The 56,322-nt window shown below is 69.0% G+C and carries 54 protein-coding genes and 1 pseudogene (2 of these 55 cut by a window edge); 26 read left to right on the forward strand and 29 right to left on the reverse strand.

The window, feature by feature from the left end; translation table 11 throughout:
• Both CHC08_RS03275 and CHC08_RS03280 read right to left on the reverse strand, forming a co-directional pair.
• On the reverse strand, positions 1–302 hold the 5' end (the start) of the coding sequence (locus tag CHC08_RS03275; RefSeq protein ID WP_218825100.1) for an MBL fold metallo-hydrolase. The gene continues 763 nt to the left of window position 1, outside the view; only the first 302 of its 1,065 coding nucleotides appear in the window; the start codon lies at positions 300–302; its stop codon lies beyond the left edge, outside the window.
• A gap of 63 nt (positions 303–365) precedes the next feature.
• Complete coding sequence (locus tag CHC08_RS03280; protein WP_089205635.1) at positions 366–1,313, reverse strand: NmrA/HSCARG family protein; 948 nt, start codon at positions 1,311–1,313, stop codon at positions 366–368.
• Positions 1,314–1,553: 240 nt separating this feature from the next.
• Between CHC08_RS03280 and CHC08_RS03285 the strand changes: the two are divergent.
• Positions 1,554–1,951 (forward strand): annotated as a pseudogene (locus CHC08_RS03285) (transposase); the annotation flags it as partial.
• A 169-nt stretch (positions 1,952–2,120) separates the two neighbouring features.
• On the opposite strand, the gene CHC08_RS03290 reads toward CHC08_RS03285, so the two are convergent.
• The gene (locus CHC08_RS03290) at positions 2,121–3,065 is read right to left on the reverse strand and encodes a D-alanyl-D-alanine carboxypeptidase family protein (protein WP_245878093.1); all 945 of its coding nucleotides are present in this window, start codon (positions 3,063–3,065) and stop codon (positions 2,121–2,123) included.
• A 143-nt stretch (positions 3,066–3,208) separates the two neighbouring features.
• Between CHC08_RS03290 and CHC08_RS03295 the strand changes: the two genes are divergently transcribed.
• The 8 genes from CHC08_RS03295 to CHC08_RS03330 all read left to right on the forward strand — a co-directional run bounded on the left by CHC08_RS03295 (position 3,209) and on the right by CHC08_RS03330 (position 12,072).
• A complete protein-coding gene (locus tag CHC08_RS03295) occupies positions 3,209–4,384 on the forward strand; it encodes an LLM class flavin-dependent oxidoreductase (RefSeq protein WP_089205638.1) in 1,176 nt (391 codons plus the stop codon).
• A gap of 49 nt (positions 4,385–4,433) precedes the next feature.
• Complete coding sequence (locus CHC08_RS03300; protein ID WP_089205639.1) at positions 4,434–5,759, forward strand: NtaA/DmoA family FMN-dependent monooxygenase; 1,326 nt, start codon at positions 4,434–4,436, stop codon at positions 5,757–5,759.
• A gap of 49 nt (positions 5,760–5,808) precedes the next feature.
• Positions 5,809–6,912 carry an LLM class flavin-dependent oxidoreductase gene (locus CHC08_RS03305; RefSeq protein WP_089205640.1) on the forward strand — a complete coding sequence of 368 codons (1,104 nt, stop codon included), beginning with the start codon at positions 5,809–5,811 and terminating at the stop codon, positions 6,910–6,912.
• Positions 6,909–8,030: an LLM class flavin-dependent oxidoreductase gene (locus CHC08_RS03310; RefSeq protein ID WP_089205641.1), complete on the forward strand. Its 1,122-nt coding sequence runs from the start codon at positions 6,909–6,911 to the stop codon at positions 8,028–8,030. The genes CHC08_RS03305 and CHC08_RS03310 overlap by 4 nt, the downstream gene beginning before the upstream one ends.
• 281 nt (positions 8,031–8,311) lie before the next feature.
• Positions 8,312–9,142 (forward strand): ABC transporter permease, encoded by an 831-nt coding sequence (locus tag CHC08_RS03315; RefSeq protein ID WP_245878094.1) that lies wholly within the window; start codon positions 8,312–8,314, stop codon positions 9,140–9,142.
• 68 nt (positions 9,143–9,210) lie between these two features.
• Positions 9,211–9,921 carry an ABC transporter ATP-binding protein gene (locus tag CHC08_RS03320; RefSeq protein WP_218825108.1) on the forward strand — a complete coding sequence of 237 codons (711 nt, stop codon included), beginning with the start codon at positions 9,211–9,213 and terminating at the stop codon, positions 9,919–9,921.
• Positions 9,918–10,916: an ABC transporter substrate-binding protein gene (locus tag CHC08_RS03325; RefSeq protein WP_089205643.1), complete on the forward strand. Its 999-nt coding sequence runs from the start codon at positions 9,918–9,920 to the stop codon at positions 10,914–10,916. Before CHC08_RS03320 ends, CHC08_RS03325 begins: the two co-directional genes overlap by 4 nt.
• Before the next feature lie 49 nt (positions 10,917–10,965).
• Positions 10,966–12,072 (forward strand): LLM class flavin-dependent oxidoreductase, encoded by a 1,107-nt coding sequence (locus CHC08_RS03330; protein ID WP_089205644.1) that lies wholly within the window; start codon positions 10,966–10,968, stop codon positions 12,070–12,072.
• A gap of 131 nt (positions 12,073–12,203) precedes the next feature.
• Here CHC08_RS03330 and CHC08_RS03335 read toward each other — a convergent pair whose 3' ends face one another.
• Positions 12,204–13,670, reverse strand: a complete 1,467-nt coding sequence (locus CHC08_RS03335; protein ID WP_089205645.1) for an MFS transporter — start codon at positions 13,668–13,670, stop codon at positions 12,204–12,206.
• 971 nt (positions 13,671–14,641) lie between these two features.
• On the opposite strand from CHC08_RS03335, the gene CHC08_RS03345 reads away from it, so the two are divergent.
• The 3 genes from CHC08_RS03345 (at position 14,642) to CHC08_RS03355 (ending at position 18,034) form a co-directional block, all read left to right on the forward strand.
• Positions 14,642–15,679, forward strand: a complete 1,038-nt coding sequence (locus CHC08_RS03345; protein ID WP_089205647.1) for a TerC family protein — start codon at positions 14,642–14,644, stop codon at positions 15,677–15,679.
• An 80-nt stretch (positions 15,680–15,759) separates the two neighbouring features.
• Positions 15,760–17,346, forward strand: a complete 1,587-nt coding sequence (locus tag CHC08_RS03350) for a molybdopterin-dependent oxidoreductase (RefSeq protein WP_089205648.1) — start codon at positions 15,760–15,762, stop codon at positions 17,344–17,346.
• Positions 17,347–17,404: 58 nt separating this feature from the next.
• Positions 17,405–18,034, forward strand: a complete 630-nt coding sequence (locus tag CHC08_RS03355) for a fasciclin domain-containing protein (RefSeq protein WP_089205649.1) — start codon at positions 17,405–17,407, stop codon at positions 18,032–18,034.
• Between the two features lie 165 nt (positions 18,035–18,199).
• Here CHC08_RS03355 and CHC08_RS03360 read toward each other — a convergent pair whose 3' ends face one another.
• Entirely contained in the window at positions 18,200–19,189 is a 990-nt protein-coding gene (locus CHC08_RS03360; protein WP_245878095.1) for an asparaginase, read from the reverse strand.
• A 598-nt stretch (positions 19,190–19,787) separates the two neighbouring features.
• Between CHC08_RS03360 and CHC08_RS03365 the strand changes: the two genes are divergently transcribed.
• Entirely contained in the window at positions 19,788–20,660 is an 873-nt protein-coding gene (locus tag CHC08_RS03365; protein ID WP_179281860.1) for a lipase family protein, read from the forward strand.
• A gap of 162 nt (positions 20,661–20,822) precedes the next feature.
• Here CHC08_RS03365 and CHC08_RS03370 read toward each other — a convergent pair whose 3' ends face one another.
• Genes CHC08_RS03370 through CHC08_RS03390 form a run of 5 tightly spaced genes read right to left on the reverse strand, consistent with a single transcriptional unit; the run spans position 20,823 to position 25,553 of the window.
• A complete protein-coding gene (locus CHC08_RS03370; protein ID WP_089205652.1) occupies positions 20,823–22,109 on the reverse strand; it encodes an ABC transporter substrate-binding protein in 1,287 nt (428 codons plus the stop codon).
• Positions 22,110–22,112: 3 nt separating this feature from the next.
• Complete coding sequence (locus CHC08_RS03375; protein ID WP_218825101.1) at positions 22,113–23,147, reverse strand: branched-chain amino acid ABC transporter permease; 1,035 nt, start codon at positions 23,145–23,147, stop codon at positions 22,113–22,115.
• On the reverse strand, positions 23,144–24,025 hold the full coding sequence (locus CHC08_RS03380; RefSeq protein ID WP_089205653.1) for a branched-chain amino acid ABC transporter permease: 882 nt from the start codon (positions 24,023–24,025) through the stop codon (positions 23,144–23,146). The genes CHC08_RS03375 and CHC08_RS03380 overlap by 4 nt, the downstream gene beginning before the upstream one ends.
• 2 nt (positions 24,026–24,027) lie before the next feature.
• Positions 24,028–24,798: an ABC transporter ATP-binding protein gene (locus CHC08_RS03385; RefSeq protein ID WP_089205654.1), complete on the reverse strand. Its 771-nt coding sequence runs from the start codon at positions 24,796–24,798 to the stop codon at positions 24,028–24,030.
• Positions 24,795–25,553, reverse strand: a complete 759-nt coding sequence (locus tag CHC08_RS03390) for an ABC transporter ATP-binding protein (RefSeq protein ID WP_089205655.1) — start codon at positions 25,551–25,553, stop codon at positions 24,795–24,797. The genes CHC08_RS03385 and CHC08_RS03390 overlap by 4 nt, the downstream gene beginning before the upstream one ends.
• Positions 25,554–25,745: 192 nt before the next feature.
• Between CHC08_RS03390 and CHC08_RS03395 the strand changes: the two genes are divergently transcribed.
• Together CHC08_RS03395 and CHC08_RS03400 are read left to right on the forward strand one after the other, a co-directional pair.
• A complete protein-coding gene (locus tag CHC08_RS03395) occupies positions 25,746–27,143 on the forward strand; it encodes a PucR family transcriptional regulator (RefSeq protein ID WP_089205656.1) in 1,398 nt (465 codons plus the stop codon).
• Positions 27,130–28,632 (forward strand): long-chain-fatty-acid--CoA ligase, encoded by a 1,503-nt coding sequence (locus tag CHC08_RS03400; protein ID WP_089205657.1) that lies wholly within the window; start codon positions 27,130–27,132, stop codon positions 28,630–28,632. Before CHC08_RS03395 ends, CHC08_RS03400 begins: the two co-directional genes overlap by 14 nt.
• A 166-nt stretch (positions 28,633–28,798) precedes the next feature.
• Here CHC08_RS03400 and CHC08_RS03405 read toward each other — a convergent pair whose 3' ends face one another.
• The 3 genes from CHC08_RS03405 to CHC08_RS03415 form a co-directional block, all read right to left on the reverse strand.
• Positions 28,799–30,397: a serine/threonine protein kinase gene (locus tag CHC08_RS03405; protein WP_179281861.1), complete on the reverse strand. Its 1,599-nt coding sequence runs from the start codon at positions 30,395–30,397 to the stop codon at positions 28,799–28,801.
• A gap of 326 nt (positions 30,398–30,723) precedes the next feature.
• The gene (locus tag CHC08_RS03410) at positions 30,724–31,824 is read right to left on the reverse strand and encodes a Dyp-type peroxidase (RefSeq protein WP_089205659.1); all 1,101 of its coding nucleotides are present in this window, start codon (positions 31,822–31,824) and stop codon (positions 30,724–30,726) included.
• A gap of 185 nt (positions 31,825–32,009) precedes the next feature.
• Positions 32,010–32,408, reverse strand: a complete 399-nt coding sequence (locus CHC08_RS03415) for a hypothetical protein (RefSeq protein ID WP_089205660.1) — start codon at positions 32,406–32,408, stop codon at positions 32,010–32,012.
• A 234-nt stretch (positions 32,409–32,642) separates the two neighbouring features.
• Between CHC08_RS03415 and CHC08_RS03420 the strand changes: the two genes are divergently transcribed.
• On the forward strand, positions 32,643–33,092 hold the full coding sequence (locus CHC08_RS03420) for a YkvA family protein (RefSeq protein ID WP_089205661.1): 450 nt from the start codon (positions 32,643–32,645) through the stop codon (positions 33,090–33,092).
• Positions 33,093–33,174: 82 nt separating this feature from the next.
• Here the strand turns inward: CHC08_RS03420 and CHC08_RS03425 are convergent, their stop codons facing one another.
• Genes CHC08_RS03425 through CHC08_RS03435 form a run of 3 tightly spaced genes read right to left on the reverse strand, consistent with a single transcriptional unit; the run spans position 33,175 to position 35,268 of the window.
• Entirely contained in the window at positions 33,175–34,446 is a 1,272-nt protein-coding gene (locus CHC08_RS03425; protein WP_089205662.1) for a cytochrome P450, read from the reverse strand.
• Positions 34,447–34,457: 11 nt separating this feature from the next.
• Positions 34,458–34,649 (reverse strand): ferredoxin, encoded by a 192-nt coding sequence (locus CHC08_RS03430; RefSeq protein ID WP_089205663.1) that lies wholly within the window; start codon positions 34,647–34,649, stop codon positions 34,458–34,460.
• Positions 34,633–35,268: a TetR/AcrR family transcriptional regulator gene (locus CHC08_RS03435; RefSeq protein ID WP_089205664.1), complete on the reverse strand. Its 636-nt coding sequence runs from the start codon at positions 35,266–35,268 to the stop codon at positions 34,633–34,635. Before CHC08_RS03435 ends, CHC08_RS03430 begins: the two co-directional genes overlap by 17 nt.
• A 434-nt stretch (positions 35,269–35,702) precedes the next feature.
• Between CHC08_RS03435 and CHC08_RS03440 the strand changes: the two genes are divergently transcribed.
• Together CHC08_RS03440 and CHC08_RS03445 are read left to right on the forward strand one after the other, a co-directional pair.
• Positions 35,703–36,503, forward strand: a complete 801-nt coding sequence (locus CHC08_RS03440; protein WP_089205665.1) for a DUF6461 domain-containing protein — start codon at positions 35,703–35,705, stop codon at positions 36,501–36,503.
• Positions 36,504–36,807: 304 nt separating this feature from the next.
• Positions 36,808–37,377, forward strand: coding sequence for a hypothetical protein (locus CHC08_RS03445; protein WP_089205666.1), 570 nt, complete (start codon positions 36,808–36,810; stop codon positions 37,375–37,377).
• A gap of 229 nt (positions 37,378–37,606) precedes the next feature.
• Here the strand turns inward: CHC08_RS03445 and CHC08_RS03450 are convergent, their stop codons facing one another.
• Both CHC08_RS03450 and CHC08_RS03455 read right to left on the reverse strand, forming a co-directional pair.
• The gene (locus CHC08_RS03450; RefSeq protein ID WP_143653095.1) at positions 37,607–38,695 is read right to left on the reverse strand and encodes a hypothetical protein; all 1,089 of its coding nucleotides are present in this window, start codon (positions 38,693–38,695) and stop codon (positions 37,607–37,609) included.
• A 202-nt stretch (positions 38,696–38,897) separates the two neighbouring features.
• Complete coding sequence (locus CHC08_RS03455) at positions 38,898–39,842, reverse strand: acyltransferase domain-containing protein (RefSeq protein WP_089205668.1); 945 nt, start codon at positions 39,840–39,842, stop codon at positions 38,898–38,900.
• Positions 39,843–40,346: 504 nt separating this feature from the next.
• Between CHC08_RS03455 and CHC08_RS03460 the strand changes: the two genes are divergently transcribed.
• Positions 40,347–41,138 (forward strand): ThuA domain-containing protein, encoded by a 792-nt coding sequence (locus CHC08_RS03460; protein WP_143653096.1) that lies wholly within the window; start codon positions 40,347–40,349, stop codon positions 41,136–41,138.
• Positions 41,139–41,245: 107 nt separating this feature from the next.
• On the opposite strand, the gene CHC08_RS03465 is transcribed toward CHC08_RS03460, so the two are convergent.
• Positions 41,246–41,545 carry a hypothetical protein gene (locus tag CHC08_RS03465; protein WP_089205670.1) on the reverse strand — a complete coding sequence of 100 codons (300 nt, stop codon included), beginning with the start codon at positions 41,543–41,545 and terminating at the stop codon, positions 41,246–41,248.
• 51 nt (positions 41,546–41,596) lie between these two features.
• Between CHC08_RS03465 and CHC08_RS03470 the strand changes: the two genes are divergently transcribed.
• Positions 41,597–42,241: a TetR/AcrR family transcriptional regulator gene (locus tag CHC08_RS03470; RefSeq protein WP_089205671.1), complete on the forward strand. Its 645-nt coding sequence runs from the start codon at positions 41,597–41,599 to the stop codon at positions 42,239–42,241.
• 243 nt (positions 42,242–42,484) lie between these two features.
• On the opposite strand, the gene CHC08_RS03475 is transcribed toward CHC08_RS03470, so the two are convergent.
• The 3 genes from CHC08_RS03475 to CHC08_RS03485 are packed head-to-tail and all read right to left on the reverse strand — an operon-like array spanning position 42,485 to position 44,735.
• The gene (locus CHC08_RS03475) at positions 42,485–43,033 is read right to left on the reverse strand and encodes a hypothetical protein (protein ID WP_089205672.1); all 549 of its coding nucleotides are present in this window, start codon (positions 43,031–43,033) and stop codon (positions 42,485–42,487) included.
• Between the two features lie 11 nt (positions 43,034–43,044).
• Positions 43,045–44,034, reverse strand: a complete 990-nt coding sequence (locus CHC08_RS03480) for an ankyrin repeat domain-containing protein (RefSeq protein ID WP_089205673.1) — start codon at positions 44,032–44,034, stop codon at positions 43,045–43,047.
• Positions 44,031–44,735 carry an endonuclease V gene (locus CHC08_RS03485; RefSeq protein ID WP_089205674.1) on the reverse strand — a complete coding sequence of 235 codons (705 nt, stop codon included), beginning with the start codon at positions 44,733–44,735 and terminating at the stop codon, positions 44,031–44,033. The genes CHC08_RS03480 and CHC08_RS03485 overlap by 4 nt, the downstream gene beginning before the upstream one ends.
• 205 nt (positions 44,736–44,940) lie before the next feature.
• Between CHC08_RS03485 and CHC08_RS03490 the strand changes: the two genes are divergently transcribed.
• Both CHC08_RS03490 and CHC08_RS03495 read left to right on the forward strand, forming a co-directional pair.
• Complete coding sequence (locus tag CHC08_RS03490; RefSeq protein WP_245878096.1) at positions 44,941–45,237, forward strand: MTH1187 family thiamine-binding protein; 297 nt, start codon at positions 44,941–44,943, stop codon at positions 45,235–45,237.
• 204 nt (positions 45,238–45,441) lie between these two features.
• Positions 45,442–46,581: an MBL fold metallo-hydrolase gene (locus tag CHC08_RS03495; RefSeq protein WP_089205676.1), complete on the forward strand. Its 1,140-nt coding sequence runs from the start codon at positions 45,442–45,444 to the stop codon at positions 46,579–46,581.
• 144 nt (positions 46,582–46,725) lie between these two features.
• Here CHC08_RS03495 and CHC08_RS03500 read toward each other — a convergent pair whose 3' ends face one another.
• From CHC08_RS03500 to CHC08_RS03525, 7 genes are all read right to left on the reverse strand, one after another.
• Positions 46,726–47,499 carry a nucleotidyltransferase domain-containing protein gene (locus tag CHC08_RS03500; RefSeq protein WP_089205677.1) on the reverse strand — a complete coding sequence of 258 codons (774 nt, stop codon included), beginning with the start codon at positions 47,497–47,499 and terminating at the stop codon, positions 46,726–46,728.
• Positions 47,496–48,146 (reverse strand): nucleotidyltransferase domain-containing protein, encoded by a 651-nt coding sequence (locus CHC08_RS03505; protein WP_089205678.1) that lies wholly within the window; start codon positions 48,144–48,146, stop codon positions 47,496–47,498. The genes CHC08_RS03500 and CHC08_RS03505 overlap by 4 nt, the downstream gene beginning before the upstream one ends.
• A gap of 73 nt (positions 48,147–48,219) precedes the next feature.
• Entirely contained in the window at positions 48,220–48,465 is a 246-nt protein-coding gene (locus tag CHC08_RS03510) for a hypothetical protein (RefSeq protein WP_143653097.1), read from the reverse strand.
• 1,293 nt (positions 48,466–49,758) lie between these two features.
• The gene (locus CHC08_RS03515; protein WP_089205680.1) at positions 49,759–50,250 is read right to left on the reverse strand and encodes a hypothetical protein; all 492 of its coding nucleotides are present in this window, start codon (positions 50,248–50,250) and stop codon (positions 49,759–49,761) included.
• A gap of 106 nt (positions 50,251–50,356) precedes the next feature.
• Positions 50,357–50,968, reverse strand: a complete 612-nt coding sequence (locus tag CHC08_RS03520) for a hypothetical protein (protein WP_089205681.1) — start codon at positions 50,966–50,968, stop codon at positions 50,357–50,359.
• 193 nt (positions 50,969–51,161) lie between these two features.
• Positions 51,162–51,287, reverse strand: a complete 126-nt coding sequence (locus CHC08_RS52295) for a hypothetical protein (RefSeq protein WP_275937145.1) — start codon at positions 51,285–51,287, stop codon at positions 51,162–51,164.
• Positions 51,288–51,454: 167 nt separating this feature from the next.
• Positions 51,455–52,201: a pirin family protein gene (locus CHC08_RS03525; RefSeq protein ID WP_089205682.1), complete on the reverse strand. Its 747-nt coding sequence runs from the start codon at positions 52,199–52,201 to the stop codon at positions 51,455–51,457.
• Between the two features lie 235 nt (positions 52,202–52,436).
• On the opposite strand from CHC08_RS03525, the gene CHC08_RS03530 reads away from it, so the two are divergent.
• The 4 genes from CHC08_RS03530 to CHC08_RS03545 all read left to right on the forward strand — a co-directional run.
• Complete coding sequence (locus CHC08_RS03530) at positions 52,437–54,404, forward strand: Xaa-Pro dipeptidyl-peptidase (RefSeq protein WP_089205732.1); 1,968 nt, start codon at positions 52,437–52,439, stop codon at positions 54,402–54,404.
• A 164-nt stretch (positions 54,405–54,568) separates the two neighbouring features.
• Entirely contained in the window at positions 54,569–55,198 is a 630-nt protein-coding gene (locus CHC08_RS03535) for a DUF4129 domain-containing protein (RefSeq protein WP_179281862.1), read from the forward strand.
• Complete coding sequence (locus tag CHC08_RS03540) at positions 55,195–55,593, forward strand: hypothetical protein (RefSeq protein WP_089205684.1); 399 nt, start codon at positions 55,195–55,197, stop codon at positions 55,591–55,593. Before CHC08_RS03535 ends, CHC08_RS03540 begins: the two co-directional genes overlap by 4 nt.
• Positions 55,594–56,322, forward strand: partial view of an AAA family ATPase gene (locus CHC08_RS03545; protein WP_089205685.1) — the 5' portion only. 249 nt of this gene lie beyond the right edge of the window; the window shows 729 of its 978 coding nt (coding positions 1–729); the start codon lies at positions 55,594–55,596; its stop codon lies off the right edge, out of view.

A 56,322-nucleotide genomic window follows, 5' to 3' on the forward strand; every position in this document is an offset into this window, starting at 1 on the left:
ATGGTCGGGGGTGCGTCGAACAGCACAACGCCGTCGTGGGTGGTCAGGAACGCCGCCTGGTACGTGCCGTCGGTGACCCAGTACAGGTTCCGCTCCACCCGCCCGACATAGTAGCCCTGCTCGTTGAGGGTGGGGCCGAGCGCCGACGGTGGGACGGGCGCGTAGTCGGGCAGGGTGGTCTCGGCCGCCGCGGGTTCGGCCAGAATGCCGCCCGCGAGCGCCGCGATCGACGGTACGGCCATGACGGCGGCGGTGCGGGCGAGGAACGACCGCCGGCTCGAGGAGTGGTCGGATGCGGACATGGTTGTCTCCATTGAAGGGTGAAGAGTGAGCCGTGGACCGCCCGCGGGGGCGGTCCGGTGATCTCAGCCGACGGTGAGGGCGTCCTTGTGAGCGGCCAGCCAGTCGCGGAAGGTCTGCAGACCCGGGTGCAGGTCCCGGACGAGGCCCAGGTCACGGGCGCCGGTGAAGGTGTCGGCGGCCTCGGTGTAGTACTGGAACATGTTGCCGATCTCCGCGGCGGCGGGAATGCCCAGCGCGCGGAACTGGTCGTGGGTCAGCGGCCGGTAGGCCACCGGCTCGCCGTGCAGCTCGGCGAACGCCGCGGCCAGGTGCTCGCCGGTCAGGTGCTCGCCGGCGATGCTGACCGTCGCGCCGATGAACTCCTCGCCACGGGCGAAGATCGCCAGTGCGACCCGGCCGATGTCCTCGGCGGCGATCCCCGCCAACGCGCTGTCACCCATCGGCAGGGTCAGCACCAGGCGGCCGGTGTCGTCGCGGCCGGGGGCGAAGCCCTGCAGGAACGCCTCCCAGTAGAAGGTGGTGCGCAGCAACGTCGTCGGCACGCCGAGGTCGACGAAGAACCGGTCCGCCTCAGCCTTCGCGTCGAAGTGCGGAACGGTGTAGGACCCCTCGAGTACCGGCACCCGCGCGTCGGTGACCGGGATGTGGGCGCGGGTGTCCTCCAGCGTCGACCAGATGACGTGCCGCAGCCCGGCGTCCTTCGCTGCCCGCGCCGCGTTGCGGGCCTGGGCCAGCTCCGTCTCGGCGGACATGCCCTCCCAGTAGTTCGTCACCACGTACGCGCCGTGCGCGCCGGCGAACGCCCGGCGCAGGCCGGCCTCGTCGCCGAGGTCGGCCTCGACCACCTCGGCGCCACGACCGACCAGCGCACGAGCCTTGTCCGAGTCTGTGCGGCGGGTGATCGCGCGGACCGCGAACGGGCCATCCGGGTCCTCCAGGATCGCGCTCGCCAATCCGCCACCCTGCGCACCCGTGGCCCCGACCACCGCGATGATCTTCTTCTCGGACATCTTCGGTCACTCCATATCCTGTCAATGTGACGGGCTCTTTTGCCCTGTCACGACTCGATTGTGCGAGCGCACCGGAGGGGCAACCAGGCACGGATTGGGCGAGGCTCATCGCAACATGATCAACAAGGCGGGCTCGGGGTAAATCGCCCGGGTTAGGTGGAGACTCGTTTCCCCGAGAGGATCGAGTTCACGGCACCGAAGTCTCCCTACCCCGCTGAACTGTGCAAACGTGCGGTGCGGATGGTCGCCGAGGCCCGGCCGGATTACCCGACCGAGTGGGCCGCGATCAACGCGGTCGCCGCGAAGCTCGGTATCGGCACCGCCGAGACGTTGCGCAAGTGGATCCGCCAGGCCCAGATCGACGAAGGAGTGTGGCCCGGGACGACCAGCGATGAGTCGGCCGAGCTGAAGAAGCTGAGCCGCGAGAACGCCGAGCTGCGCCGGGTCAATGACATCCTGAAGGCCGTCTCGGCTTTTTTCGCGGCCGAGCTCGACCGGCCACACACGCACTCGTGACCTTCATCGACGAACACGCCGCCGTGTTCGGAGTCGAGCCGATCTGCCGTGTCCTGACCGAGCGCGGCTGCGCGATCTGTCCCAGCACCTACTACGCCGCCAGGTCCCGGCCGCCCCACCGATCGGGTCAACCGGGACTTCACCGCCGCCCGGCCCAATACCGTCTGGGTCGCCGATTTCACCTATGTGGCCACCTGGTGCGGCCCTTCCCGTCCCAGGAAGCCCCGCTGGGATGGCCCCGGGTCCGGGAGACGCGGCCTTCCGGATTCGGAGGGTCTCGCCGGTGGACCTTCAGGAGGTCCCGTCGAGATAGACCTCCCGGGCCAGTTTTGTCACCTGGGCGGTGGAGCGTTGCCAGGTGGTCGACGAGGGGTGGGCGGTGAGCAGGACCATGATCCAGCGCTCCTTCGGGCCGACGAGCCCGGTGGTGTGCAGCACCGGGTGGCCGTAGTCGGGGACCGGGCCGGTGGCGGCGGGTGTGAACAGGGCCGGGGTCGTGGAGAGCTCCGCGGCGGTGGCGATCGGCGTGGCGGGGAGTCCTGCGGGGGCGGTGGACGCCGCGGGCGCGGAGGTGTCCGACGTGGACTTGAAGATGGTCTTCCTGCACCGGCCGGGAGGCGTCGAGCCGTACCCCGACCAGCCCTGCTTGACCGCCCACGGGCCACGGACCCCGCGTGGGATCCCGAAGAACTGGTCGAAGCCGTCGGCGCCGCACTGCCCGGCTTCGCGCAGGTGACCCAGGATCAGGCCACTGACCCGGGGGTCGGCGCGGTCGAGCAGGTAGCGGTAGGTCTTGGTGATGTCCAGCGCGCTGATCGAGGTGTAGCCCCAGTAACCCGGCCAGCCGGCGGGCGGGGGAGTGGTGTCGGTCAGCTGCAGCTTGCGCGCCGTCCGTTCGATGATCTTTCCCTGGCCACCTCGGTTCCAGAAGGAGGTCGCCGCGTTGTCGTCGCTGACCCGCAGCATCGCCTTGAGCAGCGCGAGGTTGCTCGTGGAGACGCTCTTGTGCGCCTCCAGGTAGTCGATCGCGATGAGGATCTTCACCACCGACGCGGAGCGGAACTTCCGGTGCGCGTAGCGGTTCGAGGTGATCTTCCCCGTCTGGCGGTCGAAGACCACGTACCCGGCGGTGACCCCCGCGGGGACCTGCGGCGTGCCGGAGGCGGCGGCGGAGACCGGTCCGGTGGCCGCCAGGAGGGGGATGGCTGTCGCGAGGATCGTCAGGAAGCGCTTCACCCGCAAATGCCTACCAGATCCGGGCGGGTCCCGTGGGGTGCGCCGGGTGATCGAGCGGATCCAGCCGGTCGGCGACCGTTAATCCCCGCCCTAAAACCAACTAAACATGTAGAGATTATGGGGTTTGGTGGTATTATTGAAACATGTCGGCAGCTTCTCTCCATCTCGCCGTTGCTCTCGACGGCGCCGGATGGCATCCGGCGGCCTGGCGTGACCCCGCCGCCCTTCCGAAAGACCTGTTCACCGCCGCCTACTGGGCAGGGCTGGTAACCGAGGCCGAGCACGGTCTGCTCGACTTCGTCACCATCGAGGATTCCCTCGCCCTGCAGAGCACCCGCCTGGAAGGCCCCGACGGACGCGTCGACCAGGTGCGCGGGCGCTTCGACGCCGCCCTCGTCGCCTCACGGATCGCGCCGCTGACCAGCAGGATCGGGCTGGTTCCGACGATCACGACGACGCACACCGAGCCCTTCCACGTGGCCAGCGCCCTGGCCACCCTCGACTACGTCAGCGGCGGGCGGGCCGGATGGCGCGCCCAGGTCTCGGGGCGCAGCACCGAGGCCGCCCACTTCGGCCGCCGGGACATTCCCGGGCTGCGGCTGGAGAGCCTCGACGACCCCGAGACGGTCCGCCTCATCCGCGAGCTGTTCGACGAGGCCGCGGACGCCGTCGAGGTGGTGCGCCGCCTCTGGGACAGCTGGGAGGACGACGCGGTCATCCGTGACGTGCCCACCGGCCGCTTCATCGACCGCGACCGGCTGCACTACATCGACTTCGAGGGATCGCGATTCAGCGTCAAGGGGCCTTCCATCGTCCCGCGGCCACCCCAGGGGCAGCCGCTGGTCACCGCGCTGGCCCACGCCCGGGTGCCGTACGAGTTCGCCGCGCGCAGCGCCGACGTCGTCTACATCACGCCGCACGACGCCGAACAGGCGCGCGCTATCGTGGAAGAGGTCCGGGGGTTCGGCAACGACGTGCTGAAGATCTTCGCTGACCTGGTCGTCTACGTGGGCGAGGACGCCCGCGAGCGCAAGGCCCGGCTCGACGAGCTCGACGGCGCCGACCACGCCTCCGACGCCGCGATCTTCACCGGCACGCCCGGGGAGCTCGCCGATCTGATCCTGGACTGGCGCCGAGCCGGTCTGGACGGGTTCCGGCTGCGCCCCGCCGTACTGCCGGCCGATCTCGGCGCCATCACCAGGGGACTGGTGCCGGAGTTGCAGCGACGCGGTGTCTTCCGCACCGCGTACGAGGCGGCCACGCTCCGCGGTCACCTCGGACTGCCCCGTCCGGCCGGTCGTTACGCGGGGAGCCGCTGATGATCACTCCCGGTTCGAAGTCCGGTGTCTCCACGCTCAAGGAGATTCGATGAAGCAGGTCATCCTCGCAGCCCACTTCCCGGGCGTGAACAACCACACGGTCTGGAGCGATCCAGCCTCGGGCAGCCAGATCGACTTCGCCGCGTTCGCCCATCTCGCGCGGACCGCCGAACGCGGCAAATTCGACTTCTTCTTCCTGGCGGACGGCCAGCGGCTGCGCGAGCAGCGCGGCAGGATCCACGATCTCGACGTGGTCGGCCGCCCCGACGCGCTCACCGTGCTCGCCGCCCTGGCCGCGGTGACCGACCACCTCGGCCTGGCCGCGACGATCAATGCCACCTTCAACGAGCCCTACGAGGTGGCCCGCAAGCTGGCCACCCTCGACCACCTGTCCGGTGGCCGGGCCGGCTGGAACATCGTCACCTCCTCCGACGCGTTCACCGGGGAGAACTTCCGCCGGGGCGGCTTTCTGGACTACTCCCAGCGCTACGAGCGCGCCGAGGAGTTCCTGCGGACCGCCCGCGAGCTCTGGGACTCCTGGGCCGAGGAGGATCTCGTCGCCGACCCCGTCGCCGGCACGTTCGCCGCGGAGGGCGCGGGGGCGTTCGCCCATCACGGCGCCCAGTTCGACATCGGCGGCCACTTCACCGTGCCGCGCAGCCCGCAGCGCTACCCGCTGACCATCCAGGCGGGCGACTCCGAGGAGGGCCGGGAGTTCGCCGCCTCCACCGCCGACGCCATCTTCTCCCGGCACAGCACGCTGGAGGCCGGTCAGGCCTTCTACCGCGACATCAAGTCCAGGCTCGCCGGGCACGGCCGGTCCCCGGACTCCCTGAAGATCCTGCCCGGGGTCACGTTCGCGCTCGGCGACACCGACGCCGAGGCCCAGGAGAACGCCGACCACATCCGCCGCCAGCAGGTCAGCCCGCAGACCGCGATCCTGCTGCTGGAACAGCTGTGGAACCGCGACCTGTCGTCCTACGACGCCGACGGCCCGCTGCCGGCGATCGACCCGGACGTCTCGGAAGACTCGATCATCAAGGGCCGCGCCCGGATGTACCGGGATCCACTGAAGACGGCCGCGGAGTGGCGGGCCCTGGCCGAGGCGAAACGGCTCGGCATCCGCGACCTGATCATCGAGGTCACCGGCAGGCAGTCCTTCATCGGCTCGCCCGCGCGGGTCGCCGAGGAGATCAACGAGTTCGTGCAGACCGACGCCGCCGACGGCTTCATCCTGGTGCCGCACCTCACTCCGGCCGGTCTGGACGGCTTCGTGGACAAGGTCGTGCCGCTGCTGCAGGAACGCGGGGTCTTCCGCGCCGAATACGAGACGAACACGCTACGCGGCCATCTGGGGCTGGAGAACGACCTGTGACCTCCTTTCCGGGGCCAGAACCCGAGGTCTCCACGCTCAAGGAGGTTCGATGAAATTCCTTGCCATCACCCTTATCGTGCACGGGCCGAACCCGATCACCGGTGAGCTGAAGTCCACCAACGCGCGCCTGCGCGAGGTCGTGGAGAACGCGGTCCTGGCCGAGGAGCTCGGCTTTGACGGCTACGGCGTCGGAGAGCGGCACGAGCGCCCGTTCATCTCCTCCTCCCCGCCGGTCGTGCTGAGCCACATCGCCGCCAGGACGTCCACGATCAAGCTGTTCACCGCGGTCACCACGCTGAGCCTGCTCGACCCGGTCCGCGCCTACGAGGACTACGCCACCCTCGACCACCTGTCCGACGGCCGCCTGGAGCTGATCATCGGCAAGGGGAACGGCGCCGCGCAGGCCCAGCTCTTCCACGTGACCGCCGAGGACCAGTGGGACCGCAACCGGGAGGGCTACGAGCTGTTCCGCCGCCTGTGGCGGGAGGACAAGGTGACCTGGTCCGGTAGGTTCCGGCCCTCCCTGGACGAGGCCGAGACCTGGCCGCGCCCGCTGCAGCAGCCGATCCGCGTCTGGCACGGCAGCGCCACCAGCAGGGATTCGGTGGACCTCGCCGCGCAGTACGGTGACCCGCTCTTCTCCGCCAACGTCAGCAACCCGATCGAGCCCTACGCCGAGCTGATCCGCCACTACCGGGAACGCTGGGAGTTCTACGGCCACGACCCGGCGGACGCCCTGGTCGGCGCGGGCAGCGCGGGCTTCTACACCGCCAGGACCTCGCAGGAGGCGATCGAGACCTACCGGCCGATCTTCAACGCCCGGCTGGAGCTGTTCAGGAAGGTCGGCGTGACCCCCGTCTTCCACACGCTGGAGGACGCGATCGAGCGCAGCTCGATCCTGGTCGGCAGCCCACAGCAGATCATCGACAAGGTTCACCGTTATCACGCGGCGTTCGGGCACGAGGTCATGCACCTGCAGGCCGACGCGGACGGCCTGACCGACAAGCAGCACCGGGCCGGGCTCGAGCTCTTCCAGGCCGAGATCGCCCCCGTACTGCGCCGGGAGATTCCCAGCAGGCCCTTTCCCCGCCCCGGGGACCCGCAGCCCGCGAGCCCGCGGCCCGCGAACGCGCAGCACGGGAGGCAGTCATGACATCCCTGTCGATCCTGGATCTGGCACCCATCCCCTCCGGGGGCACGGCCGGCGACGCGCTGCGCAACACCCTGGACCTGGCCAGGCGCGCGGAGGCGTTCGGCTACCACCGCTACTGGGTGGCCGAGCACCACTTCGCCCCCGGCGTCGCGAGCGCGGCCCCCTCCGTGCTGATCGCCCTGGTGGCCGCGGCGACCAGCACGATCAGGGTCGGCGCGGGGGCCGTGCAGCTCGGGCACCAGACCGCGCTGGCCGTCGTCGAGCAGTTCGGCCTGATCGACGCCCTGTATCCGGGCCGTATCGACCTCGGCCTCGGCCGGTCGGGCCAGCGCAGGACCGAGCTCGCGGAGCTCGCGAAGAAGACCCCGCCGCCGCCCAAGCCCGCCAGGGTCGTGGATGGACTGCTCATCCCGGAGGGGTTCTCCTTCGCCGCGCTCGCCGCGTCGCCGCTCTTCGCGCTGTACGGCTCGCTGCTGCAGCAGCCGGGTGCGGAGAGCCCCGACTTCGCCGATCAGGTGGACGACATCGTCGCGCTGCTGGCCGGGACCTACCGGTCCGCCGAGGGGCTGGCCGCGCATGCCGTACCGGGCGAGGGCGCGAACCTGGAGCTGTGGGTGCTGGGCAGCAGCGGCGGGCAGAGCGCGCAGGTGGCGGGGGAGCGCGGGCTGCCGTTCGCCGCGAACTACCACGTCAGCCCGTCCACCGTGCTGGAGGCGGCCGACGCCTACCGGGCGGCCTTCAAGCCCTCGAAGACCCTGGCCTCGCCCCACCTGATCGTCTCCGCCGACGTGGTCGTGGCCGAGGACGAGGACACGGCCCGCGAGCTCGCCTCGCCGTACGGGCTGTGGGTGCGCAGCATCCGCACCGGCGCGGGCGCGATGCCGTTCCCGACGCCGGAGGAGGCCGCCGCCCACGAGTGGACCGAGGAGGACCGCACCCTGGTGGCCGACCGGCTGGACACCCAGTTCGTCGGCTCGCCGCGGACGGTGGCCGAGAAGTTGCGCGTCCTGCGCGACGCCACCGGCGCCGACGAGCTGCTCGTCACCACCATCACCCACGACCACGCGGACCGGGTCCGCTCCTTCGAGCTCCTCGCGGAGGAGTGGCGGAGGAGCTGATCGCTCGGGGCATGTCCTGCCGGACGGGTCCCGACGTCGCCGTGCCCCGTCCGGCAGGATCGGGCACGGCGGCCAGGGGCGGCCCCATTCGGGCAGGGCATCCGGCGAGGGAACCGGGCGGTGGCCGCCGGCCGTCCGGCACCTCGGGCGTGCCCGGTGATGAAGGCGGCGGCGCCGGTGGGCAGGCGACGACCCGAATAACATGTATTACCGATTGACTTTGTAGGTTATATATCTGAAGATGGGCGAGACCCAGTCTCCAGCCGTGAATGAGGTCTCTCGTGTCCGCTCCCGTCGTCGACGTGGGGGTGCGGCGCCGGGCCGTACGGGCGCAGCCACGCGTTCCCCGGCCGTTCGCCGCCGCCTGGAAACGCCTGCTCAGCCCGCTGGTCATCGTTGTGCTCTGGCAGATCGCCAGCAGTACCGGCCTGCTCCCCGAACGTCTCCTCGCCTCACCCGTCAAGATCGTCACCACCGCCACCGACCTGATCCAGACGGGCGTCCTGCCCGAGGCGATCGTGGTCTCGCTGCAGCGCGCGGCGATCGGCTTCACCCTCGGCGCACTGGCCGGAATAGGCCTGGCACTCATCGCCGGGCTCAGCCGGGTGGGGGAGAACACGGTGGACCCGCTCCTGCAGATGCTGCGGGCACTGCCGCTGTTCGGCCTGATCCCGCTGTTCATCCTCTGGTTCGGGATCGGCGAGACGCCGAAGGTCGCGCTGGTCGCCCTCGGCGTGGTCTTCCCGCTCTATCTCAACACGTTCGCCGGGATCCGCGGCGTGGACGGCAAGCTCGGAGAGCTGGCCCAGGTGCTGCGGCTGCGCCGCTCGGCGATGATCGCCCATATCGTGCTGCCCGGCGCGCTGCCCCAGACCCTCGTCGGCCTGCGGCAGAGCCTGGGCGTCGCCTGGCTGGCACTGATCGTGGCCGAACAGATCAACGCGGACGCGGGTCTCGGCTACATGATCAACGACGCCCGTGAATTCCTGCGCACCGATGTGATCGTCGTCGGCCTCATCGTCTACGCGATCTTCGGCCTGCTCACCGACTCGCTGGTGCGCCTACTGGAGAGGAGGGCCCTGTCGTGGCGACAGAGCTTCCTGTCATCGTGACCTCGGACCTGGAGACGGCCACCTCGGGTTCCGAGACCGCCACGCCCAGGGATTCCAGCAGGGCCGCGATCCCGGAGCCGACGGTGAGGGTGAACGGCCTCACCCGGACCTTCGGCGAGCGGCGGGTTCTCGACGGCGTCGACCTGGAGATCCGCCGGGGTGAGTTCGTCGCGCTGCTCGGCCGGAGCGGCTCGGGCAAGTCCACGCTGCTGCGGGTGCTCGCGGGGCTCGACCCCGGGGCGAAGGGCGAGGTCGAGGTGGAGGGCACCGTCGCCGTCGCCTTCCAGGAACCCCGCCTGGTGCCGTGGAAGCGGATCCTCGCCAACGTCGCGCTCGGACTCCAGGCCCCCGACCCGCGCGCCGCCGCGCTGGCGGCGCTGGAGGAGGTCGGGCTCGGCGAGCTGCACGGTGCCTGGCCGCTCACCCTGTCCGGGGGAGAGGCCCAGCGGGCCTCCCTGGCCAGGGCCCTGGTCCGCGAGCCAGACCTGCTCCTGCTGGACGAGCCGTTCAGCGCCCTGGACGCGCTGACCCGCATCACCATCCACCGGCTCGTGCTCGACCTGTGGGGACGGCACGGGCCCGGCATCCTGCTCGTCACCCACGACGTGGACGAGGCCATGCTCCTGGCCGACCGCGTCCTCGTCCTCGACCGGGGCGTGATCGCCCATGAGTCCAGGGTGGACCTGCCCCGGCCTCGCCATCGCGATCATCGCGACCTCATCGCCCTGCGCTCGACCCTGCTCACCAGGCTCGGCGTCACCCTGGAGGGAACCACGTGAACCGCCGTGTCGTCACCACCCTGATCGCCGCCTTACTTCTCACCGTCACGGCCGCCTGCGGCGGCACGGAAGAGCAGGCCGTACGCGCGGACGGCTCGGTCGACCTCTCCCAGGTGACGCTCCGCGTCGGGGACCAGAAGGGCACGGGGCTGCAGGCACTCCTCACCGCCGCCGGCCAGCTCAAGGACGTCAAGTACAAGGTCACCTGGGCCCAGTTCACCTCCGGGCCGCCGATCCTGGAGGCCATCAACGCCGGCTCCCTGGACTTCGGCGCGGTCGGCAACGCCCCGCCGGTCTTCGCCGCGGCCGCGGGGTCGAAGATCTCCATCGTCGCGGTCGCGGAGAAGGGCGTCGGCGGCCAGGCCATCGTCGTCCCGCCGGACTCGCCGATCAAGACCCCCGCCGACCTGCGCGGCAAGCGCGTCGCCGTGGCCAAGGGCAGCTCCGCCAACTTCCACCTGCTGGCCGTGCTCAAGAAGGAGGGGCTGAGCTTCACCGACATCCAGCCGCAGTATCTCCAGCCGCCGGACGCCCTGGCCGCGCTCTCCTCGGGGAAGATCGACGCCTGGGCCATCTGGGATCCCTACACCGCCCAGGCCGAGGCCCAGACCAAGGCGCACATCCTGGTCGACGGTGCGAACTACGTCAACGGATTCGAGTTCCAGATCGCCGGCCAGGACGCCCTCGCCGACCAGGCCCGCTCGGCGGCGCTGGGTGACTGGGTGACGCGCATCCGCAAGGCCCACCAGTGGGCCAACGGCCACCAGGACGAGTGGGCGAAGGTCTTCTCCCAGCTCACGGGCCTGGACCAGGCGATCGTCTCCGCGTCGGTCAAGCGCAGCCAGTTCAAGGACCTCAAGCTCGCCGGGGACACCGTCGCCCGCGAGCAGCTCGTGGCCGACGCGTTCAGCGAGGCCAAGCTCATCCCCGTTCCCGTCAAGATCGCAGACGTGGTCGACACCCGCTTCGACGCCAGTTTAGATAACCCCTCGTGACGCGTCCCCCGCGCTGCGGACCGGGGATTACCCGTATTGGAGGTATTCGATGAAGTTCCACTGGTTCCTGCCCACCGCCGGCGACAGCCGGGTCCTCACGGGGGGCGGCCACGGCCTCAGGAGAGGGCACGGCCGCTCCGACGCTGCCCCGTTCCGCCCGCCGGACATCGAATACCTGGCGCAGATCGCCCGCTCCGCCGAACAGCTCGGCTTCGAGGCCGTCCTCACCCCGACCGGCACCTGGTGCGAGGACGCCTGGCTGGTCACCGCCGCGCTGACCCGCGAGACGGAGCGGCTGAAGTTTCTCGTCGCCTTCCGGCCTGGCTTCATGTCGCCGACCCTGGCCGCGCAGATGGCCGCCACCTACCAGCGGCTCTCGCGCGGCAGGCTCCTGCTCAACGTGGTGACCGGCGGGGAGACGGTCGAGCAGGCCAGATTCGGTGATCACCTCTCCAAGGACGAGCGTTACGCGCGGACGGACGAGTTCCTGTCGATCGTGCGCGGCGCGTGGAGCGGCACACCGTACGACTTCGACGGCAAGCACTACCAGGTCGACGGCGCGATGGTCTCGGAGGTGCCCGATCCCGTCCCGGAGATCTACTTCGGCGGCTCCTCGCAGGCCGCGGGACCGGTCGCGGCCAAGCACGTGGACGTCTACCTCACCTGGGGCGAGCCCCCGGACCAGGTGGCCGAGAAGATCAAGTGGATCCGCGAGCTGGCCGAGGAGAGAGGACGCAAGATCCGGTTCGGCATCCGGCTGCACGTGATCACCCGTGACACCGAGCGGGACGCCTGGGCGGAGGCGGAGCGGCTGCTGTCCGCGATCGACCCGGCGGACATCGTGTCGGCCAGGAAACTGCTGGGCCGCAGCGAGTCGGTCGGCCAGAAGCGGATGCTGGAGCTGCACGAGGGTTTCGCCGGCGGTACGGCCCGCGACCTGGAGATCTACCCGAACCTCTGGGCCGGGGTCGGCCTCGTACGCGGCGGCGCCGGCACGGCGCTGGTCGGCAGCCACTCCCAGGTCGCCGAGCGGATCGAGGAGTACGCCGCGCTCGGCATCGAGGAGTTTGTCCTGTCGGGCTATCCCCACCTGGAGGAGGCGTACTGGTTCGGCGAGGGCGTGCTCCCCAAGGTGGCCGCGCCCGCGCTGAGGTGACCTCGGCGGTGATCGCCCCGGCGCGGACGCAGGGGCGATCACCGCGATACGCGGCGTCACGGCGCTGAGCGACTTCCGGAAGCGGCCTCCCGCCCGGACGGGTACGGCGGGCGGCTCCGGTGATCGCTCGCTCAGCGGCGGGCGAGCCGGCGCGCGACCCCGCGGTCGGCGACCACGTCGGCGATGGCGACGGCCAGTGCGACCAGCACGAAGGCGATGGTGAGCAGGAGCCCGTGCCGGAACGCCAGGGAATAGTCCCCGTTCGACGAGGCGGCCCCGAAGAACACCGAGCCGACCACCGCGATGCCTATGGCGGAGCCGACCCGCTGCCCCGTCTGCAGCACGCCGCCGGCGGCGCCGGCTCTGACGACCGGCACCTCGGACAGGGTCAGCGTCTGGTTCGGGGAGATCACCAGGCCGCTGCCCAGACCGGCGGCGAGGAGCGGCACCGCGATCGCCCAGGCCACCTGGTGGCCGGGGACGAGCCGCACCATGAGCTCGGTGACGCCCAGGGCGACCGCGACCAGCACCAGCCCGCCGACCACCAGCGGGCGTCCGAACCGGGTGACGATCCGTCCGCCCAGTACGGAGGTCACGGCCGATCCCACGGCGAACGGCGTGGTCGCCAGACCCGCGGTCAGGGCCGAGTAGTGCAGGCCGTTCTGCAGGTACAGGGTGAGAATGAAGAAGATCGCGGTGAAGCCGGCGAAGTAGAGCGCCGCGAGCAGGGCGCCGAGGGCGTAGGAGCGCCTGCCGAACAGGGACAGGTCGACGACCGGCTGGCTACGCCGCCCGTACCGGCGCTCCCAGGCCACGAAGCCGGCGATCACGATGAGCCCGGCGGGCGGCAGTAGCCATCTCTCGGGGCTCTGCCACTGCTGGCCCTCCACGAGCGGCAGCAGGATCAGCACGACGCCGATGGCGAGCAGCAGCACTCCCACGGGGTCGATGCTCTCCCGACGTCGTTCTCCCGGCTTCAGCAGCGGGATGTAGCGGTATGCCAGGACCACGGCCAGGATGCCGATCGGCACGTTGACGTAGAAGACGAGGCGCCACCCGTCGTGATCGCCGCCGAGATAGATGAGCAGCCCGCCGAGCAGCGGGCCGATCGCGGTCGATATGCCGATGGTGGCGCCCAGCAGCCCGAACGCCCGGCCTCGCTCCGAGCCCCGGAAAAGCTGCTGGATCAGGCCGCTGACCTGCGGATTGATGATTCCGCCCGCCACCCCCTGGACGAGGCGCGCGATGACCAGCCAGGTCGGGTCCTGGGCGACTCCGGCCGCCGCGCTGGCCAGGGTGAAGAGGACGACGCCGAAGACGAACGCGTTGCGCCGGCCGTACATGTCGCCGAACCGCCCGGCGGGCACCAGCACCAGCCCGAAGGCGAGGGCGTATCCAGACACCACCCACTGCAGCGTGCTCTGCGGGGCGTCCAGACCGGTACGGATGGTGGGAAGCGCCACGTTGACGATGCTGACGTCCAGCAACGTCATGAAGCCGGCGACCAGGCAGACGGTCAGCGCCTTCCAGCGACGCGGGTCCGCTCCCTCCTGACCGTATGCGGCCGGAACCTCGTCCGACCGGGCATCGGCGCTCATGCGGCGCACCGGCGCGGCGCGCCGGTGCGCGTACCCTGCCGTGCCGGGGCGGCCAGGGGGACGGAGGCGACGGGAGCGGCCGGATGGCCTTCGGCCCCGACGGTGATGCACGTGCCCCGGCCCATGCGACTCCACCGTGTGCATTTCAAGCTTCCCGGTGACATGGGCAATCGGCTGATGATCACCATGACCGCCTCCTTCCGCGCTCCGGCGGCGTCTCCCGCACTAGAACAACGAGCCCATATCTACCCCTTTTGGACAAGCGAATCATAGTCGGGCCGCCGGATGCGTGACCGCTGCCGCTCGGATGGCGATGACGACTTTCCCTGGGGCTTCTGATGTCCGAGGGTCGCCGGAACGCCCTCGAACGGATCACCGCGGTCGATGACCGGGGTGATCTTTCCGACCGGCCGCGCTCCGGGGCCTCGTGTCGGTCGGCGGCGGGCGACACGGAGAAGGCGGTTCGAAGGTGGACGGCGGCCGAGGCCGGGGCCTACCCGGCCACAGGACGGCGGCGGTGACGATCGCGGAGATCGTCAACAGGACGCCCAGCAGAATTTCGAGAAGCGCGGTGGTCGACATCGAACCCTCCCCCGACCTCGTTGTGAACACGTGACCACGAGGACGAAGGTCTTCCCACACCCCCGTGTCGCACGAGGGCCACCCCGCCGGGTCTCCCTGTGCTCGGGGACCGTGATGACGATCGGGGTGTCGGACGGTGGGTACTCCCCTCCGCATTGATTCCACTATCCGTGCAGCTCAAGCCCCAGTCAAATGCCCATGACCGCCTCCGGCCAACCGCCCCCCTGGGTGGCGCGCCACCCAGGGGGCGGCCTAACCTGGGACGACGGGGGGAGTACTTCCCAAGAGCCGATCCGGTCAGGACGGACGTTTCGAAACGTCCCCGGGCGGCCGCCCGCAGGCGCGGGCGAAGGAGACCTCGAACAGCCTGGTGCGTTCGAGGAGGTTCCATGTCCGCCGAGGCAGTCCAGTCGGTAGCCGAGCTTGAGACGATCGGCTCGCCGAAACTGTGGACGATCACTGTGGCCGCTCTGATGGTGCTGCTGGCCGTGGACTTCATGCTGACACGGCGCCCGCACGAGGTGCGGATGCGCGAGGCGGTGGGCTGGTCGGTCTTCTACCTGGCGCTGCCTCTGATCTTCGGCGTCTACGTATGGGGGGTCTTCGGGTCCGGTGTGGCGATGGAGTTCTTCACCGGCTACGTGGTGGAGAAGTCACTGTCGGTGGACAACCTGTTCGTGTTCATGCTGCTGCTGTCCGCCTTCGCGGTCCCGACCGCGCTGGCCCAACGGGTCCTGCTGTACGGCATCGTCGGGGCACTGGTGCTGCGCGCGATCTTCATCGCCCTGGGGGCGGCCGTTCTGCAGAGCGGCACGTGGGCGTTCCTGCTGTTCGGCGGGATACTGATCGTCACCGCCTGGAAGATCCTCAAGGACGCGCTGAGCGGGAAGGAGCAGGAGGTCGACATCTCCTCCATGCGCACGATCCGGCTACTGCGGCGCCTCATGCCGGTCACCAACGAATATCACGGCTCCCACCTGGTCGTTCGCGAGGGCGACCGCCGCGCTCTGACCCCGCTGGCGCTGGCCATCGTGGCCGTCTTCGCCACCGACATCGTCTTCGCCGTCGACTCGGTGCCCGCGGTGTACGGCGTGACCGAGGACCCCTTCATCGTCTTCTCCACCAACGTCTTCGCCCTGCTGGGCCTGCGGGCGCTCTACTTCGTGCTGTTGGGCGTCCTGACAAAACTGCGGCACCTGAACCACGGACTCGGCGTCATCCTGGCCTTCATCGGGATCAAGCTCGTCCTGCACTGGGCGCACGATGTCTGGGCGTGGCTGCCGGAGATTCCCACTCCGGTCTCGCTGGGAGTCATCGTCGTGGTCCTGATCACCGTCACGATCACAAGCGTGTACGCCAACCGCCGCGACACGAAGCCCGCCTCCTCACCCGACAAACGCGGACCCCGCTCGCGGCCGACGCACTGACGCCTCGTTCCTCAAAGCGGTGGTGAGGAAAACCCAGGGTCGCGGCCAATCCTTTTGCGCCGCGGCTCCGAAACTCCGATGTGACCGTCAAGAAGCCAGCCAAATCCAGCCTCGCGGCAGCAACCTGCGGGCTGCTCGCGGCGGGGGCGGCCCTGGGCGCCGCCGAACTGGCGGCGGCCCTGTCGAAGCCGCAGACCGGCCCGCTTCTGGCGGTGGGTTCGGCCTTCATCGATCTCACCCCCGCGTGGCTGAAGGATTTTGCGATCCGCACCTTCGGCGGCAACGACAAGAACGTCCTGCTGCTGGTCCTGGTGATCGTGGTGGCCGCGTTCGCGGCGGCCATCGGCCTGGCCGCGCGCCGGTATCCCCGTCTGGCCGGCGGTGGGCTGATCTCCCTTGGCCTGGTCGCCGCGGTGGCGGCGCTGTCACGGCCCGGCTCGGCGCCTCTCGACGTGCTGCCCTCCTTGCTGGCCGCCGCCGTCGGGGCGTCGGCGCTGCACCTGATGCACCGCGCCTGGCTCCGTACCTTCGCCCCGCACCTGGACGCCGACCGCCCCGCCCCCTCCGGCCCTGACCGTCCCGCACTCGCGGCCGGCCCGGTGACCGATCGGCGGGAGCTGTTGCGAACCGCCGCCACGGTGTTGGGCTTCGCCGCCGTCGCCGGCGGCCTGGGGCGGGTGGTGAGCGCCACCCGGGACACCGCCGCCGCCGGAGTACGCCTGGTGCTGCCCCGGCCGTCCGATCCCGCGCCGCCGCTGCCCGTGGGCAGTGACCTGCACCTTCCGGGCCTGGGGCCTTTCACCACCCCGAGCAAGGACTTCTACCGGGTGGACACCGCCCTGGTCGTTCCCCGCGTGCCGCACCAGGACTGGGTGCTGCGCATCCACGGCCTGGTCGACCGGCCGGTCGAGCTGACCTTCGACGACATCCTCGCGCGGCCGCTGGTGGAGCGGGACATCACCATGACGTGCGTGTCCAACGAGGTCGGCGGTCCCTACGTCGGCCACGCGCGATGGCTCGGCGTCGACCTGGCCGATCTGCTCCGCCAGGCCGGTGTGCGAGCGGACGCCGACCAGATCCTGTCGCGATCGGCGGATGGCTGGACCTGCGGCACCCCGGTGCAGGCCGTACTGGACGGCAGGGACGCGCTGCTGGCCGTCGGCATGAACGGCGAAGCCCTGCCCCCGGCGCACGGATTCCCGGCTCGCATGATCGTTCCCGGCCTGTACGGATACGTCTCGGCCACCAAGTGGGTGACCGAGATCAAGCTCACCCGTTTCGCCGACGAACGCGCCTACTGGACCAGCCGTGGCTGGGCCGAGCACGCCCCCGTCAAGACCGCCTCCCGCATCGAGATGCCCAAGCCCTTCGCCCGGCTGGCCGCAGGTCCCGCCACCATCGCCGGGACCGCCTGGGCCCAGCATCGCGGGGTGGCCGCCGTCGAGGTCCGGGTGGACGGCGGTCCCTGGCGGCAGGCGCGGCTGGCCCCCTCGCCCAACCCGGACACCTGGCGCCAGTGGCACCTGGACTGGCAGGCCACCCCCGGCGACCACCGGCTGGAAGTCCGCGCCACCGACGCAGTCGGCCACACCCAGCCACAGCCGCGGGTGGCGCCGTTCCCCGACGGCGCCACCGGCTGGCATTCGGTCCTGGTGACCGTCCTATGACCCCTCCCGACCGCACTCCGTCCCATCACAGTCCCATCACACAGAGGAAAAAATCATCATGAAGGCTCGTTTTCTCACCCTTCCCCTTCTCGCCGTGGCCGTGTCGTTGACCGCGGCATGTGGCGGCGACACCTCCGCCTCCCCGGCCGCGAGCAGTGCCGCGCCCGCGCCGAGCACCGAATCGCCGATGGTCTCCGACTCGGCGTCGTCCGCGGCCATGCCGTTCGGCGCGGCCTGCTCGGCGGTTCCGGCCTCCGGAGAGGGCAGCTTCACGGGAATGGCCGACGACCCGGTGGCCACCGCCGCCTCCAACAACCCCCTGCTCTCCACCCTGGTCACCGCGGTGCAGAAGGCCGGGCTCGGCGACACGCTCAACAGCGCCGAGGACATCACCGTCTTCGCGCCCACCAACGACGCCTTCGCCAAGATTCCCAAGGAGACCCTCGACAAGGTTCTGGCCGACAAGAAGACCCTCACCGACATCCTCACCTACCACGTCGTGCAGGGCCGCAAGACTCCGGCCGACCTCGCGAACGGCTCCTTCACCACTCTGCAGGGCGGCACGGTGACCACCACGGGATCGGGCGAGGACTTCAAGGCCAACGGCGCGGCCGTGCTCTGTGGAAACGTGTCCACCCGCAACGCCACCGTCTACATCATCGACACCGTCCTGATGCCCAAGAGCTGACCCCCGGGCCCGTCATGCCGGCACCGCACACGGGGACGGCACGACGGGGCGTACGGAAAGAGCAGGCCGGGCGGCCACGGAAGGGGATACGCGGGCGGCCCCTTCGCCGCCCGCCGTACCGGTCCGTCCGCTCAGCGGCCGGCCGCGTCCAGGAGCGCCACGTGGCTACGCATGGACGGCTCCCGCCCTGGTGAACGTCTCGACGATCTCCTCCCACGACGCTCCCGCGGTCAGCAGGGCGATGAGCAGGATGCGCGCCTTGTACGGATGGAGGAAACCCGCGCCCGTCAGTCCCCGGGCGAGGAGATCACTCTCGGAACCGGGGAAACCATAGGTGCGGGAGAGCACGGATCCGGCGCCGGTGCGGGAGGCGAGCACAACGGGCATGCGCCCGGCGAGCTCGGTCAGCACCTCAAGGTAGCTCTCGGGCACGTGGCCGACGCCCATCGCGGCGATCACCAGCCCGTCGGCGCGGTCCGCGACCGCCCGCAGGATCTCCCCGTCGTCGCCGAGCGTCGCGGTGACGAGAGGGACCCGGCGGAAGCCCACCTCCGGTGCGAGCCGTACGGTGACCCGCTCACCCGGAGCGGAGAGAAACCGCGCCCTGCCCTCGACGAGGTAGCCGAGCGCGCCCCCGTTGGGAGAGGCGAAGGTGGTGAGGCTGGTGCTGTGTGTCTTGCGGACCCGACGGGCGGCGTGGATCTCGTCGGCGAACACCACCAGGCAGCCGCGCCCGCGGGCGGCGGGATCGGCCGCGACCTCGATCGCGGCGAGCACGTTGGCCGGGCCGTCGGCTCCGGCCATGCTGGGGTTGCGCATCGCCCCGGTCACCACGAGCGGGCTCTGGCCACGGTAGAGCAGATCGAGGAGGTAGGCCGTCTCCTCGATCGTGTCGGTTCCCTGGGTGACCACGACGCCGTCCGCGTCGCAGTCGCCGATCGCGTCCGCCAGCTTCCGGAGGTCGTCGAAGCCCAGGTAAGCACCGGGAAGCTGCCGGAAGTCCCGCACATTGATCTCGACATCGAGCTCGGCGAGCCCGGGCACGCCCGCCAGGAGTTGCTCTCCCGTCAGCGTGGGCAGGACGCCGCCCCCCTGGGCATCGGGAGTCATGGCGATCGTGCCACCGAGCGAGAAGACCGCGATCCGGACGAACACGCCCACTCCTTTCAAGGTCACTGACCGTAGGAGGAGCTTAACGAGGCCACGGGTCAGGGGTGCCGCTGGCAGTCGACCGGCGAGCCCCTCCAGCCGGCCTCGCATCCGGGCGAGTTTGCGAACGCAAGGGTTTCGTCCCGGGACGACGAGGAAATTGGGCTAGGCAAGCAGGCCTCGAGGAACTTCACGCTGCCGGTGATGGCCGCTGCCCCGTTCCCGGCCACAACCGTGACCAGTTGGCGAGCGCCATCCCGCACATGACCGGAAGGCGCACGACGTGGACGCTACGGGTACCGCGAGGACCATTCGGCAGTCCGAGCGACCGGTTCCGGCGGAGCGGCGATTCCAGGAGGCGGGTGGAGCTCGGATCCGGGAGGTGAGGGCTCCGACCTACGAGGAGCTCCGGCCCTTCGGTCGTCGCGAGACATCGGGATTTCCCGTTTACAAGAACCTGGAGGAGCGGCTACTGCACGCCGGAGCGCATCCGGATCCCGAGATCGCACATGTCATGGCGACGTGTTCGGCCTACGCCTATTCGGGTCCGGAGACCGTCTCCATGATCATGGCGAGGCTGGGGCTTGAGGATAATCAGTGCCGGATGATCCAGTTGTCCGTTGACGCGCTGTTTCTTCGCTCGACGGCATTCGTGATCCAGAGCAAGAGCGGGAGAGTCGCCATCCTGTGCTACAGGGGCACGGAACCGTTGAACCTCATCAACTGGATGGTGAACCTCGACCTTGAGCCGGAACGGATCGCCTACCAGATCGGCGAGGGCTGCCCCACGGTGCACGGCGGCTTCTATCGCAACACGCGGGCGACGCGCTACGAGGTCATGAGCACCCTGCGGTACGCCTGCGACCGCCGGTCGGCCCGCGTCTCGTCCTCCGACGCCATGCTGGAAGGCGAGCTTGAAGCGCTTTACATCACCGGGCACAGTCTGGGTGGCGCGATGGCCGGGCTCATGGCCGTCATGATGAGACACGAACGCAAATATCGAGAGGCGTTCGCCGACCGGCTCAGGGCGGTCTACACCTTCGGCCAGCCGATGATCGGTAATCCCGATTTTGCCGAAGCCTGCCAGAGTGATGAATTTCTCCGCGAGAAGGTCATCCGGTATGTCTACGACGACGATATGGTTCCGCATCTCCCGCCCGCGGTGTCAGGACCGTTCCAGCACTTCGGGCGCGAGTATCAGTATCGGGCTCCGCGGTCTCGCAACGCGCTGACGGGCCTGTTCGGATATCTGGGCCGTGCCCACCGGTCCCCCGAGGGGAGGTGGGAGGAAAACGTCCATCCCACATCCCAGGCTTCGGGCCTGCCGACGATACTGCTGGCCAATCTGGCGTTCGTCGCCGGAAAATTCCAGTTGGCCCGCTCGCTGCCGGCCGTGTATTCCGTCGAGGATCATTTTCCCCAGCACTACATCTCATCGCTCATTCCCGGCGGGGTGCAGAACGAGTTCGGCGACTGATCGGTGACGCGTGAGGTCAACGCCGTCCACCCCGGCCGGGTCACGCCGGAGGCGTCATGCGTAGAGGAACCAGAGGCCGTACAGAGAAGTCCCCGACCCTGCGCCGAAGCGGGGTCGGGGACTTCCCGGGAGAGCGATCGATCAGGACCTGACGACTTCCGGTCAGTTGGTCAGCGGACCGAACTCCTTGCGGGTGTCGATCACGTCGCCGAAGAGCTCCCACCGCTCGCCCTGGAACTTCATGAGCTGCATGGACTCGATGGGGAAGCCGTCATCCGCCGCGGTGTTCAGCGTCACACCCGGCAGCAGCATGTCGACCTGCACGTTCTGAAGCGCCCGCATGGCGTCTCGCAGCCCCTCGCGGGTCGGGCACTTCGCCGCCTCCATCGCCTTGTGGAAGCTGCTGGCCACCGCCCATCCGAAGGTGTGGTATGGAACGGTCGGATCGGCATCGGGCGCGTACTGCTTCATCTTCGCGTAGTAGAGCATCATCTCCGGGTCGTCCTTCCACTTCGGATCGTTGGGATCCTTGTAGTACGTGGACGACACGACGCCCTGCACGTTCGGGAAGCCGACCGGCTTGAGGACGGTGATCGAGGCGGCGACGTTGTTGACGATGTGCAGCGGATTCCAGCTCGTGTTCTTGGCGTCGGCCGCCAGCGCCTGGGAGCCGAACTTGGGCGTCGTGATGTTGAGCAGAACATCCGCCTTGGACCCGGCGAGGTTACGCATCTGGGGGTCCACGCTCGGATCGGAGACCTCGTAACTCTGCTCCGCGGCCACCGTGATCTTGCTGCCCTCGATGGCCTTCTTGAAGCCGCCGAGCAGGTCCTTGCCGAAGTCGTCGTTCTGGTAGAGCACCGCCACCTTGGCGTCGGGCCGCTCCTGCTTGAGGTACTGCGCGTAGACGCGGGCCTCGGAGATGTAGTTGGGCTGCCAGCCGATGGTCCACGGGTGGGCCGTGTCGGAGCCCCACTTCGACGCGCCGGTCGCGACGAAAACCTGCGGCACCTTCTGCTGGTTGGTGTAGTCCCAGGTCGCCGTTGTCGAGGGTGTGCCCAGCGTCTGGAAGAGCGCGAACACCTGCTCCTGCTCGACGAGCCTTCTGGCCTCTTCCACGGCCTTGGGCGGCTGGTAGCCGTCGTCGCGCACCACGAACTCGACCTTGCGGCCGCCGATCCCGTTCTTCTCGGCGTTGATGTAATCGAAGTAGGCCTTGATGCCCTTGGGGATGTCGCCGTACGCGGAGGCGGGGCCGGAGAGCGGATAGATGCCGCCGAGCTTGATGCTCGTGTCCGTGATGCCGGTGGTCTGCTGCCCCTGGCATTCCCCCGACCCGGACCCCGACGCCGCCGTGCTCGGCGCGGCGGCCTCTCGCCCCCCGCAAGCCGCCAAGGCGACCAGCAAGCTTGCCGTCACCGCCGTACAGCCGATCGCAGATACCCGCATTTCCTACTCCTTCCGGAGAATTTTTGTGATCGAGCGCGTCATGCGTCCCGCCAGCCCGGCGAGGCCGGTCGGAGCGACGTACATCACCGCGATGATCAACAAGCCGAAGATGACGCCGGGCGCGGCGTCGTTGACGTCCTGGGAGATGCTCGGCACGAACATCATGAACAGCCCGCCCAGCAGCGGGCCGGAAAAAGAGCCCAGGCCGCCGACGACGATGCTTGCCAGCAGGGTGATCGAAAGCGTGAGAGCGAACGAGTCCGGGGAGACGAACCCGATGACCCAGGTGTAGACGCAGCCCGCCGCCCCGGCGAACATCGCGCTCCAGGCGAAGGCGAGCGTCTTGTAGAACGACAGCCGCACGCCCATGACCTCGGCCGCCGCCTCGTTGTCCCGGACGGCGTGCAGGGCCCGGCCGACTCGCGAGCGCAGCAGGCCGTGGGCCAGCAGGAAGGCGACGACGGTCACGGCCAGCGCCAGGAAGTACAGCCACTGGTCCTCGGCCAGTCCCGTCCACGCCGGCGGGACCGGTTTGCCGAGGGTCAGCCCCATGGAACCGCCGGTCACCGCCTCGAAGCGCTTGAGCAGCGGTACGAGGAAGATCGCGATGGCCAGTGTCACGAGGGCCAGGTAGAGCCCGCGCAGGCGCATGGCGGGCAGGCCGAGCGCCAGGCCGAGCGCGAACGCCACCGCGGCGGCGACCGGCAGGGTCGCCAGATGCGGCGTGTCCCACCGATCGATCATGATCGCGGAGCCGTAGGCCCCGACGGCGAAGAAGGCGCCGTGCCCGAGGGAGATCTGCCCGGCGTGGCCGACGAGGAGGTTCAGCCCGAGCAGCGCCACCGCGTAGACCAGCACCATGGTGAGCTGGAAGACGCGGAAGGGCACGAGCTGGAACGGCGCGTAACAGGCCACCGCGAGCAGCACCGCCATCACGATCCACTGCCGGCGCGCGGTGGCGACGCGCGCCAGGGACCGGCCCCGGGTGGGCGCGGCCGCCCGCGCGGCCTTCTCGGTCACCTCCGCAGGCCCGCTCATGCCCTCTCCACCGCCGCTCGGCCGAACAGGCCCTGGGGCCGCAACAGCAGGATGAAGAGGATGATGACCAATGGCACGCCCACCTTCAGGTCGGATCCGATGAAGCCGACGTACGCGCCGGCGAGGGTCTCGGCGACGCCGACGACCAGGCCGCCCACCACCGCGCCCACCGGGCTGTCGAACCCTCCGAGGGTCGCCGCGGCGAAGGCGTAGATGAGGACGCCGCCCATCATGTTGGGCTCCAGGAAGAGCAGCGGGGCCACCAGGATTCCCGACACCGCGCCGACGGTGGCGGCGAGCCCCCAGCCGAGCGCGAGCGTCCAGCCCACCCGGATGCCGACGAGCCTGGCCGAGGAGGGGTTGCTCGCCACGGCGCGCATCCCCAGGCCGACCTTGGTGTGCTGGAAGAGCAGGTACAGCAGGCCCATGACCACGCCGACCACGGCCATGATGCCCAGCGTCGAGTACCCCAGGCTGAGCCCGCCGGCCTCGATCGCGCCGCCGGGGAACGGATTGGGGAAGTCCTTGATGAGGAACGACCAGATCCATCCGGCGGCGGCGTTGACAAAGATGAACAGCCCCACGGTGACGATCACCACGGTCAGTTCGGGGGCGCCTTCCACGGGGCGGATGACGACCCGCTCGATCAGCATGCCGCCCACGAAGGAGACCGCCAGCGTGAGGACCAGGGCCAGCCAGAACGGCAGGCCCGCGGCCATGAACTGCCAGGCGATGTAGGCGGAGAACATCGCCAGCTCGCCCTGGGCGAAGTTGACGATCCCGGTGAACTGGTAGATCAGCACCAGAGCCAGGGCCAGGCTGGCGTAGATCGCACCCGCGCCGAGCCCCTCGACGATCTCCTGCAGGAAGCCGGCCATGCCTAGACCCGGTATCCGAGGTAGGACTGGGCGACCTGTTCGTCCGCCCGGATCTGCTCCGCCGATCCCGACAGGACGATCCGGCCACTCTCCAGGACATGCGCCTGCTGGGCGATACTGAGAGCGAGATGGGCGTTCTGCTCGACGACGACCACGGTGGTCCGCTCCTCTTCGTTGACCGCCCGCACGATGCGGAACAGTTCCTGGGTGACCATGGGGGCGAGCCCGAGGGACGGCTCGTCCAGAAGGAGCAGCCGCGGCCGCAGCATGAGCGCCCGGCCGATCGCCAGCATCTGCTGCTCGCCGCCGCTGAGGCTGCCGGCCACCTGCTTCAGCCGCGTCTTCAGCACCGGGAAGTAGGTGTGGACGCGCTCCAGGTCGGCGTCCACCGCGCTGCCCCCCCGACGACCTCGGAGATCCCGAAGACCCCGAAGGCTTCGGCGGTCTCGGCGGACGAAGGCCCCCAGGCGCAGGTTCTCCTCGACGGTCAGCGGCATGAACGTGCCGCGCCCCTCGGGCACGTGCGCGACGCCCTGCCGGGCGATCGTGTCCGGAGAGCGCCCGGACAGGTCGGCCCCGTCGAGCCGGACGTCGCCGCGCACCCGGACCATGCCCGAGAGCGCCCGCAGCAGGGTCGTCTTGCCCGCCCCGTTGGGTCCGAGGATGGCGCAGATCTCCCCCTGGCCCACGGCCAGGCTCACACCGTGCAGCACCCGGGCGCCTCCGTAGCCGGCGCGCAGGTCCGTGACCGTCAGAAAGGCGTTCTCGCTCATATGGCCGTCCCCAGGTATGCCCGCATGACGCCGGGATCGCGCTGGACCTCCGCGGGCGGCCCCTCGGCGATCTTGCGGCCGAAGTCCAGGCAGACGACCCGGTCGCAGATTCCCATGACGAAGCCCATGTGGTGCTCGACCACGACCACCGTCACGTCGAACTCCTCGCGGAGCGCGCGAAGGGTGCCGGAGAACTCCTCGACCTCGGCGGAGTTGAGCCCGTTGACGGGTTCGTCCAGCAGCAGCAGCTTGGGGCGCCCGACCAGCGCCCGAGCCAGCTCCACCCGCTTGAGCGTGCCGAACGGCAGGCCCGCCGCGGGGTGGTCGGCGACCTCGGTCAGCGCCAGCCGTTCCAGCAGGCTGTCGGCCTCGGCGCGGAGCCGGGCCTCCTCGCGCCGGACCCGTGGCAGCCACAGCGCCGCGGTGAGGAAACCGGCCCCTCCGGTGTGGTGCGCGCCGACCAGGATGTTGTCGCGCACCGACATGTGCCCGAACAGGCCGAGGTTCTGGAAGGTCCGTGCGATGCCCAGCCCCGCGATCGCGTGCGGCGGTACGGCCAGCAGGTTCTCTTCCTCGTACCGGACCTCTCCCGCGTCGGCGTCGTATCGCCGCGTCAGGCAGTTGAACAGCGTGGTCTTGCCGGCTCCGTTCGGCCCGATGAGTCCCACCATCTCGCCGCTCCACACGGAGAAGCCCACGCTGTCCAGCGCCGTGATGCCCCCGAAGCGAACGGTAAGATCGTGTACCTCCAGCATCCGGCCTCCTGGGCGCAGCGAGTGGAAGAACAATGTTCTGAAGTTCTGGTCAGCGTAGGATCCGCCCGTGAGGAACCGCATTGGGCACGGCCACCCAAAATGTGACAGGGGTGTTGTCTACCGCGCACAGCGTGTGTCTCGGACCGGTTACGAACCGTTGACCGCCCGGCCGCAGCCATGGATCATCCCGGCATGTCCAGTGGATTCAGCACGGAAACACTCACTGGTACGGAAGCGGTCCGCGCTGAACGCGCACGTATCCTTTCCGAACTCCTCAACGATCTAGACGAGCTGGCCGACACCGCGGCCAGAACCATGCGGGCCGAGATTCCCGCGTACGCGGCTCAGGACGAGGCGTTCCACGCCGACGTACGGGGCCAGGTGGCCCAGCACTACCGCAGCAAGCTGGCCGTACTGTTCGAAGACCGTACGGTGACGCTCGACGACATCGCCTTCACCCGCCGGGCGGGGATGCGGCGGGCCCGGGCCGGGGTCGCCCTGGCCGACTACATCAACGCCTTCCGCGTCGGCCAGCAGGTCTTCTGGGAGTCGGTGGTCAAGCGCGCCGGCCGCTCGTTCGCCGGTCACGAGGCCGCGCTGTCGCTGGCGGCTCCGCTGATGCGCTACTGCGACTTCGCCAGCACGCACGCGGCCAACGCGTACATGGAGTTCCAGCAGTACGCCACCGCCGAGGCGGTGCGAGAGAGCAGGGACCTGCTGGAGACCCTCCTGGCCGGGAACACGCCCACGCGCGGCCGGCAGCTCGCCGCGGCCCAGGCGCACGGCCTCGGGCCCGACACCCGCACGCCGTTGCTCGTGCTGATCGCGATTCTTCTCCCGCGGATCGCCAGGTTCGGGGGAGAGGCCGTGGCGACGGGCCCGGACCGCGGCGCCGACGCGCGGCACGCGGCATGCGCGGCGATCGCCCGGACCGGGGGCAACGGCACGAGGACGCTGTCGGTCGTACGGCAGTCGGAGATCGTGGCCATCCCCTCGCTCGGCCCGGGCGCCGATCCCGAGCAGCTGTGCGACCGGCTGCAGGCGGTGCGGGAGAGCCTCCTCGGCGAGGGCATCGTCCTGGCGATGGGCGTCAGCACCGTGATCGCCGGGACCGCCCAGATCCCGCAGGCCTACCAGGAGGCTCGCACGGTGCTGGAGTTCCTGCCAGAGGAGGGAGGGGTGGCGGCCCTGCCGAGGATCACGGCCTTCCAGTATCTGGCGCTGAAGGCCGACGACACCGCCCGGCACCTGGTCGACCCGCGGATCACCGCGCTTCTGGCCGAGGACCGGGCGCGCGGCGGCGTGCTCACGGCCACGATCCGGGCCTTCGCCGCCGACGACCTGAACCTGCGCGCCTGCGCGGAGCGGCTGCAGATCCACCCCAACACCGCCCAGTACCGCCTGCGACGGATCCGGGAGCGCACCGGGCGCAATCTGCGCCGGATCAACGACCTCCTCGATCTGCTCGTCGCGATCGCGCTTCAGGACACGCTGTCGCCGGACACCAATCCCGAGCGGAAAAGACTGGCCGCCGCGACCGATGAGAGCCATGGAGGCCAGACGTACGGTCGTTCCCATGAACCTCGCTGACCGGCTCCAGGTCGCCGCCGGGCGGCTCACCGGGAGAGCGGTCGTCACGCTCGACGAGGCGGAGATCACCTACGACGCACTCGAGCTGATGAGCGCGCGCGTCGCGTCGATGCTGCGGCGGCGCGGGATCGGCGTCGGCGACCGGGTGGCGGTCATGCTGCCGAACGTCCCGGAGTTCGCCGTCGTCTACTACGGGGTTCTGCGGATCGGAGCCGTGGTCGTCCCGCTCGACCCGCTGCTGAAGAGACGGGAGATCGCCTCCTACATCGGTGACTGCGGAGCCCGGCTGCTGATCGCCTGGCACGCCCTCGCGGAGACCGCCGAGGCCGGAACCTCAGGCACCGGCGCTGACTGCTTCTTCGTGGTCCCCGAGGAGTTTCGCCGGCTGCTGCGCGGCGTGGAGGCCGAACACGAGATCGTCGCGAGGGCGGCCGGCGACACCGCCGTCATCCACTACACCTCGGGGACGACCGGCCGGCCCAAGGGCATCGAGCTGACCCACGCCAACCTCGTGAGCAATGCCACAACGGTGGCCCGCATGCACGCGCTCGGCGTGGACGACGTCGTCCTCGGAGCGCTTCCGCTCTACCACGCCTTCGGGCAGACGTGCTCGCTCAACGCGAGCATCCACGCCGGCGCGCGCCTCACGCTACTGCCGCGCTTCGAGCCGGGCCGGGCGCTGGAGGTGATCCGGCGTGACGGCGTCACGGTCTTCCAGGGCGTGCCCACGATGTACATCGCGCTGCTCGATCACCTCGGGGTCTCCGACCTGTCGCTGCTGCGCCTGTGCGTCTCCGGCGGCGCCGCGCTCCCGCTCGACGTGCTACGGGTGTACGAGGCGCGGTTCGGCTGCCTGATCATGGAGGGGTACGGCCTCAGCGAGACCTCCCCGTCCGCCGCGACCAACCGCGCCGGCCCCGGCCGCAGACCGGGGTCCATCGGCTGGCCCATCAAGGACGTCGAGATGAGGGTCGTCGACGAGATCGGCGGCGAGGTGCCGTGCGGCCATGTCGGCGAGATCGTCATCCGGGGTCCCAACGTGATGAAGGGCTACTGGAACAATCCCGCCGCGACCGCGGAGGCGATCCGCGACGGCTGGTTCCACACCGGCGACCTGGGCAGGGTCGACGACGAGGGGTTCTTCTTCGTGGTCGGACGGCGCCGCGACGTGATCATCCGGGGAGGCCGCACCGTGTATCCCCGGGAGGTGGAGGAGGTCCTGTACGAGCACCCCGCCGTACGGCAGGCGGCGGTCGTGGGAATTCCCCATCCGAAGCTCGGGGAGGAGATCGCGGCGGTGGTGGTGCTGCGCGCACCGGTCGAGGCCGACGGCCTGCGCGCCTTCGTGAGGGAACGGGTGGCCGCCTACAAGTATCCCCGCCACATCTCGTTCGCCGACGAACTGCCCATGACCCCCACCGGCAAGATCCTCAAACACGCCATCGCACTGCCGCTGGACGCGACCGCCCCGCACGCCCGGAGGAGATGAGGCGGCCGAGTCGGCCGGACGTCGTCCGGGTCCCGGAATCGGCCTTCGGCTGCCGCGGCCGCTCAACCCGGGCTGGGATCTCCCTCTCCCGAGGTTCGGACCCGCGCCGCCGACCGCCTCTGACCGGGGAGGCCGACTTCCGAGCCTCTCAACGCCGGCGGCTTCGTCAACGGTATATGTAGCAGTAGTTGGATTTGCCCTTGAAGCGGTGGAGGGCACGCGGTTGGTTGAATCGCCACCGGCAGCCCGCGTCACGTTGGCTCTGGGCCAGATACATGGTCTGGTCGCCCTTCCGCTTGACGCAGTAGGCGCCGGGCTTGGGAGTCTCCCGGTACTCCACCCACTCCCAGCCGAGTGTCACGCAGTAATCCGTGAAATGCCCGGGGCCGAGTTCGACGAGCCGTGCCGCCGAGGGCTTGGACGACGGCTGCCTGGACGGCGACGGGTCGCCGGTGGTGGGCTCGACCTGGGTCGGCTCGGACGTGGCGGAGCCACGTGGTCTGCGGGTGGTTTCGGCCACCGCCGGTTTTGTCTTGGGACGGCTGCTCGCTTTGGGAGCGGGCGGAGGTGACGTCGCCGGCGTCGGAGGAGAGGAAGTCCTGATCGTCGCCGTACCGATGGGGGAGACCGAGCCGTGGTCGGCGCCCTCCGCCGGTAACCCCGTCGCGGCGGCCGAGGCCTGCGAGGTCTGCGGCTCGCCCAACCTCAGCGCGGACGGATCCTCACCGGGCAGCATGGCGACGCCGACTCCGACGAGCCCCGCGACGACCACGGCGGCGGTGACGGCCGCGACCCGTGTCCCCCGGCGCTTCTCCGGCGCGTTCGGAGCCGCATCACCGGGAGCGGTCGTCCTGTCCGATGGGCCTGTCCCTCCGGCCCGGGCCGGTAATCGCGGAGCATCGCTTCCCCCGGGAACGGCGGGGCGAAGGGCGGCCTGAGCCCGGGGGTCTTGCGAGGAGACCTCCGGAGCATGGCCTCTCCCGCGCACCAGGCGGTCAAGGATCTGCTGTGCCGACGGCCGCTGGGCCGGATCCTTGGAGAGGCATTCGACGAGAAGATCCAGCAGCGGCGCCTCGATCCCGTCGAGGTCGGGCTCCTGGTTCAGGATCCTGTTGATGATCGCGGGGATGGCGTCGTTGCCGAACGGCGGGCGGCCCGTGGCCGCGAAGGCGATGGTGGACGCCCAGGCGAACACGTCCAGGGCGAGACCGAGTTCGCCGGCGGTCAGTTGCTCGGGCGCCATGTAGGCGGGCGTGCCCACGACCTGGCTGGTCACCGTGCTGGTCCCGGCGAGGGCGCGGGAGATGCCGAAGTCGATGACTCGTGGACCGTCCGGGCCGATCAGCACGTTCTGCGGCTTGAAGTCCCGATGGACGATCCCGGCGTCGTGCAGGGCGACCAGGGCGACGGACGTACCGATGGCCAGCCGTTCCAGGACGCTGCCCGATCGCGGCCCTTCCGCGATCACCACCTGCTGGAGTGAGGGCCCCGGGACGTACTCGCTCACGATGTACGGACGGTTGCCGGACATGTCGAAGTCCAGGACCTGCGCCGTACAGAAACGCGCGACCCGCTTGGCGACCTCCAGTTCGCGCACGAAGTCATCGCGGGCGGCGGGATCCTGGCCGAGTCGAGCGTGGAAGAGCTTGATCGCCACCAGACCGCCGGAGTCCGCCTCGCCCAGATAGACGAGGCCCTGACCCCCTTCCCCGATCCTCCCGATGATGCGGTGGGCACCGAGCCGTACAGGGTCGCTTGGCTCCAAGGGCTGAGCATCCGGCATGGGCTCTCCGGCGAGTGGGGGGTATTTGACTAGAACTTTAACGACATCACGATGATCTCGCAGGCAACCGGCGCCCACGCGGCATCGGATGTCGATCCGGTTCGCCTCCTCCCGGCCGACGCCCAGAAGGCGAGCAATGGGCGCTGCGCCGGTGTGGTCCGGCATCCCTCGCCGGGCCTTGTTCTCAGAGGCGGCTCACGCGGGCTCTCAGAGAGACGGCTTACGCGCTCTCAGAGGCGGCTTGCGCGGGCTCTCAAGGGCGGCTTACGCGGCGGTGGAGATCGGCGCCGGCTCGCGGCGCGGGGTGTTCATCGGACGGTGCGCCCTTTCAGATCGCCGATCCCCAGCGAACCGTCGGACGGGGCCTGAACACGAGACGCGGTGTCGGCCCCGCTGTCGGCCTGGGCACGAGACGCGGCGTCGGCCCCGCCGCCGACAGGGGCACCGGTCTCGGTCGCGGCCCCGGGCGGATCGGGCAGGTCGTCGAGGAAGTCGGCGCTCGGGACGAAGAACAGGGTGCCCGTCACGGGGGTGGAGAAGTCCAGGATCCGGTCGTGGCTCGCGGGCGGGTCGCCGAGGAACATCCGCTCCAGCATTCGCTCGGTGACCGCCGGGGTACGGGCATAGCCGATGAAGTAGGTGCCGAACTCGCCGCGCCCGACGGCGCCGAAGGGCATGTTGTCCCGCAGGATCTGCCGTTCGGTGCCGTCGTCGTCGACGATCGTGGTCATCGCGACATGGGAGTCGGCCGGCTTGACGGCGTCGTCCAGCTCGATGTCGTCCAGCTTGGTGCGGCCGATCACCCTTTCCTGGGCCTCGACCGGCAGGGCGTTCCACGCCCGCAGATCGTGCAGGTACTTCTGTACGATCACGTAGCTCCCGCCCGCGAACTCCGGGTCCTCGTCACCGACCAGGACCGCCGCGCTCGCCGCGGGACCGACCGGGTTCTCCGTGCCGTCGACAAAACCCAGCAGGTCCCGTACGTCGAAGTATTTGAATCCGTGCACCTCATCGCGGACCGTCACCGCGCCGTAGAGCCGGTCCATGATCTGCGACGCCAGCCCGAAGCACAGGTCCAGCCGCTGGGCCCGGATGTGGAACAGCAGGTCACCGGGTGTGGAGACCGCGTGGTGAACGGGCCCGGCCAGCTCGCGGAGAGGATGCAGCTCGGCCGGGCGAGGTCCGCCGAACAGGCGGTCCCAGGCCTGCGACCCGATCGCGGCGACGCAGCTCAGGTCGCCCTCCGGCGCCCGGAAACCGACGGCCCGCTGCAACCCCGGCAGGTCGGACAGCAACTCCCGCGCGACGGGCTCTCCACCGGGGTCGACCGTCACCACCAGGAAGATCGCCGCCCGCGTCAACGGGCTCAGCACCGGCTGCGGGTTCGCACCCTGGTCAGGGTCCGTCATCGCCCCCTCCTCACGTGCCGTATCCGGGGGCAACCGCACCTCGAGGCCGTCGGCGCCGCCCCGAGGTGCCCCGGACCCGGCGAAGGCGCACATTCACTGACCGTATCAACGAAGACTACGCTGCGTCGTGATACCTCGCCGTCGCCGGCCTCGCCATCGCGGTACGGGCTGCGCACGGCTGCGGTTCATCGGCCGGTCGCGGAGGTTTCCTCCTCCGCCGGGACGGTGCCACGGACCGGGGCCGCCAAGATGCCCCAGACCGCACCGGCGAGCACGACCGCCCCGCCCACGAGCTGCAGGCCGGACAGAGTCCCTCCCAGCAACAGCCACGCGGCCACCACGGCCACCACGGGTTCGAGCATGCTGAGAATCGGTGCGAGCGTCGCCCACTGCCGTCCCGTCAGCCGCCCGAATCTGCCACGCAGCCCCAGCCACGCGAGGAACACCGCCGCAGCGATCGCGAACCGCAGAATCAGGAGTGTCGTCACCGACATGCCCGTGCCGTACGCGTAGAAAGCGAAGACGGGCATGAGCCCGAACGCCGTCGCCGGGACCAACGTCGCCACGACACCGCGTCGCACCATCGCCATCACTTCCGAGGGAACATTGTGGCCTACGAGGTTGACCGCCGACCTTCGGCCTCTTCCGTGGTTCCGCCCCGGACGCACGGTCATCCTGGAGCGGGTACGACGCTGATGAGGAGCGGGTCTTCCAGTGCCGCATGCAGGAGGCCACTTGCCATGCGCATTCGGGGGACAGCGGCCTGGCGAACGACCTGCTCGCCGACGAACTACGCCCCTGTGGGTGATGGAGGAGTGATGACGGGCTCGTTCTGGTGGGACCTCGTGATCGGTATCGTCGGCGCGCTCCTGCTCGCCTGGCTCGTCCTGGTGATCGCGCTGGCGATCATGAGGCCCCGCGGCGGACTGCTGGGCGAGGCACTGCGCGTGCTGCCCGACGCGCTGCGCCTGGTGCGCCGTCTCGCCGCCGACCGGACCCTGCCGCGCGGAGTCCGTATCCGGCTGGGACTGCTGCTGGTCTACCTCGCCGTACCGATCGATCTGATCCCCGACTTCATCCCCGTCCTGGGTTACGCCGACGACGCCATCATCGCCGCCGTGGTCCTGCGCTCGGTCGTGCGCCGCGCCGGACTGCAGGCCGTGCGCGCCCACTGGCCCGGCACCGACGACGGCTTCGCCGCTCTGGTCCGGCTGACCGGGCTGGCCGAGCCCACCGACACCGGCCGGCCGAACCAGACGGCAGGTTAGGCGAGCGCTCGTCGATCCGCTGCCCGCCCTGCTCGTCGAAGCCGGCCGGTGGATGCCCTCAACCCGCGCCGCCCCGCGGCGGTCAGCCGATGCGGAGCGGGAGTGTACGGGGGCCGCGGACCTGGCCCGTGGCCCAGGTCACCGCCGCCGGGTCCGCCAGCCCGAAGTTCGGGATCCGTTCCAGCCAGACCTCGAGCGCGACCCGCAGTTCCATGCGCGCCAGGTGCGAGCCCACGCAGCGGTGGATGCCGAGGCCGAACGCGGCGTGCCGGTTGACCTGGCGGTCGATGACGACCTCGTCCGCCCGGTCGAACTGCTCCGGGTCGCGGTTGGCCGCCGGGAACGACAGCAGGATCCAGTCGTCGGCCTTCATGTCGACGCCGTTCCAGTGCATGTCCTCCTTGACCAGCCGGGCCATCGTGACCGGCCCGTAGGCCCGCAGCAGTTCCTCCATCGCGGTCGGCAGCAGGGCGGGCTCGGCGACCAGGCGCTCGCGGTCGGCCGGTGTCTTGGCCAGGTGCCACAACGACGCGCCGATCGCGCTCCACGTGGTGTCGATGCCGGCGATGAGCAGCAGCGCCATCGTGCCCGCCACGTGGTTCGGCTCCAGTTTCTGGCCGTAGAGCTCGGCGTTGATGAGGTAGGTCGTCAGATCGTCGCGCGGATTGTCGACGTGGTCGCGGATCTGCGTGAGCAGGTAGTCGAACAGCTTCTCCACCCGGAGGATGCGCTCCTCGGGCGGAGAGTTGATGCCTTCGAGCGCGTTCTCGACGAATTCGCGGAACTGCGGCCCGTCCTCGGGCGGGAAGCCGAGCATGTCGGCGATGACGCGCATCGGGATGTGCTGGGCGTAGTCCCGGGCGGCGTCAACGACGTCCTGCCCCTCGAAGGAGTCGATGAGCGAGTGGCAGAACTCTCGCGTCACCTGCTCCTGCCTGGAGACCGCGGTCTTGGTGAACGCCGGCAGCAGCAGCTTGCGCGCGTCGTGGTGGAAGGGCGGGTCGGAGGAGATCGGCGGCGTACCGCCCACCGGCGCCAGCTCAAGGGGTGGCCGGACGTTGCTCACGATGATCGCTCGTGAGGAGAAGCGCTCGGTGTCGTAGGCGATCGCCGCGACGTCCTCATAGCGCGTCGGCAGCCAGGCGCCGCCGAAGCGCTCGGTGTGCGCGATCGGGCAACGCTGCCGCAGCTCGTCCTGGATGGGATAGGGGTCGGCGGCCCACTCGGGCTCGGCGTGGGAGAAATCGGTCGCCCAGTCGGAGACGGGGCCGGTGATGATCTCACTGCGCGGTTCGAGGGGCCGGTTCTGCTGCCTCTCCTGGAAACTTTGGGTGAAGCGGTCGTCGACGGTCATGCCACGCCTCCTTAGAGGATCTCGATCGCTCGTTCCGGACAGTTGGCCAGGGCCAGACGTGCTGCCTGTTCCTGGCCCTGTGGCACGGCTCCATCGCCGACGACATGCCCGTATCCCTCGTCGTCCTCCTCGAACAGGTCGGGGGCGAGGTCGTAGCAGCGGCCGTGTCCGTGGCAGCGCTCGGAATCAATTCGTACTTTCACTACGGGGGCTCCGCTCTGTGCGCGGTGATGGCGTCGGTGGGACGAGGGCGCCCACGACGCGGGTGAGTAACGCCGACCATTCCGCGTCGTCGACGGCGTGCAGGTCCGGCGGGATGAGCGCGCTGCCCATCGACAGCAGCAGGCAGAAGTGGGCCAGTGCCTCGGGCGACAGCGCGGGATCCAGCTCGCCGTCGCTCTGGGCCACGCGTACCAAGTCGGCGATCCAGTCGGTTCGCTCGCCGACGTAGTCGCGCATCGGACGTGCGACGTCCGCGTCGCGGCGGGCCGCGACCAACGCCTCGACGATGAGGTGGCGGGGAGCGTCGCGGCGTCGCGGCAGCCAGCGGCCGATGGCGAGGAGCAGGTCCGTGACCGACCGGTCGGGGTCCGCGGCGAACAGACTGGCCAGCAGCTGCCGCCCGTGCGCCCGCAGCGCGGCCACGAGCAGCTCGGCCTTCGATCCGAAGTGCGCGTACAGCGCGCCGTTGCTCACCCCCGCGGCTGCGGCGATGTCGGCCACACGCGTACCGTCGTACCCCCGCTCGGCGAAAACCTCGGCGGCCGCCTGCAGCAGTCGCTCGCGCGTCTCAGCGGCGGTGACGCCCGCGATACGTCCCATAAATGAATTAAAAGATCGTTCATTTGATTCGTCAAGAGTGAACGTAAGTGTTCAGTTGCCTGTCTGACGGCCTTGCAGATGGAAGTGCGTCACGCCAGATGGAAGCGGACATGGAAGCGCGACATCGGGGTTGGCAGTAGGGGCGTGTACGGCAGGAGGCTCGGCCCAAGAAATGATGGCGGTCTGGCCCCGGCGACTGGCGTTGGTGGTGGCACCGGCGTGCGGTGAGTCGTTCGCGTCGTGGGTTGATCGGATGGCTCTGCAGAACGGATGCCCGCCGTGAACATGGACGAGGATTCGGGAGCGGAAGATCGATACCTGCTGCAGATCTGGCCGCAGCCTGAGTCCATCCCACAGGTGGTCAAAAGCACAAGCGCGCAACTTGCCTACTGGTGCAGCGTGGGCTGACGTCCCGGCTTCGGTAGTTTCTGATCATGTTCGATGCCGACTTCACCCCCCTTCGCGTCACCTACCGGACGCACGGGCGTGACACCTCCCGCCGCATCCGCACATGGGCGAAGGCGAAGGGCTACTCCGTCAGCGACCGTGGCCGGGTGGCTCCGGAAATCATCGAAGCCTTCTTCACCGCCCATCCCGAGATCTACGAACAGGCGAACACGTTCGAGATGGTCCACGCCACCGCGAGGACCCCTGGCGCGTCCCCGGAGGATTACGCATGGCAGGGAAAGGATGACAGCCCACTCGGGGACATCTACACGATCGTTTTCGTTCGCGGGCTCGACGAGCACGAGGTGCTGCGCCAACTCGGCGCCGCGGACGAGGACATTCGGCCGATCGAAGACGGGGACTACTCCTATCCGGAAGAACCCCAGATCATCACCGTGCGGCGAATCGGGGACTGGACCGTCGCGATCGAGCACTGCGGCTCGCGCGGCGCACAATGGGAGATTTTGAGCGCCTTGTCACGCAACGGCGAAGAGGCTATGGCGGTGCAGCGACATGACTACGCCCAGCACCACGTTGCCTATGCCGTCGACGGCCACCTCATTACCGACATCAACCCGGGGTTTCCCATCGACAGACAGGGCGCGGATCCCGACCGGCTCAATCGTCACCTCCGTGAGCTGGGCATCGATCCGGCCGCCGACGACTCCATCGACAACCCCATCCCGGCGGCCCTGGCACTCGCCACCCGGATCACCGGCGTCATGATCACCCCACAACATCTTCACCGCCCCATCCTCGGCGCCGCCATACCCGGTGCCTACTTATGATCCGCCTTGACTGCCCTTCACAATCTCGGCACTATGCCCGACATGAGTGCCGGCTTGATCATCGCGATGCCTTTGAAGCCATAGCCCCAACCCACGCACGTCTATGCACTCGATCTTCGTCTGGGTGCGGACACCGACAGGGCCGGGCCCCTGATGCGAGCTGTCCAGGAGTCCTTCGTTGATGGATGGCAGCAGGCCATGTGGGCGGGTGCGACGGCCAATGGCGGTGCTGTTCGTCTAAGTGCTCGCGCGGGCTGCGCTCCCACGGTTTCGCACGGGGTAGTCGCGCGTCCAGGATGGTTGCATGATGTTCCTTGGACTCGCGATGGTGTTCATCGCGAAGCTGGCGCCCCGCAAGGCGTCCCGGGTGCGCCGCGACGCGCCGGGATCGCTCAGCCAGGAGTTGTTAGATCGGGCCGTTCGGCAAGGCACGGCACCGGACCTGATCTATGTGGTCGCCGTGCGAGGGCACGAACTGGTCGAGCAGTCGGTCGGCGTCATCAACGACGAGGGGTTCGGGGCCAACTACTCCGCGGAGGGCGGACGGCTGGTCCAGCTCAGGATCGACCGCGGCACCCTGGCGGACGCCGCGTGCACCGAACTCCCGAAACGGTGCGAGAAGGACGGAGCCGGCTGGTATCGGGTGGGCGAGGGCTGTCACGAGTACCTCGCTGTCCGCGACGACCACCACATCAGATTGACCGGTCGCGTCGGGGAAGTCGATCGGGCCACCCTGAAGGCGGCCGTCGCCGGAGCGCGACCCGCCACCAACATCCCCTCCGCCATGCCGCCACCGTCGCGGCCTCCGGTCCGGCGCGGTGACCTGCCTACCGGCGACGGCGCCCCGATCCGGCACACTGGCAGGGGCGGCTGAAACCGGCCCGGCCGGGGATCGGCTGTTCGGCCGAGGCGGCCGAGCCGGATCTGGACGCACGGGCGAAGTTCCCGGCTTTCCCGTCTCGCCCGGGCGAGAGTGGTGCGAGGCGGGTGGTCCTGGTCGTTGTGGCTGCCTCGCTTGTTAAGCCTCGAAAGATCACCCGTTACTGGGCGGCGACTTCTGGTGGCAGCAGCGACCAGGCATGGTTTGGATCGCCGTAGTCGGCTCAGCGGCCGTGGGCCCAGATCAGACCGCCGCGGCCAGAAGGTGCCGCGCCGACCGCCCAGACGGAACCGCTCTCCGGCCGTATGGCGAGGTCACGGACGAACGCGTTCTGGTTCGGCGGAGCCGGAAAGGCGCCCGGCTCGACACCGTCGGCGCCGATGTGCAGAGACCCGCTACCTCCGCCCTTGGCGTCGTAGACGACCCAGGCCCCGCCTCTGCCGTCGGGCTCCGCCTGGGCGCGCGGCTGGAGGCCCGGTTCACCACGGACCTCGAAGTTGAAGCCGCCCAGATAACCCGACAGCAGCAACGTCTCACCGCAGAATGGGCGCTTCGCACCGCCGCACGGCCAGGCGACCCAGCCGACGGCCATCACCCGGCCGGTCTCACCGTCGACCGCGACATCCGTCAGCTCCGAGATCTGGCCCGAGTGTGAGGACGGAATCGCGGGAAGCGTGACCGCGCGCCAGGCCGTGCCGGTCCAGCGGGCCAGAGCCGCCTTGCCCCGCACCGAGCCCGCCGCCCACTTGCCGTCGAGTCCTTTGACCACAATCGGCGTGTCGACCTTGCGCCACACCGACCCGGCCAGGCGCCGCAGCGTGGACCGCGCCTTCCACCCGGCGCCACCGGCCGCGGAGAACGTATTCGAGTCCTCGATGACCCACAGGTTCTTGCCGATGGAGTACGCCCGATCCACCCGGCCATGGCTCCATCGCTTGACCTGCCAGCGCTTGCCGTCCCACCGGGCGTACCGCGACGCGCCGAACGCCCAGACCCTGGTGTCGGACGCCGACGTCAGCCGCTTCACCCGGAAGCCCGGCCCGGTGACCCGTTTGAAGGTGGACCGGCCGCCCTTGAGCAGGAGTGACTCGGTACGACTCGATCCGCGATCCGGGCGCCTCGTCCCGGCGACCCAGACCGCCCCGCCCGGCGTCACCGTTACCGCGTCGTAGGAGTCACGGCGGTCGTCATGGACGACGCTCCACTGACCGGCCGGTGCCACGGCATGGGCGGCGGCCGGCCCGGCGGCGACAAAAAAGGCGACGGCCGCGGCGGTGCCGCGAAACAACATTCCCATAAGGGTGAGACGCACTTTTCGGAGGAAAGGTTCACATGCGGCAGGGCAGGAGGCGGCAAGATCCGGACCTGTCGCTCGACCGTCTCCGCGGGGCGCGAGGGTGATGGGGCGAAGTTCTGCTCATCGGGGTCGGCCGCGCGGTCACCTGCACTGCAAGATCATCTGCGACTGTCGCCTTCGATGACGCGCCCGGCGAGTGGTCACGCCGGGGGCGTGGCTAGATCGGGAAGCTGCCACGGCGCCAGTGCCAGTGGCGGCCGGCCTTCAGGTGGTCGACGATCGCGTGCTGGAGCACGGTACGGCGCGGCAGCCGGTCGAGCGGCGTGGTCAGGGTGCGGAACGCGAACCGCAGCACCTCGACGTCGGCGTCCAGCCCTTCCGGCTCCTCGTAGGGCTCCAGCTCGAACCTCCGCTGGAACCGGACGATGTTGGAGTCCTCGGGCAGGTACTCCAGCAGCTGTGGGTCGAGCAGCCACGAGCCGCAGGAGAACGCCGTGTAGCGCTCGTCGGGAAAGTGGCGCGGGAAGAACGCGCGGGCCTCGTCGAGCGACGCCGCGACCGCCTCCGGGGTCATCGGCCCCGACTCGGGGATGTGCAGGTCGATGGCGGTGCCGCCGCGGTGGTGCTGCAGTCGGCCCAGCTCGTAGATGCCGCCGCGCGCGTGTAGCGTCAGCCAGCTCTGCATGACCGGCCAGCCCTCGCGGTGCATCCGCCGGTCGATCGCGAGGTTGCGGCCCAGATCTGAGAGGGTCACCCACGACACGGCATCGGCGACGCCGTGGTCGCGGTGGTACCCCATGACGACGTCGACCAGGGCCAGGTACGCGTACACGTAGAGATGCCGCCAGGCGGGGCCCCGTTCGCGCGGCAGCTCCGGACCGGGCGACAGCCAGACGTGGCCCCCGAGATCGGCGCGGACCAGGGCGATCGAGCGGTCGAGCAGCCAGTGCAGCTCCGGAGTCCACAGCGGAGAGCCGGGGTCGGGCCAGCCCGCCATGATCTCGGCGGCGTCGTCCGGCCGCACCGCCAGCCGGTCGAGGATCGCAGGCGCGTCGGCCTTGGCGGGCAGCGGAGCCGACGGCCGGTCGCCGGCGAGCCGGTGCACGCGGTCGACGTCCTCGACGGGCACTCCGAGCCGGGCGGCGATGTCGTCCAGATCCACGCGGACGATCCTACCGGCCGGTGGGATCGTCCCTCCCGCCCCAGATTCTCCCGGCGCCGGCGCCGAGCCGGGGCGTCTCCACGGCCTTGAGCCGATCTGTCAGCACCCGGGTCGTCTTGGCGTTCGGCTCGATCTCGGAACGTGGGCGAGAGCCTGAACCCCTGACGAATTGCTTGTGCTGCCTCTCCTGTCGAGACGGCCTCATGAGGCGCCCATGGCGGTGACCGGGCCTACTCGGTCACCTCGGGGTTCCTCTCTCACGGAAAAGTGCGTTCTTCCCGCGGAACGCTGACTCTCCTAGCGTTACCCGGTAATCGCAGTTGAGGAGGATCGATGGAACGCCACGCCGAGACTGGTCGGTCACCTCGCCGTGCCAGGGGTTTCCGCCTTGACCGGGCGGCGGTCGGCGCGGGAGCCCCACGCCGACAGCGGACGGCTGTGGCATTGCTGCCCTCGCGATAATCCTCGGCAACCTGGCGTCGAACTCGACTCACCCTTACCAGGGTGGGTGCAATCGTCTTCGTGACCGCATTCTCGCCGGTCGGAGACGTCTGTGCGCTCCTCGGGCCGTTGAGCACACGCGGCAGCCTTACGTTGAAAACCAAACACCTTATCGTTGGAGAGCAGATGTCATATCCCGCCGAAATCGTCATCCTGAGCGGCGAAGGCCCGCACACCGATCCATGGCATTCGCTGCATGAGACGAGCGCGAGAATGGCTGAAATTCTAGGAGAAACAAACTCCGTCGCAATCGTGAAATCCATTGACGAGATCGAGGCCGCGCTCGGTGGCGCCGACGTGTTACTCGTGAACACGAGCGCCTACCGCTCGACGCCGATCCCCGAGGATGACGTCTTCGCTCACGTCCTCGAGGGCTTCCTCGCGCGCGGCGGCAACCTGCTCGCCACCCACAGCGCCACGGTCGCGTTTCCCGGTCTGCAGAGTTGGCGGTCCGTGCTCGGAGCGACCTGGGCCCTCGGCAGAACCTTCCACCCGCCGCTCGGCCGGAGCCTGATCCAGAAGAGTGAGGTCGTGCATCCGATCACCGAGGGCCTCGGCGACTTCTGGGTTCACGACGAGCGCTACAGCAACCTCGACTTCGTCGACGAGCGCGACATCGTGCCGCTCTACGTCCACAGCGAGGACGGCGTCACCCATCCTCTCGTCTGGGCTCACACGGTTGAGAACAGCCGTGTGGTCTACAACGCCCTGGGCCACGACGTCAGCTCATTTGACTCGCCAGAACACGTCGCACTGCTCAAGCGCACCGTGTCCTGGCTCCGACACCGCGCTTGATCTCTGTGGTTCGGGTGCGGGCGGATCCGGATGCACCTGGCGTCGACCATCGTGAGGGCGCTTACCGGGACGCGGTCGCCGCGGCGCGATGTCCGGCTCGAGAAGCCCTATGCCGCCGAGGACCCGACCCAGACGTCGACGACCTCGAGCATCGTGATCGGCGGCTCTGGCGGGCGGAAGCCGAGTGCCGCTGTCACCACTCGGTCGATGACCGGGTGGAGACGGTTTTCCACGAATTCGAGATAGGCCTCTTTGGACTCCCAGACCTCCAGGTAGCGCAGGCCCTGCTCGGTGCGGTGGGCGAGGTGAAGGATCATGCCGGGTGGCAGTTCGGGGCCGAGCTCCTGCTTGATCCGGGCGTAGACGTCGGGGTCGATCGGAACCTCATAGGTGAACGCGTACGACATGGCGCCTCTTTTCAATTTGATCCGAGTATGAATCGGATGAATAATGTGAGCATGACCGCTGACAGCGAAAGGGTCAAGAGGCGCTATGACACGACCCGGCGCCGTGCCTCCGCCGACCGCACCAGACGGGCCATCCTCGAGGCGGCGACCGCGCTGTTCATCGAGCAGGGATACGTGGCCACCACCATGGCCGCCATCGCCCAGCGTGCTGGAGTCAACGCCGACACGGTCTACACCACGGTCGGCGCCAAACCGGCGCTCTTCCGTCTCCTCATCGAAACGACGCTCTCCGGAGAAGACCACGCGGTGCCCGCCACGAACCGCGACTATGTGCGGGACCTGCAGGCCGAGCCCGACGCGGTGAACAAGCTCGCCATCTACGCGGCGGCCATCAGCCGGATCCATGCCCGGCTGGGACCGTTGTTCGGCGTCCTGCAGACAGCCGCACCGTCCTCACCCGAGCTCGCCGCGCTGTGGCACATGATCGCCGAACGCCGTGCCGCCAACATGCGCCTCCTGGCCGCCGACCTGGCGACGACGGGCCGGCTGAGAAGCACGGTTCAGGAGGCGGCTGACGTTATATGGGCGACTAATTCTCCGGAGTTCTACCTTCTTCTCGTCCGCGACCGTCAGTGGACGCACGAGCATTACGAGCAATGGCTTGCCGACTCCTGGTGCCGGCTCCTGCTCACCTGAGAGAGCTACCTTGAGATCCGGCACGTTCGAGCCGGGGACGCTTCCACCGCCGTATTTCCATGCGGCCTTCTTTAGGGGCGTCTGGGCACTCTCTCCGCCGCCCGCCGGTTTCCGGCCTGGCACTCCGCCCAGCCGCCCTGCCCGAGGCCGATCGCGCCCGCGCCACGAAGAGCCGGTGTGAGGACGCTCGCTGTTTCACCGAAAGCCGGCGGCGCTGTCACCGGTGCGGGATGGAGCGGGCGCTCAGTCGGAGGCGTGCTGCCAGTACGGGTCGCGGTAGAGCATGACGGAGGTGCCCCGGAGCATCTCGTCCGGGGCGGAGACCAGTACGAGTTCGCCGTCGGCTTCGAGCCGGCGCAGGATGTCGCGGACGCGCGGGCCGACGGGCAGGCGGCCGACCGGGAGGCCGAGGAGGTCCCGGACCGTGTCGGCCACCTGTGAGAGCTGGAAGGGCTCGGTGAAGTCGGCGATCACCTTGCGGACGATCTCGACGGGGATCGCGGTCTCGGCCTCCATGTAGGCGAGCTCCCAGGTGAGCTGCGCCTTGCGTCGGCCGGTCCCGGCGCAGGCCGTGCACGGCTGGGAGAAGCTGGGCACGATGTGCTCGACGGTGGAGCCCAGGCAGGTGGTGCACTGGTTGGTCTCCGCCGCGTGCAGTTCCGCGGCCGCCCGGTCCGCCAGCTGCTTGCCGCAGAGGCACAGATAGACCCGGAACCCGCCGCGGACCAGGACGAGGTCGTCGGCGTCGTCGGGGATCTCTTCCCACAGCGCGGTAATAGTGTGTTTTTTCATTGTTTGCGACTCTATCGACCCTGGCCTTCGGGCCGGAGCCGAACCGGGACCAGTCTCATCGGAGCGCTCCACAGCCACTCCTCGGTGATGTAGGTGGCGGTCAGCAGCGTCATCAGGGCCAGCGCACGCTCGACCGTGGTGGAGGGGTGTGCGCCGCGGTCGCCGAAACGGCACATCCACACTTCGAACAGGCTGCTGTCGCTGAGCTGTTCGTGAACCGAGGGCCGCGCGACGGCGAAGCCGTCCCGCCAGATGTCGACCGAGGGACTGGCGGACGGGAACGCCCCGGCCAGGATCCCGCCGCCGGTGGTGACCATCCGGCCGACGCCGTCGTGCACCGGCAGGATGCCGTCGCTCTGGAAAAGCACGACCCCGCCCCCCGGCGGGCTGGCGACCCGCAGGACCTCGACGGGGGAGGACTGCTCCGCCTTCCACAGCTCGGCGGCGTCCACCGGCGGGCAGAGCTCCGGCACGGCGCCCAGGCGCCGGATGACCTCGTCCTCGGTCACTCCGCCGACGAAGGCGACGCAGAGATCCTCGTTGTAGGTCTCGTAGGAGAACATCATCTCGTCGACGGTGTCCTGAAGCTCACTCAGTCGAGGGCTGATGCGGGGAGCCCCGGGAAGGTGGGCGAACAGCTCCGCGAGCTCGGTGAACAGTGCCTGGACGCCGGGGGAGCGTCCGGCGATGCACGGCCGCCAGGGGGCGGCGCCCGCGGCGAGGAGGGCCCGGACGGCGTCGTCCTGGCCGTGCCGTACGGCCTCCCACAGGGGGGTGGCGCCGTCGCCGTCGACCGGGTCCACCGCGGCCCCCGAGGCCAGGAGCAGCTCGATCACCTGGACCGCGCCCTCCTGGGCGGCCTGGTGCAGGGGCGTCGAACGCAACCAGGGAAGGCACCGGCCGGGGTCCAGCCCGTCCGCCAGCCGTTCGCGGATCTGCGCCAGATTGCTGTCACGCCACGCGCCGATGTCCTCGGCCCACTCGTCGTCGCCCATGGTCATCCCGTCTTCTTACGCTGATCGGATCCAATCAGGACTGAACGACAGTTTTCGATCAGAGCCCGGCGTGACAGACGGTCGGAGACCCGGGTGGTCTCGGGCAGACGGTAACGGGGGGTCAGATTGAGGACGTTGTGGCAGGCCGTGTCGAGGTCGACGCGGTGGCCGACGGAGACGAAGACCGGTTTGACCCCCCGCTGGGTGCGGAGCACGCGTCCGACGACGTCGCCGTCCAGCGTCAGATCGGTCCAGGAGCCCCGCTCGGGGGCGGGGTCGGGGTAGGTGCCGACGAAGGTCGTCTTGCCGACGCCGATCGTGGGCAGCCCGGTGAGCACGCCCAGATGACAGGCGAGGCCGAAGCGGCGGGGATGGGCCAGGCCGTACCCGTCGCAGACGATCAGTTCGGGGGTGACGGTCAGGCGGTCCAGGGCTTCGAGCAGGGCGGGAATCTCGCGGAAGGCGAGCAGGCCGGGAACGTAGTCGAAGGTCACCTGCCCGCCGACGGTGACCTCTTCGACGACCTCCAGCGTCGTTCCGTCCAGTACGGCCACCGCGGCGGCCAGCCGATCCCCCTCATAGGCCACGTCCACCCCCGCGACCCTTCCAGGGTCGCGAGGGCCGGGGTCGGTGAGGTCGAGCAGCGATCTGAGCTCGTCCTGGATCGCCTCGGCCTCCAGGACAGTCCGCGGAGTTCGCACCTTCATATCTATATGATCGCCATTTTTAGGTCACGGCGTTATATCGCGGGAACGTCCGGCGAAATTCGCGATGGCCGGGGAAGCGGTCGCGGGGCGAGAGTCCGGCGCGCCAGCCGGTCCGCGCGGGCTCCGGCGCGCCTCGTCCCTGCTTGCCCGGTGATCTGAAGAGAACCTATGGTGCGTGGACGGATCTTCGGGGAAAGGGCCATCCATGTCAGTGCTCGTAGCGTTCAGCGTGACTCCGATCGGCGCGGGGGAGGACGTCGGCGAGCTCGTCGCCGAGGCCGTTCGGGTGGTCCGCGCGTCGGGGCTGCCGAACCGGACCGACGCCATGTTCACCACGGTCGAGGGGGAGTGGGACGAGGTCATGGCCGTGGTCAAGGACGCGGTCGCGGCGGTCGAGGCGCGCTGCGGGCGGGTCAGCCTCGTGCTCAAGGCCGACATCCGGGACGGGCAGGGCGGCAGGCTGGACGCCAAGGTCGCCACCATCGAGAGGCACCTCGCCTGACACCCCACTCCCCGCCGGACGGAGCTCCGCCCAACGCCCTGCTCACCGTCAGGCGGCGCTCCGCCTGACACCCCGCCCAGGCCGGACGGAGCTCCGTCCAACGCCTCGCTCCCCGCCGGACGGCATCTCGCTCGCAGCGAAACGGGAACACCAAGCGGAGTGAAACCGTTTGCAAAGGCGGACGACTTCAGGAGTGTGGGCCGGATGGTGGCAGGCAGATCGATTGGACGTGTCCTCGCGGGCGGGCTGGCGCTGACCGCCGCCGGGTGGGCGCTGAAGAACATTCCAGCGGAGCTGGGCGGCCGGGCCGCGGGAGAGCGGCTGGAGCGGATGCGGCGCTCGCCGCAGTTCCGCGACGGCGTCTTCCACAACCCCATGCCCGGAGCCGTCACGCCGTCGGCTTCGAGCGCGCAGAACGTCCTCTGGAACATGATCTTCAATGCCGAGGAGCGCCACCCCTCCCTGCCGGTGCCCCTGGTGACCTCTCCGGCCGTCGCGCCGTCGGCGACGGGGCTGAGCGTCGTCTGGTACGGCCACGCCACCACGTTGGTGGAGATCGAGGGCCGCCGCGTGCTCATCGACCCGGTGTGGAGCCACCGCGCCTCGCCGTCCCAGCTGGCCGGTCCGCGACGACTGCACCCGCTGCCGGTGCCGCTGAGCGACCTTCCCGTGCTCGACGCGATCGTGATCTCCCACGACCACTACGACCACCTCGACCGCGCGACGGTCCGCGCGCTCACCGCCATGCAGGCGGCGCCGTTCCTGGTGCCGCTGGGGATCGGCGCCCACCTGGAGCGCTGGGGGGTGCCCCTCTCACGGATCATCGAGCTCGACTGGGACGAGGAGGCGAGCGTCGCGGGCCTGCGGTTCGTCGCCACCGCCGCCAGGCACTTCTCGGGACGCACCTTCGCCCGCAACACAACCCTGTGGGGCTCATGGGTGATCGCGGGCAAGGACAAGCGGGTCTTCTACGCGGGCGACTCCGGATATTTCGACGGCTACGCCGGGATCGGCGCCGCGCACGGCCCCTTCGACCTCACCCTCCTGCCGATCGGCGCGTACAGTCCCGCCTGGCCCGACATCCACATGAACCCGGAGGAGGCGGTCGCCGCCCACCTCGACCTGGGCGGCGAGCTGCTCCTCCCGGTTCACTGGGCGACCTTCGCACTCGCCATGCACCCCTGGGCCGAGCCCGTCGACCGCCTGTGGCGCGAGGCCAAGGCGCGCGACGTCCGCCTGGCGATCCCCTGCCCCGGTGATCGCATCGACACCGGCGACGCGCCCCTGGTGGACAGCTGGTGGGAGCTCCTTCACGGCGGGGAGACGAACGGCCGGTCGCGGTAGGCCCGGCGTCCTCGGATCAGGCCCTGATCTGGTGGGTGATGGACGGGTCGGCGATGGCGGTGTCATCGGCCAGTAGGAACGCCTGCTCCGACAAACCACCGGAGGAAGCGCTCACCCGGGCGAGGGCCTGTGGGGAGGGGCCGATCACCGGGAGCCTTCCGGCGAGGACCGGACCGACAGACGGGTGCGGACGACGAGGTCGTGCAGGATCGAGGCCGAGGCCGAGGTCTCGGGAAGCCGGGAGGCGGCTCTGGCCTCCTCCAACTCCGCGGTCAGGCGGGCGACGTCGTGCGCCAGCCGTACCCGGTCGGGCGCGTCACCGGGCAGGAGGCCGTGCTCGGCGGAGCGTTTGGCGGCCATCAGGTCGCCGAGGTAGGCCGGGCCGCCGGTGAGCCGGGTGAGGTCGGCCTCCAGCTCCCCGGTGCGCATCAGGTGGATGCCGGTGAGCAGTACGCGGAAGGTGTAGAGCAGCGGCTTGAGCTCACCGGAGCGTTCGAACAGCGACCACTGGGTGCGGGCGAAGCCCAGATAGTGGTGGGCGTGGTTGCGGGTGACGCATCCCGGGGCGGCGGCGATCATCTCCTGGTGGACCGGGGAGGTGGCCACCACCAGCGGTGAGAGCAACTGCTCCAGTACGTAGCCGTTGCGGCGCAGCAGCAGGCGGCAGAACTTGGCCAGGTCGTGGGTGACCAGGTCCACCTCGACGCCGTGCCGTACCCAGGAACGGGTGAGGGTCTCCTCGCCCGTGTGCAGGCCGATCACCTCCTCAAGCGGCAGCAGGTGCACGCCGCGCAGGTCGACGTCGGAGTCGACCGAGGGAAAGCCGTACAGGTGCGCGCCGCTGACCGTGGCGAAGGCCGCCGGGTGCGCCTCCTCGGCGGGGATCTCGGCCAGCCAGGCGGGCAGGGTGACGGTCACAGGGCGGCCTCTCTGGTGCTCATCAGGTATTCCTCCACGCGCCGCCGATCGGGTTCGGCGGGTAACACGCCCGTGCCGTCAAAGCCCGCGACCAGCTCGGAGCGCCAGCGGGTGACCTTATCCCAGGAGAGCTCTCCCCGCCGTACGGCGAGCAGCCGGTCGCGGTGGGCGTCCATCCGGACCAGGGGCTCGCCGTGGTGGGCCAGGTGCAGGCCGCTGAGCAGCAGCCGGATCATGTGCATGGCCTGTTTCCACTTGGGACGCTCGGGATCCAGGCGGCGAAACTGGGCGTCGGCGTATCCGGTGAAGGTCTGGTGGGCACGCCTGGACAGGAAGGCGCGCCGGATGGCGAGCAACTCGTCGCCCGCCGGGGTGGCATGCTCGACGATCGGTGACCACAGGCACTCCAGGACCGTCGGGTTGGCCTCCAGGGCGAGCCCGCAGAACCGCTCGACCTCCCACGAGAACTGCTCGGACAGCGGTCCCTCGACGTGGGTGGGCGGCTTGACCAGCCGCCAGAACAACCGGGTCGGCGTCACGAAGACCCCGCGCCGGTCGACGTCGGATTCCTCGGTTTCCAGGCCGTAGGCGCGCGAGCCGACCACCACCGACAGCACCGAGTGCGCCGGGAGGCACAGTGTTTCCATCCGCACACCCTGCCAGCCCGGCGCTTGTTCGCGACACGGGGTTTCCTCACCCGGGCCGGATCACCCCGTCGGCTCAGGGGCGGCCGCGGGCGGCGAAGTACGGCCGGAACCCCTGGCTCTTGTCGGCTTTGATCAGGGTCTCCACCACCTTGCCCTTGAGGTCCACCACTCCCACACCGGTGTTGGTGGAGGCGATGAGGTGCTTGTCGTCGTACCAGCCGAGGGTGGTTCCCCACGTCGGGCTGAATCCGAGGCTGATCTGGGTCACGGCCTTACCGGTCGCGGACAGCGCGAGCGCGAGGCCGATGCGGACGAACATGTGAATCTCCCCGTGGTGATCCGGAATCTGGATCTTGAGCGGAGGATCGTACACACGTCCGTAGGGACGATTCAGCGACTTTCATGATCTTAAAGATTTAAGCTGATTCAGGCGGCGAGGGTGGCGTGCATCTCCCATCTCGGGAGGACGAGGTCCCAGGGATCGGTAGGAACCCTCGATACGGCGCGAGCGCCACGCGCTCCGTCGTTGCGGACAGCAGAGAACGCTTCGGCCCTGCCCCCTGAAGCCTGGTGCAAACGGTCCGGCCCTTTCGGGTTCAATGAAGACTTCGGAAATCTGTGGGCAACAGTGAAAACCGTGCTCAGATTAAGGTCAAGTGCCTGGACGCGCCGAGAAACCGAACCCCATGGTGGAGGTAGTGCGTCGTTCCAACCGGCACGCGATGCCGGAGAACATCACCAATGGGATGTCGGAGAACATCACCAATGGGCGGCGACGGAAAACAGGGACACAGCCAGATGCCCTCCTCTGAGAGGACAAGGAAGCAGAAACTCCCAAGGTTCGCCTTCATGAGGATCGGCTCTCCTGAGCCATCCCTGGGCACCATTTCCTCTGATGGAGCCGCGGTTGTCGAGATGGCTTCATCTGGAAGGAGCCGAAGATGTACGGAAAACGTCTGCTCATCGCCAGTCCGCTGATCGCCGCCCTCGCGTTTGGGACGGTCGGTATCTCGCAAGCTTCAGTCGTTCAAACTTCGGCCGCTCCGAAGTCCGTAAGCGCCGGCGACAGCCATATCGCGGCGCCCTTGAATGTCGCGCCGCCTCGGTGCAGGCGCGCATTCAACGGCCAGCTCAGGGAACTGTGCTCGTCCGGCTGGAACGAGGGATACACGGCCGGGAAAGCCTCATGCGGGAACCAGCTTAATAGCAACAAAAACTTCTCTCCAGCGATGCAAGATACCGCATACCTCCACGGCTACGACGGAGGGTTCGCAGCGGGCAAGGCTACGTGCTAGCCGCTGCCGGATCGTAGCCGTACAAGGGTTCATGATCCCGTAAGGGTTCTCGAGCCAAAACCGGGTGGGCCTGTCCGAGGTTCGGACAGGCCCGTCTTCTGTTGAGCTATCGGCTCTGGCTGTTAAGGCGGGTCTTGCGAGGAGGATGGGAAAGGGGGACACCTCGTCCCCTTTTGATGTGTGCGCGTCCGACTTCGACCATCAAAAGCGCCCACCTCTGCGGGAGACGGGCGCTCTTGTCGCCTTGAGGCCGGCGGATGAGCTTCTAGCGCAACCGAATATCGGCCCGAGCGAACGTGCACTTGTGCCGGCGGTGGTTAACGTGATGAGGAGCAGCCCCGCGGCAGCCAGAACTGGAGCGTAAACAGGTTGATTCGATAGATGTCGCGGGGAAAGCCCGGGTCCCGATCGTTGTCGACGAGCTTCGAACACACGCGCGTGTGCCACAGCGTCATCTCCTGACCTAGGTCGAAATCCGGGTAGTACCTCATCTCGCCCATGTAGTTACCCACCCCGCAGATCCGGCCGGATGCCATGAATAGATTGCCGGTCCACAGCTCCTCCCACGCCGAGTCGATAGTGGCAGGGCCGTCCCATAGTTCGTAGCGCGCATAGATCCTGGAATCGGTTTCCGCGCACACGATGATCGCGTTCGGTCCCGTCGCTATCCGCTGATCCAGGCCGGGCTCCCTCATATCCTGGATGCCAGGCTGCATGGGGCGCAGGTCTTTCGCGGCCTCCAGGTCCGCGAAGCCGAAGAAGTCGCATATTTCTATTCCGTCGGAGTGCTCGGTGAGAATAATCTTCACATCTCCTGTGTTTTTTGGGAACGCGGACCGGTGGCGTGTCGCACCTGACAGTGAAGGATCAGCAATCGGGCGCGCTGTGCAGGGATATAGCGCTCGAAATAAAGCTTCAAGCTGAGCCTCGTAGGTTTTCTGTCACAAGTGCGTTCTGCGTGCTGTTGAGCCAGTCGCTGCTCAGCAAAGCGCCACTTGTCAAAGATATTAGGGCGAGAAGCGCCGAGTCCTGGTACCGACCCGGGGTCGACCACCAGGCTGAGCGGACCGCCGCGATATTCTCGGCCAGAGCTGTTGTCTCGTCCAATTTCGGGTCGCGCAGGACGTTCGTGGTGCTCATCTGCACCTGTCCGTCAGCGGAATAGAAGAGGCGATGCTGTACTGCCCCGGCCTCCCAACGAATGCCCCAGATGAAGGAACTCTCACCGAGGAGCGATGCAAGCCGCTCCTGGGTACCGGTAATATCGTAGGTGTCAAAGAAGAAGTACCCTCCCTCGTAGAAGTCGAGAAAGATTCTTGGGCTCTCTTCGTCGTCTTCCATACCCTCTTTCACGTGGACTTCTTCAAGATGGAAGTCGTGTACACCCGAGAGGGCATCTCCGATCTGCTGAACAGAATGGAGGCCATCTATTGGTTCGACCACCGTCCAGGCAATATGGTTGCACAGGATCCACTCGTTGACGGCGAGGACGGAATCATAATGGGCGATCAGTTCCTGCGCGTTCACGGTGGCTCCAACAAGGATGGGCGTGGATGCATTTCGGACCCCATACCATATCGCAATACATTTCTTGCGATCTAGGGATTGCCGTACGATTCATCTCGCCGTTACCCGGCCCATCTGGCACTAGGAAAAATGGTTCGATATCCACCCGGACCTCTGACGGATAGTTCCTTGCGCTCGGCGCATTTCTCGGGTGTCAGGCGTTCGAAGACGCTGGGGGCCGGCTTTGGAGGTTGTCGGCAAGCGGATGGATGGCGAGGGCGCCGACCTTCACCGATGCGGGTGCCAGTGCAACGTCCTCAACACCGGTGAGTTCAGCCATTTCGCCTCCGTGTCGGTCCGGTTCCTCCCGAGGGCGGCCGTTCTGTGGCGCTTGTATGCCTCCCGGCCTCCATCGTGCCGACGGCACCGAGAACCAACCCCTTCACCGATGGCTCCGAGTGGGCCGGGAGGGGTCGTGTTTCCGGTTGAGTGGGCTGTCGGGCTGGGTCAGGCGGCGAGGGTGGCGTGCATCTCCCAGAGGAGGATCTCGGCCGATTCGGTCGCGGTGACGCGCTGGCCGCCGGTGGCGGTGAACCGTACGGCGTCGCCTTCGGTGAGCGGGCCTGCTCCCTCCAGGTCGACGGTGCCGCGGGGTACGAACAGGTGCAGGAACGGGGCCTCGGGCAACTCCACGCTCTGGCCGGCCTCCAGCCTGGCCACGTGCAGCGCGGCGTACTTGTTGTTGATCCGGATCGCGCTGCGTCCCGCATCCCTGGCCATTCCGGAGGCGACCGGGATCAGGCCGCCGCTGAGCAGTTCGCCGTCGATCTCCAGCTGCTCGTATCCGGGGGTGATCCCGGCCTCGTCGGGAACGACCCACATCTGCACGAAGCGCACCGGATCGGTGTGCTTCTCACCCTGCATCCGCCAGGAGTCGTTCTTCTCCGAGTGCAGGATGCCGGTTCCGGCGCTCATCCGTTGCGCCAGTCCCGGATAGATCACTCCGGAGTGTCCCTCGGAGTCCTGGTGGACGAGGGAGCCGCGCAGCACCCACGTGACGATCTCCATGTCCTGGTGCGGGTGGGTGTCGAAGCCGGTGCCGGGCTTGACGACGTCGTCGTTGTTGACCAGCAGCACGCCGTGGTGGCTGTTGGCGGGGTCCTGGTGGCGGCCGAACGAGAACGAATGCTTGGAGTCGAGCCAGGGGATCTTGGTGGCGAAGCGGTCGGCGGACCTGCGGATGTCGACGGTCATGGCGATCCTCTCTCGTCTATTTGATTGAACCTTCAACCGATCGGTGCTCCGAGATGTTCCCGGGGCTTCTCGGCGGCAGGCAATCTTGCCCACCTGGTCGAATACACGCCGGAAATCACGCGTAACACGGGATAGCCGCTTATTCGTTATACCTTTGATCTTGCAGGTCAAGATTGCTTCGAAGAGATTGACCGGAGTTGTCAGGTTCTCGTCGACCCTCTGGGAGAGCTCCTCGATGAACAAGTGGAAGACAGTCCTCATCGCGCTGGCGGTAGCCGTACCTTCCGGTGTTCTGCCCGCCGCGGCCGCGCAACCCGCGACCGCACAACCCGCGACCGCGCCGATCGAGAACAACGAGACCCAGCCGGTCTACTCGCGGGCCGACGCCCTGACCGAGACCGTGTTCGTCGAGGTCGCCCGGGTCGACAGCGACTCCGACGGCCGCCCCGATCGGGTCGCGGTCGACATCATGCGGCCCAAGGAGACCGCGGCGGGGCTGAAGGTCCCGGTCATCATGGAGGCCAGCCCCTACTACGCGGGCGGCAACGACGTGCCCAACCACGTCGTGGACCTCGACGGCTCGGACCCCGCGGGCATGGAATACCGGCACAACAAATTCAGCGACCTGCGTGACGAGATGTTCGGTCTTGACGACTCGAGCGCGGCCCGGGCGATCGCGCCGCCCTTCACCGGCTACTACGACAACTACTTCGTCCCCCGTGGCTACGCGGTCGCGCTGGTGGAGAACCTCGGCTCGGGCCGCGCGACAGGCTGCCCGACGACCGGTCTGGGCAACGAGACCGCCGGGCCCAAGGCCGCGATCGAATGGCTCAACGGCCGGGCCCGCGGGTTCGACGTGGCCGGAAAAGAGATCAAGGCCGACTGGTCCACCGGCAGGGTCGGCATGATCGGCGTCTCCTACAACGGCACGCTCCCCAACGCCGTCGCCGCCACCGGGGTCCAGGGGCTCAAGACCATCGTGCCGATCGCCGCCATCTCCTCCTGGTACGACTACTACCGCGCCAATGGCGGCGTCCTGGCTCCCGGCGGCTACCAGGGTGAGGACGCCGACGTGCTCGCCCGCTACGTCCTGACCCGCGACGACGCCGAACACGCCTGTGGCGCGCTCATCAATCGGATCGAACAGGACCAGGATCGCGTCACCGGCGACTACTCCAGATTCTGGGACGATCGCAACTACCTCAACGACGTGAAAAAGGTCCGCGCCAGCGTGTTCCTGGTGCACGGTCTCAACGACTGGAACGTCAAGACCAAGCAGGCCGTCCAGTGGTGGAACGCGCTCGCCAAGCGGGACGTGCCGCGCAAGATCTGGCTGCACCAGGGCGCCCACTTCAACCCGTTCTCCTTCGCCCAGCGCAACGCCGAGTGGCTGCGCCAGCTTCACCACTGGTTCGACTTCTACCTGTACGGCCTGCGCAACGGCATCATGGACGAGCCGCAGGCGGACGTGGAGTCGGGTCCCGGCCAGTGGGCCCAGCACGCCTCGTGGCCGCTGCCGGGCACGCGTGATGTGTGGCTGAACCTCTCCGCGGGCAGGGACGGCCGCAACGGCGTTCTGAGCGACAGGCGCCCCCGGGGAGACGCCGTCGAGTCCTTCGTCGACCAGAACGTCCGCACCGCCGAGCAGCTCGCCGAGAACGTCGAGACCACCGATCCCAACCGGCTGGCCTACCTGTCCGACCCCGTGGCCAGGGACGTGCGCCTGTCCGGCACCCCGAAGGTCTCGGTGAGGGCGGCCTTCCAGGGCGGGCACTCGCCGTACCTGACGGCACTGCTGGTCGACTACGGCACCGACGCCCGCGCCTACGGCTCGGTCGTCTACGGCACCACCCCGGTCTGCTACGGCCAGGGAGTGCCGGGCGACACGGGCTGCGCCCGCCTCGCCGAACACGTCACGATGACCGCCCCCTACAAGATCATCACCAGGGGGTGGATCGACGTCCGCAACCGTGAGTCCGACTCCCGGACCGAACTGCTCCGCGAGGGCGGTTTCTACGACTTCGACATCGACCTCCAGCCCAACGACTACGTCGTCAAGGCCGGCCACCGGATCGGTGTCGTGCTCATCTCCACCGACCACGACTTCACCCTCCGCCTGCCCGCCGGGACGGGCGTCTCCGTCGAGCCGGGCGACAGCTCGGTCACGCTTCCCCTGGTCGGCGGCCGCGCCGCCCTCGGCTAGTCCTTTCCGGTAGGCGGGCCGCCGCGGGGGATCGACTTCCCCGCGACGGCCCGTACGGATTCCGGCCCTTGACGGAGAAGCGGCCCACTGATGAAGTGAGCCGCGATATGCGTCGTTTGAGGAGCTCACCAGCGGGCCGATGGCGTCGGTGGACACCGTTCGCCATGGTCGTCGTGGGACTGATGGCCGTCGGGCTCGCCGTAGGCGGGGTCCGGCTCGACGCCACGTTCGACCTGGACGCCTTCGTCCCGGACCTCTCCGCGCAGAGCCCCCTCCCGGACCAGGGCCGGAACATCGACTCCAGGCCCGGGGAGGACGACCCGCTGGGGGAGTTCTCCTTCTGGGCCGTGGTCATGATCGGCTCCGTGCTCGCCGCGCCCGTGATCGTCATGCTGATCCGGATGCTCGCGCGACCCGACGACCGGCCGCCCCCGCCCCGCCCGGCACAGGAGAAACCGGTGGCCGCCGCTGCCGACGGCGGCGAGGTGCGGGCCGCGCTCAGGGCGGCCCTGGCCGACCTCGACGCCGGGGACGACCCGCGCCGCGCGGTGATCGCCTGCTGGCTCCGGCTGGAACACGTCGCCGCCGGGTCCGGAACCCCGCGCATGGCCGCCGACACCACGGCGGACCTGGTCGCCCGGCTGCTCGCCGTACACAAGGTGGGCGAACCCGCCCTGGACCGCCTCGCGGGCGCCTACCGTCAGGCGCGTTACGCCCCGCACGAGGTGGCCGAATCGCTGCGCGACACGGCTCGCCGCGCACTGGCCGAGGTGGACGCGGAGCTGTCGTCTTGACGGCCGTCCTGTGGCATCTCGGGATCGTCGCCGTCGCCGTCGCGCTGGCCGTCGTGATCGTACGCCGGGTCCCGGTCGTCCTGTCGAGGCCGCCCGCCCAACCACGGGCGACCCGGACCGGAGAGCCGGCGGACCGGGCGTTCGCCGAAGTCAGATGGTGGGAGCACCGGCTCGCCTCCACCCGGGACGACCTGCCGAGGTTCCGCTCGCTCGTCCAGCCCCGCCTGGCCGAGCTGGCCGTGGAACGACTCCGCCAGCGGCACGGCGCGACCGGCCCCGCCCGCGCCTCGGAGATCCTCGACGCCGAACTGTACAAACTGATCACCGTCCCCGCGACGGCGGTCCCTACCCGCGCCGAGCTGGCCCGCCTGGTCGCGCGCATCGAGGAGATATAGATGGAGCTTGCCGACGTCGGCCGGCACGCACGCGAGGTGCTCGACCGGGTCAACACCGTCGTGGTCGGCAAGCGTGAGTCCCTGGAACTGGTCCTGGCCGGAATCCTGGCCGGCGGTCACGTACTGCTCGAGGACTTTCCCGGCCTGGCCAAGACCCTCACCGCTCGCTGCTTCGCGCAGGCGCTCGGCCTGGACTTCACCCGCCTGCAGTTCACCCCCGACCTGCTGCCGGCCGATGTGACCGGTTCGTTCCTCTACAACCAGCGCGACGGCGACTTCGTCTTCCGCAGGGGCCCGGTCTTCACCAACCTGCTGCTCGCCGACGAGATCAATCGCACCCCGCCCAAGACCCAGGCGGCGCTGCTGGAGGCCATGCAGGAACGCCAGGTCAGCGTCGAGGGCGTCACGCATCCGCTGGAGGCGCCGTTCCACGTGCTCGCCACCGCCAACCCGATCGAGTACGAGGGCACCTACCCGCTCCCCGAGGCCCAGCTCGACCGGTTCCTGCTCCGGGTGTCCTTCGGCTACCCGTCCCCGGAGGAGGAGTGGACGATACTGGGGCGCCGGATGGCCCGCCGCACCGAGGAGACCACGCTCGAACCCGTCGTGGACGCCGCCACCCTGAACGAGATGCAGCGGGCGATGGAGGAGGTGGCGGTGGAGGACTCGGTCGGCCGCTACATCGTCGACATCGTGTCGGCCACCCGGGACCACCCCCAGCTCCAGGTC

This window comes from Streptosporangium subroseum (assembly GCF_900188345.1).
Lineage (GTDB): Bacteria > Actinomycetota > Actinomycetes > Streptosporangiales > Streptosporangiaceae > Streptosporangium > Streptosporangium subroseum.

Bases quoted from the DNA above. Each gene is read 5' to 3' on its own strand.
- CHC08_RS03445 (WP_089205666.1), top strand. From the start codon at position 36,808: ATGATGTTCCTTGGACTCGCGATGGTGTTCATCGCGAAGCTGGCGCCC.
- CHC08_RS03400 (WP_089205657.1), top strand. From the start codon at position 27,130: ATGAACCTCGCTGACCGGCTCCAGGTCGCCGCCGGGCGGCTCACCGGG.
- CHC08_RS03345 (WP_089205647.1), top strand. From the start codon at position 14,642: ATGTCCGCCGAGGCAGTCCAGTCGGTAGCCGAGCTTGAGACGATCGGC.
- CHC08_RS03280 (WP_089205635.1), bottom strand. From the start codon at position 1,313: ATGTCCGAGAAGAAGATCATCGCGGTGGTCGGGGCCACGGGTGCGCAG.
- CHC08_RS03300 (WP_089205639.1), top strand. From the start codon at position 4,434: ATGAAGCAGGTCATCCTCGCAGCCCACTTCCCGGGCGTGAACAACCAC.
- CHC08_RS03305 (WP_089205640.1), top strand. From the start codon at position 5,809: ATGAAATTCCTTGCCATCACCCTTATCGTGCACGGGCCGAACCCGATC.
- CHC08_RS03470 (WP_089205671.1), top strand. From the start codon at position 41,597: ATGACCGCTGACAGCGAAAGGGTCAAGAGGCGCTATGACACGACCCGG.
- CHC08_RS03425 (WP_089205662.1), bottom strand. From the start codon at position 34,446: ATGACCGTCGACGACCGCTTCACCCAAAGTTTCCAGGAGAGGCAGCAG.
- CHC08_RS03530 (WP_089205732.1), top strand. From the start codon at position 52,437: ATGAACAAGTGGAAGACAGTCCTCATCGCGCTGGCGGTAGCCGTACCT.
- CHC08_RS03395 (WP_089205656.1), top strand. From the start codon at position 25,746: ATGTCCAGTGGATTCAGCACGGAAACACTCACTGGTACGGAAGCGGTC.
- CHC08_RS03375 (WP_218825101.1), bottom strand. From the start codon at position 23,147: ATGAGCGGGCCTGCGGAGGTGACCGAGAAGGCCGCGCGGGCGGCCGCG.
- CHC08_RS03335 (WP_089205645.1), bottom strand. From the start codon at position 13,670: ATGAGCGCCGATGCCCGGTCGGACGAGGTTCCGGCCGCATACGGTCAG.
- CHC08_RS03380 (WP_089205653.1), bottom strand. From the start codon at position 24,025: ATGGCCGGCTTCCTGCAGGAGATCGTCGAGGGGCTCGGCGCGGGTGCG.
- CHC08_RS03475 (WP_089205672.1), bottom strand. From the start codon at position 43,033: ATGAAAAAACACACTATTACCGCGCTGTGGGAAGAGATCCCCGACGAC.
- CHC08_RS03465 (WP_089205670.1), bottom strand. From the start codon at position 41,545: ATGTCGTACGCGTTCACCTATGAGGTTCCGATCGACCCCGACGTCTAC.
- CHC08_RS03420 (WP_089205661.1), top strand. From the start codon at position 32,643: ATGACGGGCTCGTTCTGGTGGGACCTCGTGATCGGTATCGTCGGCGCG.
- CHC08_RS03390 (WP_089205655.1), bottom strand. From the start codon at position 25,553: ATGCTGGAGGTACACGATCTTACCGTTCGCTTCGGGGGCATCACGGCG.
- CHC08_RS03440 (WP_089205665.1), top strand. From the start codon at position 35,703: ATGTTCGATGCCGACTTCACCCCCCTTCGCGTCACCTACCGGACGCAC.
- CHC08_RS03310 (WP_089205641.1), top strand. From the start codon at position 6,909: ATGACATCCCTGTCGATCCTGGATCTGGCACCCATCCCCTCCGGGGGC.
- CHC08_RS03295 (WP_089205638.1), top strand. From the start codon at position 3,209: ATGTCGGCAGCTTCTCTCCATCTCGCCGTTGCTCTCGACGGCGCCGGA.
- CHC08_RS03525 (WP_089205682.1), bottom strand. From the start codon at position 52,201: ATGACCGTCGACATCCGCAGGTCCGCCGACCGCTTCGCCACCAAGATC.
- CHC08_RS03330 (WP_089205644.1), top strand. From the start codon at position 10,966: ATGAAGTTCCACTGGTTCCTGCCCACCGCCGGCGACAGCCGGGTCCTC.
- CHC08_RS03365 (WP_179281860.1), top strand. From the start codon at position 19,788: ATGATCCAGTTGTCCGTTGACGCGCTGTTTCTTCGCTCGACGGCATTC.
- CHC08_RS03355 (WP_089205649.1), top strand. From the start codon at position 17,405: ATGAAGGCTCGTTTTCTCACCCTTCCCCTTCTCGCCGTGGCCGTGTCG.
- CHC08_RS03510 (WP_143653097.1), bottom strand. From the start codon at position 48,465: ATGTTCGTCCGCATCGGCCTCGCGCTCGCGCTGTCCGCGACCGGTAAG.
- CHC08_RS52295 (WP_275937145.1), bottom strand. From the start codon at position 51,287: ATGGCTGAACTCACCGGTGTTGAGGACGTTGCACTGGCACCCGCATCG.
- CHC08_RS03435 (WP_089205664.1), bottom strand. From the start codon at position 35,268: ATGGGACGTATCGCGGGCGTCACCGCCGCTGAGACGCGCGAGCGACTG.
- CHC08_RS03410 (WP_089205659.1), bottom strand. From the start codon at position 31,824: ATGACGGACCCTGACCAGGGTGCGAACCCGCAGCCGGTGCTGAGCCCG.
- CHC08_RS03535 (WP_179281862.1), top strand. From the start codon at position 54,569: ATGGTCGTCGTGGGACTGATGGCCGTCGGGCTCGCCGTAGGCGGGGTC.
- CHC08_RS03485 (WP_089205674.1), bottom strand. From the start codon at position 44,735: ATGAAGGTGCGAACTCCGCGGACTGTCCTGGAGGCCGAGGCGATCCAG.
- CHC08_RS03415 (WP_089205660.1), bottom strand. From the start codon at position 32,408: ATGGTGCGACGCGGTGTCGTGGCGACGTTGGTCCCGGCGACGGCGTTC.
- CHC08_RS03505 (WP_089205678.1), bottom strand. From the start codon at position 48,146: ATGGAAACACTGTGCCTCCCGGCGCACTCGGTGCTGTCGGTGGTGGTC.
- CHC08_RS03480 (WP_089205673.1), bottom strand. From the start codon at position 44,034: ATGACCATGGGCGACGACGAGTGGGCCGAGGACATCGGCGCGTGGCGT.
- CHC08_RS03490 (WP_245878096.1), top strand. From the start codon at position 44,941: ATGTCAGTGCTCGTAGCGTTCAGCGTGACTCCGATCGGCGCGGGGGAG.
- CHC08_RS03370 (WP_089205652.1), bottom strand. From the start codon at position 22,109: ATGCGGGTATCTGCGATCGGCTGTACGGCGGTGACGGCAAGCTTGCTG.
- CHC08_RS03385 (WP_089205654.1), bottom strand. From the start codon at position 24,798: ATGAGCGAGAACGCCTTTCTGACGGTCACGGACCTGCGCGCCGGCTAC.
- CHC08_RS03495 (WP_089205676.1), top strand. From the start codon at position 45,442: ATGGTGGCAGGCAGATCGATTGGACGTGTCCTCGCGGGCGGGCTGGCG.